This window comes from Nocardioides sp. NPDC092400, assembly GCF_040684155.1.
Lineage (GTDB): Bacteria > Actinomycetota > Actinomycetes > Propionibacteriales > Nocardioidaceae > Nocardioides.
In genome coordinates, this window is record NZ_JBFBFJ010000002.1 from 528864 (window position 1) to 586112 (window position 57249).

Genomic DNA, 57249 nt, shown 5'->3' on the forward strand with positions numbered 1-57249 from the left:
TGGCCGCGGCCGCACTGGTGGGCTGCGGCGCCACCGGCGGCGGCTCGGGCGGCGGCGGGGAGGGCGGTGGCGGTGGCGGCGACGTCGTGGACGGCGGGACCTTCACGATGGCCATCAACGCCGACCCGGGGAACCTCGACCCGCAGTCGTCGGTGTCCAGCGCGCTGTTCAGCGTCAGCCAGCTGCCCTACGACCGGCTGCTGAACATCGACTTCGAGAGCGGCGAGATCCGTTCGGGGCTGGCGTCGGACTGGGAGGTCGACGGCACCACGATCGAGCTCACCCTCGAGGAGGGCATCACCTGCTCCGACGGCTCGGCGCTGACCGCGGCCGACGTGGTCGCCAATCTCGAGCACGTCGCGGACCCGAAGAACAAGAGCCCCTTCCTCGGCACGTTCCTGCCGGTCGGGGTCGAGGCGACGGCCGACGAGGCCGCCGGCACGGTCACCGTGACGCTCGCCGAGCCGGCGCCGTTCGCCCTGCAGGGACTGGCCAACGTGCCGATCATCTGCGCGGCCGGGCTGGAGGACCGCGCGTCCCTCGCCGACCAGAGCAACGGCACCGGTCCCTACGAGCTCACCGAGGCGGCGCCGGGCGACAGCTACACCTACGCCATCCGCGAGGGCTACACGTGGGGCCCCGACGGCGCCTCGACCGACACCGAGGGCATGCCCGACACCGTCGTGGTCAAGATCGTGCAGAACGAGTCGACCGCCGCGAACCTGCTGCTGTCCGGCCAGCTCAACGGGGCCGTCGTCACCGGGCCCGACGCCAAGCGGCTCGAGGGCGCCGGCCTGACGTCGTACGACACCGCGACGCTGAGCGGCGAGCAGTTCTACAACCAGGCCGAGGGCCGTGCCACCAGCGACCCGGAGGTGCGCCTCGCGCTCACCCAGGCGCTGGACCTCGAGGAGCTGCAGCGGGTGCTCACCTCCGGCGAGGGCGGTCCGGCCACGACCCTGGCCGCGCTCGACCCGGTCGCCTGCCCCGGCGACTCGGTGAGCGGGGCGCTCCCAGCGCAGGACACCGACGCCGCCGCGCAGGTGCTCTCCGCCGCCGACCTGCCGGAGCTGACCTTCCTCTTCGACCCCAGCGGCGGCAGCGGCGTGGGCGCCGCGGCGGAGCTGGCGGTGCAGCAGTGGAAGGCCGCCGGGGTCACGGTGAAGCCCAAGCCGCAGAACGGCACGGCGATCCAGCAGACCGTCTTCGGCACCGGCGACTGGGACATCGCCTGGCTGCCGCTCAACGTCAACAGCCCCGACCAGCTCGTGCCGTTCCTCTCCGGGCCCGGCATCGACGAGGGCGGGACGAACTTCGCCGGCATCGCCAACGACGACTACGAGGCCGGCGTCCAGGACGCCTCGGCGATGGTCGGGCAGGAGGGCTGCGACACCTGGCTGGAGGCGGAGTCGAACCTGGTCGCCGCCGCCGACGTGGTGCCCTTCGCCAACACCGTGGGCAAGACGTGGCAGCAGGGTGCGGAGTTCGAGTACCCCGGCCAGATGGTGCCGACCAGCATCCGCATGCTGGCCGAGTGAGCCGTGGCCACCACGGCGATCCCGGGCGTCGCCCGGCCGGCGCGCACCCTGGAGTCGCGGCCCTGGCTGCGGTTCGCGCTGCGACGCTCGGGCCGGCTGCTGGTGTCGCTGTGGGTGCTGCTGACCGCGTCGTTCCTGATGACGCACCTGATCCCCGGCGACCCGGTGCGCGGAGCCCTCGGGCCCACCGCGCCCGCGGACCTCGTCGCGGCCAAGCGCGCGGCGCTCGGCCTCGACGACCCGCTGCCGGTGCAGTACCTGGACTACCTGCGCGGCGTCGTCACCGGTGACTTCGGCACCTCGCTGATCTCGCAGGTGCCGGTCGCCGACGTCCTCGCCCAACGGCTGCCGGCGACGCTGTGGCTGGCGGTCCTCGGCTTCGCGCTGGCGGTCGCCGTCGCGGTGCCGGTCGGCGTCGTCGCCGGCGTGCTGACCCGCCGGGGGCACGGGCGCCGGACCGAGCTGGCCTTCACCGGCACCAGCGTGGTGCTCGGCACGATCCCGGACTTCCTGGTCGGCGTCGCGCTGGTCTACGTCTTCGGCGTCCGGCTCGGCGCGCTGCCGGTGGCCGGCAACGACACGCTCTCCTCGCTCGTGCTCCCGGTCCTCGCGCTGGCGATCGGCCCGGCCGCGATCCTGGCGCGGGTCCTGCGCGTGGAGATGGTCACCGTGCTCCAGGCGGACTTCATCCGTACGGCGCGCGCCAAGCGCCTGCCGCCCCGCACCGTCCACCTGCGCCACGCCCTGCCCAACGCGCTGACGGCCAGCCTGACCCTGTGCGGGCTGCTGCTCGGGTCGATGGTCGCCGGCACGGTCCTGGTCGAGAACGTCTTCGCCTGGCCCGGCCTGGGCAGCACGATCGTCTCCTCGATCCTCAACAAGGACTACCCGGTCGTGCAGGGGATCGTCCTCGTCTACGGGATCGGCGTGCTGCTCGTGAACACGCTGGTCGACGTGGTCCTCGCCCTGCTCGACCCGCGGTCGATGATCAAGGAGGACTGATGAGCCGAGACGGTCGCCGACCGCCCCGCTGGGCCGGCGTGGTGCGCACGCCGCTGGGCCTGGCCACCGCGGTCCTCACCGCCGCGATGCTCGTCCTGGCCGTGGTCGCCCCCCTGCTGTGGGCCGACGCCGCGGACGCCGTCGACACCGACGACATCCTGGCCGGGCCGTCCGCCGAGCACTGGGCCGGCACCGACAACCTCGGCCGCGACATCCTGCTCCGGACGCTCGTGGCCGCCCGGCTCTCCTTCCAGCTGGCGCTCGGCGCGACCGCGATCGCCGTGCTGGTCGGGCTGGTCCTCGGCACCGCCCCGCTGCTGCTCGGGCGCCGCTCGGGACGGATGGTCGTCGCGGGCGTCAACATCGCCGTCGCCTTCCCCGGGCTGCTGCTCGCGCTGTTCTTCGCCGTCGTCTTCGGCGTCGGCGCCACCGGCGCGGTGCTGGCCGTCGGCCTCGCCGGCGCGCCCAGCTTCGCCCGCCTGGTGCAGACCCTGGTGGCCGGCGTGGCCTCCCGGGACTACGTCTCGGCGGCGCGGGTCGCCGGCGTCGGCGAGCTGCGCATCCTGGTGCGGCACGTGCTGCCGAACATCGCCGAGCCGCTCATCGTCAACGCCACGATCGGCGCCGGCTCGGCGCTGCTCTCCTTCGCGGGGCTCTCCTTCCTCGGCCTCGGCGTGCAGGCGCCGTCCTACGACTGGGGGCGGCTGCTGTTCGAGGGCGTCGGCTCGCTGTACGTCAACCCCGCGGCGGCCTTCGCCCCCGGCGCGGCCGTGCTGCTCGCCGGCCTGGTGCTCAACCTGCTGGGCGAGTCGGTCGCCAAGGCCGTCGGCATGGCGTCGCCCGGCGACCTGGCCGCGGCCCCCCGACGGGGTCGGACCCGCGCGACCGGCGTGCCGCACGCGCCGGTCACCGAGCCGGACGCCCACGCCGGCGCGCCCGACGTGGTCCTCGACGTCCGCGACCTGCGCGTGGGGTTCCCCGGCCGCGACGGCGGGTCACCGGTGGAGCCGGTCCGGGGCGTGACGTTCTCGGTGCGCCGCGGCGAGGCGGTGGGCATCGTCGGGGAGTCGGGGTCCGGCAAGTCGCTGACCGCGCTCGCCGTCGCCCAGCTGCTCGACGACCACGCCGACGTCCGGGCGGACCGGCTGGACCTCCTCGGCGAGGACCTCACGACGGGGGACAGCCCGGCGCGCCGCCACCACCTCGGCACCTCGCTGGCGATGGTCTTCCAGGACCCGATGTCGTCGTTCAACCCGACCACCCGCATCGGCACCCAGCTCGCGGAGGTCGCCCGGCACCACCAGGGCATGGACCGGCGCGAGGCGCTCGCCCGCGCCGTCGACCGCCTCGACGCCGTCCGGATCCCCGAGGCCGAGCGGCGGGCGCGCCAGTACCCCCACGAGTTCTCCGGCGGCATGCGCCAGCGCGCGATGATCGGCATGGGCCTGATGGGCACGCCGTCGCTCATCGTCGCCGACGAGCCGACGACCGCCCTCGACGTCACCGTCCAGCAGCAGGTGCTCGACCTGCTGCAGTCCATCCGCCGCGCCGACGACGTCGCCCTGGTGCTGATCAGCCACGACGTCACCGTCGTCGGCGACGTCTGCGACCGCGTGCTGGTGATGTACGCCGGCCGCATCGTGGAGGACCTGTCGGCCGCCGAGCTCACCACGGCGGCGCGCCACCCCTACACCCGCGCGCTGGTCGCCGCCGTGCCGGCCATGGACACCGACCTCGACCGGCCGCTCACCGTGATCCCCGGCCGCCCGGTCGATCCCGCCGACGTCCCGCCGGGCTGCCCGTACGCCGCCCGCTGCCCGCTGGTCTCCGACCGGTGCCGGACCGAGGACCCGCCGCTGGTCGCCGACGGCACGGCCCACCGGGTCGCCTGCTGGCACGCCGACGAGGCGGTCGACCTCGAGCTCGGTCCCCGTCCGCTGGCGGAGGTGGACGTCCCGTGAGCGAGCTGCGCTTCGACGACGTGTCGGTCCGCTACGGGCGGAGCACCGTGGTGGACGGGGTCTCCCTGGTCGTCCCGCCCGGCGAGGTCGTGGGCCTGGTCGGGGAGTCCGGCTCGGGCAAGTCGACCCTGGCCCGCGCCGCCGTCGGGCTGGCCCCGCTCCACGGCGGGGCGATCCTCCTCGACGGCGAGCCGGTCCCGACGCGTGGCCGGCGCCGCCCGGTGCAGATGGTCTTCCAGGACCCGTTCTCCTCCCTGGACCCGCGGATGACGATCGCGGAGAGCATCGCCGAGGCCATGCCGCGCGACGTCGGCCGCGCCCAGCGGCGTGCCGAGGTCGGCCGGCTGCTCGAGCTGGTGCACCTGGACCCGGCCCGCGCGGACGCGCGCCCCTCGGAGCTCTCCGGTGGGCAGCGGCAGCGCGTCGCGCTGGCCCGCGCGCTGGCCGCCCGCCCCGCGGTCGTCGTGGCCGACGAGATCACCTCGGCGCTCGACGTGTCGGTGCAGGGCACGGTCCTCAACCTGGTCCGCGAGCTCCAGCGCGAGCTGGGCCTCTCCATGCTCTTCATCTCCCACAACCTCGCCGTCGTGCGGTACGTCGCGTCGTACGTCGCCGTCATGCACCGCGGCGTGGTCGTCGAGCAGGGCCCCACCGCCCGGGTGCTCGCCGAGCCGACCGAGACCTACACGCGCGACCTGCTGGCCGCCGTCCCCGGCCGTTCCGGGAGCACCCCCGGCGCCACCCCCGGAACCTCCAGCGCCTCCCCAAGGAGCCACCCATGACCCGCACCATGCGCATCGACGACCTCACGGCCCTGGCCGTGCCCTCCCAGCCGGCGCTCTCCCCGGACGGCGGCACCGTCGCCCACGTGGTCCGGACCCTCGACACGGCCGAGGACCGCACCGTCGACCGGCTCTGGCTGGTCGGCACCGCCGGCGGCGACGCGCGCCCCCTGACCGCCGGGCCCGCCGACACCGCGCCGTCCTGGTCGCCCGACGGGTCGCGGATCGCGTTCGTCCGCGACGGCCAGGTGCACGTGCTGGCGGCGACCGGCGGCGAGCCGCGACAGGTCGGGCACCTGCCGTGCGGCGTGGCCGGGACCCCCGCGTGGAGCCCCGACGGCACCCGGCTGCTCGTCCCGGCCCCGGTCGACCCGACCGACGGTGCGGAGCCGCTCGTCGCCCGGCGCCTGGACTACCAGTCCGACGGTGCGGGGCTGCTCGGGGCGGCACGCCGCCAGCTGCACGTGCTCGACGTCGACTCCGGCCGGTGCCGGCAGCTGACCGACGGGCGTGAGCACGCCGACGGGCCGGCCTGGTCGCCCGACGGCCGCTCGATCGCCTTCCTGCGCAAGGTCGGCGACGACAGCGACCTCACGTTCCGCACGGCCGTCCACGTGCTCGACGCCGAGGACCGCAAGGCCGAGCCCCGGGTCGTCGCGCTGGCCGACGGGCTCGCCGGCGCGGTGTCGTACGCCCCGGACGGCCGGAGCCTCCTCGTCATCGGCCACCCCGGCGACCCCGTCGGGCACCAGCACCTGCTGCGCGTGCCGCTGGACGGCGGCGCGACCCGCGACCTGACCGGCCACCTGGACCGCAACGTGATGGCGGGCGGGCCGGCGTACCCCGGCGCCCGGCCGCACGTGCTCGCCGACGGCCGGGTCCTCGTCGCCGTCCGCGACCGCGGCTGCACCCACCTGTGGGCGCTCGAGCCCACCGACCCCGCGCCCGCCGCGACGCCGGTCCTCGCCGGCGAGGGGCGGGTCGTCTCCGGGCTGTCGGTCGTCGGCGGCACGGCCGTCGTCGCGCTCACCACGCCGACGTCGTACGGCGAGCTGGTCGCGCTCGACCTCGCGAGCGGGACCGAGACCGTGCTCACCGACCACGGGGCCGGCCTCGCCGACGTCGAGCTGTTCGTCCCCGAGGAGCGGACGTTCACCGTCTCCGACGGCGTGGAGGTCCAGGGCTGGCTGGTCCGCGACCCCGCCCGCTCCGGCCCGCGCCCGCTGCTGCTCGACGTGCACGGCGGCCCGCACAACGCGTGGAACGCCGCCGCCGACGAGATGCACCCCTACCACCAGGAGCTCGCCGCGCGGGGCTGGGTCGTGCTGCTGGTCAACCCCCGCGGCAGCGACGGCTACGGCGAGGAGTTCTACGACGGCGTCAACGGGGCCTGGGGGGTCGCCGACGCCCAGGACTTCCTCGAGCCGATCGACGCGCTCGTCGCCGAGGGCCTCGCCGACCCCGACCGGCTGGCGGTCACCGGCTACAGCTACGGCGGGTTCACGACCTGCTGGCTCACCGCCCACGACGACCGGTTCCGGGCCGGCGTCGCCGGCGGCGTGGTGAGCGACATGGTCAGCATGTACGGCACCTGCGACGACGGCACCTGCATGAGCTCCTACGAGCTCGGCGGGACGCCCTGGGAGCAGCCCGAGGCGTACGCCGCGATGTCGCCGATCACCCACGTCGACCGGGTCACCACGCCCACGCTGGTGCTGCACGGCCTCGAGGACCTCACCTGCCCGGTCGGCCAGGCCCAGCAGTGGCACACCTCCCTGCGCCACCGCGGCGTGCCCACCGAGCTCGTGCTCTACCCGGGGGCCGCGCACGCCTTCATCCTGCTCGGCCGGCCCTCGCAGCGCCTCGACTACGCACGCCGCGTCGTGGACTGGGTCGAGCAGCACGTCCTCCGCGACGGTCGGCCCCGCCTCGATCTCGGCCACTGGCAGCGGCGGCTCTCGGCCCTCGCCGAGAAGCACGGCGTGCCCGGGGCGCAGCTGGGCATCCTGCGCCTCGGCGGGCCCGACGCCGAGGACGAGGTGGTCGTCGCGACCCACGGTGTCCTCAACGTCGACACCGGCGCGCCGGTCACCCCCGACTCGGTCTTCCAGATCGGGTCGATCACCAAGGTGTGGACCGCGACCCTCGTGATGCAGCTGGTCGACGAGGGGCTCGCCGACCTCGACGCCCCGGTGGTGGAGGTGCTGCCGGAGCTGCGCCTCGCCGACCCCGACGTCACCAAGCAGGTCACGCTGCGCCACCTGCTCAACCACACCAGCGGCATCGACGGCGACGTCTTCACCGACACCGGCCGCGGCGACGACTGCCTGGAGAAGTACGTCGCGCTGCTGCACGAGCAGACCCAGAACCACCCGCTCGGCGCGACCTGGTCCTACTGCAACGCCGGCTTCTCGGTCCTCGGCCGGGTGGTCGAGGTGCTCACCGGCACCACCTGGGACCAGGCGATGCGCGACCGGATCTTCGCCCCCCTGGGCATGCGGCGCGCGCTCACGCTCCCCGAGGACGCGCTGCTCCAGGCCGCCGCGGTCGGCCACGCCACCGAGGACGGTCGCAAGCAGGTGGTGCCGATCTGGCAGCTGCCGCGGTCGGTCGGGCCCGCGGGCCTGGTCACCGCCGACGCCGCGGACGTCCTCGCCTTCGCCCGGCTCCACCTGACCGAGGGCCTGGCCCCCGACGGCACCCGTGTCCTCGGCGAGGAGTCGGCTCGCGCGATGGCCGCTCATCAGGCCGACCTGCCCGACGTCCACTCCCTGGGGGACTCCTGGGGCCTGGGCTGGATCCGGTTCGGCTGGGACGGCCACCGGCTCTACGGCCACGACGGCAACACCATCGGGCAGGCGGCGTTCCTGCGGGTCCTGCCGGAGGCCGGCCTCGCGGTGACGCTGCTGACCAACAACGACGGCAGCCGCGACCTCTACGAGGACCTCTACCGCGAGCTGTTCGACGAGCTCGCCGGCGTGCGGATGACCCCGCGGCTGGTGCCGCCGGAGCCGCCCGCCGACGTCGACCTCGCGCCGTACGTCGGCACCTACGCCCGGGCCGGGGTCCGGATGGAGGTGCTCGACGGCGGACCCGGACCGCGGCTGCGGACGACCGTCCTCGGGCCGCTGGCCGAGATGGTCCCCGACCCGGTGGAGGAGCACCCGCTGGTCGCCTACTCGCCCGGCATGTTCCTCACCCGGCCCGAGGGCGCCGAGACGTGGTTCCCGGTCACCTTCTTCGAGCTGCCCACCGGCGAGCGGTACCTCCACTTCGGTGCCCGCGCGACGCCGCGGGTCGACTGATGGACCACCTGGAGGAGCTGCTGGCCGACGCCCGCGAGCTGATCGGCTGCGAGTCGCCCTCGACCGACCTCGCGGCGGTCGCCCGGTCCGCGGACGTCGTCGCCCGGGTCGGCGAGCGCCGGCTGGGCCGGGCCCCGGAGCGGATCGTGCTCGACGGCCGGACGCACCTGCGCTGGCGGCTCGGCGAGGGTCCCTCCCGGGTGCTGCTGCTGGGCCACCACGACACCGTCTGGCCGATCGGCTCCCTGGGCACCCACCCCTGCGCCGTCACCGACGCGGCCGAGGGCGGGGTGCTGCGCGGCCCGGGCTGCCTGGACATGAAGGTGGGTCTCGCGATGGCCTTCCACGCCGCCGCCGGCCAGGACGGGGTCACCCTGCTGGTCACCGGCGACGAGGAGCTCGGCTCGCCGAGCTCCCGCGGCCTGGTCGAGGAGGAGGCCCGCGCCGCCGGCGCCGCGCTGGTGCTCGAGGCCGCCGCCGACGGCGGCGCGCTCAAGAGCGAGCGCAAGGGCGTCTCGCTGTACGACGTGCGCCTGCTCGGCCGCGCCGCGCACGCCGGCCTGGAGCCCGAGCGCGGGGTCAACGCGACGCTCGAGCTGGCCCACCAGGCGCTGGCCGTGGCCGCGCTGGCCGACCCGGCCGCAGGCACGACGGTCACCCCGACGGCGGCGCGCTCGGGGCAGACCACCAACACGGTGCCGGCCGAGGGGTCGTTCGCGGTCGACGTCCGGGTGCGCTCGCTGGCCGAGCAGCAGCGGGTCGACGACGCCGTCCGCGCGCTGCGGCCGGTGCTCGACGGAGCGGCCGTCGAGGTCCACGGCGGCCCCAACCGGCCGCCGCTGGAGGCGTCGTCCTCCGCCGCCCTGCTCGAGCGGGCACAGGGGCTCGCCGCCCGGCTCGGGCTGCCGCCGCTCGAGGCCACCGCGGTCGGGGGCGCCTCGGACGGGAACTTCACCGCCGGCGTCGGCACCCCCACCCTCGACGGCCTGGGCGCCGTCGGCGGTGGGGCGCACGCCGACCACGAGCACGTCCTGCTCGCGCCGCTCGTCGGGCGCACGACGCTGCTGCGCGCCCTGGTCGAGGACCTGCTGGCCGTGCCGACGAACCGGGCCCGCGCGACTTGTGGGGCGCGACCATGACGCTGCCCGAGAAGGCCGGGAGCATCGGCCACGTGACCGACCTCGCCGCCGCACCGCAGCGGGCACCCGAGCCGGCGACCGAGCTGGACCGGGCCGTCCGGGTGGCCGAGGCCGCCGCGCTCGCCTCCGGGGTGACCGTGCGCGAGCTCGCCGGCCTCGGCGAGCTGGAGCAGGTCGTCGACCTCTACGCCGGCATCTGGGGCCGCAGCACCAACCCGCCGGTCACCCTCGAGCTGCTCCGGGCGTTCACCAAGGCGGGCAACTACGTCGGCGGCGCCTTCGCCGAGGGCCGGCTCGTCGGCGCCTGCGTGGGGTTCTTCCACGCGCCGGGCGACGACGCGCTGCACAGCCACATCGCCGGTGTCTCGCCGGAGGTGGTGGGCCGCAGCGTGGGGTTCGCGCTCAAGCTGCACCAGCGCAGCTGGGCGCTGCTGCGCGGCGTCTCCGACATCGCCTGGACCTTCGACCCGCTCGTCAGCCGCAACGCCTACTTCAACGTCGGCAAGCTGGCCGCGCGTCCGGTGGAGTACCTCACCAACTTCTACGGCCTGATGCCCGACTCCCTCAACGGCCAGGACGAGACCGACCGCCTGCTCGTGCGGTGGCGCCTGCTCGACCCGGCCGTCGTGGCCGCCTGCTCGGGTACCCGGGTGCCGTTCCCCGCCGGCCCGGAGGGCCCGGACGGCCCGGACGGCGAGGTGGTCACCGCCGTGGGTGTCGGGGACGACGGCTCCCCGGTGCCCGGACGGCTCGACGCGGCCGTCCTCCGCGTCGCCGTGCCGCGCGACATCAGTGGCCTCCGGGTCACCGACCCCGTGCTCGCGCACCGCTGGCGGACCAGCGTGCGCGAGGCGCTCGCGGCGCTCCTCGCCGACGGCGCCCGCATCACCGCTTTCGACCCTGCCGGCTGGTACGTCGTTCGGAGAGACCTGTGAAGCTCAACGGCGTGGAGCTCCTCCACGTGTCCATGCCCCTCGTGTCGCCGTTCCGGACCTCGTTCGGGACCCAGGTGACGCGCGACCTGCTCGTGCTCCGCGTCGACACCGACGCCGGCGAGGGCTGGGGGGAGTGCGTGACGATGGTCGACCCGCGGTACTCCTCGGAGTACGTCGCCGGCGCGGCCGACGTGCTGCGCCGCTACCTCGTGCCGACCCTCGCCGCGGCCGGCCCGCTCGACGCCTCCCGGGTCGCCGACGTGCTGGCGCCGTTCAAGGGCCACCGGATGGCCAAGGCCGCCCTCGAGATGGGCGTCCTGGACGCCGAGCTGCGCGCCGGCGGCCGCTCCTTCGCGCGCGAGCTCGGCGCGGTCCGCGACCGGGTGCCCGCCGGCGTCTCGGTCGGCATCATGGACGGCGTCCCCCAGCTGCTCGACGCGGTCGAGGGCTACCTGGCCGAGGGGTACGTCCGGATCAAGCTCAAGATCGAGCCCGGCTGGGACGTCGAGCCGGTCCGGGCGGTCCGGGAGCGGTTCGGCGACGACGTCCTGCTGCAGGTCGACGCCAACACGGCGTACACGCTCGCCGACGCCCGCCACCTCGCTCGCCTCGACCCGTTCGACCTGCTGCTGATCGAGCAGCCGCTCGAGGAGGAGGACGTCCTCGGGCACGCCCGCCTCGCCCAGCTGATCACCACCCCGGTGTGCCTCGACGAGTCGATCGTCTCCGCGCAGTCGGCCGCGGCGGCGATCACGCTCGGCGCCTGCTCGGTGGTCAACATCAAGCCCGGGCGGGTGGGCGGCTACCTCGAGGCCCGCCGGATCCACGACGTCTGCCGCGCCCACGGCGTGCCGGTGTGGTGCGGAGGCATGCTCGAGACCGGCATCGGCCGTGCGGCGAACGTCGCGCTCGCCGCGCTGCCCGGGTTCACGATGCCCGGCGACACCTCGGCCTCGGACCGGTACTACTCGACCGACGTCACCGACCCGTTCGTCCTCGAGGAGGGCACGCTCGCGGTGCCCGAGGGACCCGGCATCGGGGTCACCCCCGACGCCGACCGGCTCGCGGCCGTCACCACGCGGACGGAGTGGCTGTCGGCGTGAGGAGCGCCGTACGCCGCTAGGGTCCGGGTCGTGCAGTCCTCGGCGGTCCCGGGCCCCCGGGCGCGGGCCAGCCTCGCCCGGGTCCTGGACGACCTCGGGAGCACGCTGCTCGAGCTGGTCCACGGCGACCCCGGTCGCGCGGAGGAGATCAGCGGCGTGGTCATCCACGACCCGCTCGACGCGCCCGTGCTGCCGCGCCGCTCGCTCGTGCTCGGGGTCGGCGTGGAGGAGCCGGACCGGGTGGCCGAGCTGCTCGGCGAGCTCGGGCGGCGGGACGCCGCGGCGCTGGTGCTGCGGGCGCCGGTGCCGGTGTCGCCGGAGGTGCGCGCCGCCTCGGAGGCCGCCGGGGTGCCGGTGCTCGGCCTGAGCCGGGGCGCCCCGTGGGCCCACCTGGCCGCCATGCTGCGCTCGCTGCTCGTCGAGGGCGACGTGGGTGCGGTGGCCCCGGAGTCGCTGGGCGGGCTGCCCTCCGGCGACCTGTTCGCCGTCGCCAACGCGATCGCCTCGCTGCTGGACGCGCCCATCACCATCGAGGACCGGAGCTCGCGGGTCCTGGCGTTCTCCGGCCGCCAGGACGAGGCCGACCCCTCGCGGGTGGAGACGATCCTGGGCCGGCAGGTGCCCGAGCGCTACTCCCGGATCCTCAGCGAGCGGGGGGTCTTCCGCGAGCTGCACCGCAGCGACCAGCCGATCTTCGTCGACCCCACGCCGGACGCCGACCAGGTCTTCGTCATGCCCCGGGTCGCGGTCGCGGTCCGGGCCGGCGACGAGGTGCTCGGCTCGATCTGGGCCGCCGTCCCCGGACCACTGTCGCCCGAGCGCACCGACGCCCTGCGCGACGCCGCGAAGCTCGTCGCCCTGCACCTGCTGCGCGTGCGTGCCGGCGCCGATGTGGAGCGCCGCGTGCGCGCGGACCTCGTCGGCTCGGTGCTCGAGGGCGGCCCCGGTGCCCGGGAGGCGCTGGAGCGGCTCGGCCTCGCCGACAGCCCGCTGCTCGTGCTCGCGCTGGCGGTGCCCGACCCCGACCCGGAGACCGGCGACGACCCCGTCCTCGCCCACGAGCGGCAGCGGCTCAGCGACGCCTTCGCCGTCCACCTCAGCGCTGTGCACCCGCGGTCGGCCACCGCGCCGGTCGGCGGGGTCACCTACGCCCTGGCGGCGTACGCCGGTCCCGCCGGGGAGGGGGAGGCCCGCGCCGTCCGTGTCGCCGGCGACTTCCTCGAGCGGATCGGTGAGCGGCTGCGCACGGTGGTGGCCGTCGGGCCGGTCGCGACCTCGCTGAGCGAGATCGGCCGGTCACGGGAGACGACCGACCGGGTCCTGCGGGTGCTGCGCGACGACCCGTCGGCCGGCCCGGTCGCCCGCCTCGTCGACGTCCAGACCGAGTCGCTGCTGATGGAGCTTCGCGACCGGGTCCTCGCCCGGGGCGAGCCGGTCACCGGGCCGCTCGCCGCGCTGGTGGCCTACGACGAGGAGCACGACGGCAGCCTGGTCGCCACCCTGCACGCCTGGCTCGAGGCGTTCGGCGACGTCAACCGCGCCGCCGAGGCGCTCTACGTGCACCCCAACACCTTCCGCTACCGCCTGCGCCGCGTGCGCGAGGTCGGCGGCCTCGACCTGCTCGACCCCGCCCAGCGGTTCGCCGTCGGCCTCCAGCTCCGGCTCTGGCCCGGCCTCACCGCCGGCGCGCCCTCCACCGACGACCCGGCCTGACCAGCGGGCCGCTGGTCGAGCAGGCGAGCGCCAGCGAGCCGTCGTCGAGACCCGGTGAGGTGGTTGCGGTGGTGGGGAGGTGCGGGGGTCTCGACGACGCTCAGGCGTTGGGCGCCTTCGCTGCTCGACCAGCGGTCGCCGGCAAGCCGTCGTCGAGACCGGGTGAGGTGGTTTCGGTGGTGGGGAGGTGCGGGGGTCTCGACGACGCTCAGGCGCTGGACGCCTTCGCTGCTCGACCAGCGGGTTGCCGGCGAGCCGTCGTCGAGACCCGGTGAGGTGCCTGCGGTGATGGGGACGTGCGGGGGTCTCGACGACGCTCAGGCGTTGGACGCCTTCGCTGCTCGACCAGCGGGTTGCCAGCGAGCCGTCGTCGAGACCCGGTGAGGTGGTTGCGGTGGTGGGGAGGTGCGGGGGTCTCGACGACGCTCAGGCGCTGGTGCGGGCCGCTGGTCGAGCAGGTGAGCGCCAGCGAGCCGTCGTCGAGACCGGGTGAGGGTGGTTGCGGTGGTGGGGAGGTGCGGGGGTCTCGACGACGCTCAGGCGCTGGACGCCTTCGCTGCTCGACCAGCGGGTTGCCAGCGAGCCGTCGTCGAGACCCGGTGAGGTGCCTGCGGTGATGGGGACGTGCGGGGGTCTCGACGACGCTCAGGCGTTGGACGCCTTCGCTGCTCGACCAGCGGTCGCCGGCTCAGGCGCCGGACGCCTTCGCTGCTCGACCAGCGGTCGCCGGCTCAGGCGTTGGACGCCTTCGCTGCTCGACCAGCGGGTTGCTGGTCGAGCAGGCGAGCGCCAGCGAGCCGTCGTCGAGACCCGGTGAGGTGGTTGCGGTGGTGGGGAGGTGCGGGGGTCTCGACGACGCTCAGGCGTTGGGCGCCTTCGCTGCTCGACCAGCGGTCGCCGGCCTAGGCGTTGGACGCCTTCGCTGCTCGACCAGCGGTCGCCGGCTCAGGCGTTGGGCGCCTTCGCTGCTCGACCAGCGGTCAGGCGACGAGGGCGCCGAGGAGGACGGAGAGGGGGACCACCAGCAGGCCCTCGCGGAGGAACTGGGTCCAGGTGACGTGCAGGCCGGCGAGGCGGCAGCGGCGCCGCCAGAGCAGGTTCGCCAGCGAGCCCCAGAGCAGCAGCATGCCGCCGGTGTTGACCCCGACCAGCAGGGCCGGCTGGAGGCCGTCGTCGGTCAGCGGCGCGAGCGCGAGCCACGCCGGGAGGTTGTCCACGGCGTTGGCGAGCAGGGCCGCCGCGGCGGCCACCGCGACCGGGCCGGGCCAGTCGAGGCGCTCGACGTCGACCACCCGCAGGGCGACCTCGACCAGGGTGAACAGCGCGAAGGTGCCCACGAGGATGACCGCCGGGACCGAGCTCAGCAGCCGGCCCGGCCGCACCAGCCCCGGGTCGCGGACGACGGCGAGCAGCACGAGCACGGCCAGCCCGCCGGTCGCCGCGGCCCAGGCCGGGGCGCCGACCACGGTCGCCACCGCGATCCCCAGCGCGACGGTCGCGCTGCCGGCGACCAGCACGGCGTCGTACGCCGGGAGCGTGCGGGGGACGGGGTAGGTGCCGGTGAGCGCCGCCCGGTGCCGCAGCGCGAGGACCGTGACCACGACGGCCAGCACGACGACCTGCGGCAGCCAGAGGTCGGCGACGAACGCACCGGCCGACTGCCCCGTGCGCTCGACGGCCAGGAGGTTGGTGAGGTTCGAGATCGGCAGCAACAGGCTCGCGCCGTTGGCCAGCCACAGCGTGGCGAAGGCGAACGGCAGCGGCGCCACCCCGACCTGGGCGGCGAGCGCGAGGGAGACCGGGGTGAGCATCACCGCGGTGGTGTCGATCCCCAGCAGCACGGTGGTGACGGTCGCGAGCAGGCAGTGGGCCGCGAAGAGCAGCGGCGTGCGGCCACCGGCCAGCCGGGCGACGGCGTGGGCGGCGACGTCGAAGAGCCGGGCGTCCGCGCACAGGTCGCTGACCAGGGTGATGACGAGCAGGAAGGCGAGCACGGGCCACGTGGTCGTCCAGGCGGCGGCGGTCGCCTCGACCAGGACGTCCGGGAGCACGGCCGCACGGTAGTGCCCCGGACGGCGACGAGCCCGGCCGCCCCGTGGTGGGGCGACCGGGCTCGAGCGGGGTCAGGCGGTCGGGCTCACTCCAGGTCGAAGCGGTCCAGCTCCATGACCTTGGTCCAGGCCTGGACGAAGTCCTGGACGAACTTGTCGCGGGCGTCCTCGCTGGCGTAGACCTCGGCGAGGGCACGCAGCTGGGAGTTCGAGCCGAAGATCAGGTCCACCGCGGTGGCGGTCCACTTCGGCTCGCCGGTCGCGGCGTCACGGATGTCGTAGACGTTCTCCTCCGACTCCGAGGCCTTCCACTGCGTGCCGGGGGCGAGCAGGTTGGCGAAGAAGTCGTTGGTGAGCACGCCCGGCCGGTCGGTGAGGACGCCGTGCTGCACGCCGCCGACGTTGTTGCCGAGCGCCCGCAGGCCGCCGACGAGGACGGTCATCTCGGGGGCGGTCAGGTCGAGCATGTAGGAGCGCTCGACCAGGAGGACCTCCGGCTGCATCTTCTCGCCGGACCGCAGGTAGTTGCGGAAGCCGTCGGCACGCGGCTCGAGGACGCGGAAGGAGTGGACGTCGGTCTGCTCCTGGGTGGCGTCGGTGCGGCCGGGGTGGAACGGCACGGTCACCTCGACACCGGCGTCCCGGGCGGCCTTCTCGACCGCGGCCGAGCCGGCCAGGACGATGAGGTCGGCCATCGAGACCTGCGCGCCGCCGCGGCCGTTGAACTCCGCCCGGACGGCCTCGAGCCGCTCGAGCACCCGCTCGAGCTGCTCGGGCTGGTTGGCGGCCCAGCCGCGCTGCGGTTCGAGGCGGATCCGCGCACCGTTGGCGCCACCGCGCTTGTCCGTGGAGCGGAACGACGCGGCCGACGCCCACGCGGTGGAGACCAGCTCGGAGACGGTGAGGCCGGACTCGAGCACGGCCGACTTCAGCGCCGCCACGTCGGCGTCGCCGACGAGCTCGCCCTGCACCGGCGGGACCGGGTCCTGCCACAGCTGCGCCTCGGGCACCCACGGGCCGAGGAAGCGCTCGATGGGGCCCATGTCGCGGTGGAGCAGCTTGTACCAGGCCTTGGCGAAGGCCTGCGAGAACTCGTTGGGGTTCTCGAGGAAGCGGCGCGAGATCTTCTCGTACTCGGGGTCGAAGCGCAGCGCGAGGTCGCTGGTGAGCATGGTCGGCTTGCGCTTGGGGGAGTCGGCGGCGGGGCCGGGGACGATCGCCTCGGCGTCCTTGGCGACCCACTGCCAGGCGCCGGCCGGGCTCTTCTCCAGCTCCCACTCGTACTTGAAGAGGAACTTGAAGAAGTCGTTGCTCCACCGGGTCGGCGTGGAGGTCCAGGTGACCTCCAGGCCCGAGGTGATCGCGTCGGCGCCCTTGCCGGAGCCGAAGCCGCTCTTCCAGCCCAGGCCCTGCTCCTCGATCGGCGCGGCCTCCGGCTCGGGGCCGACGAGGTCGGGGTCGCCGGCGCCGTGGGTCTTGCCGAAGGTGTGGCCGCCGGCGATGAGCGCGACGGTCTCCTCGTCGTTCATCGCCATCCGCGCGAAGGTGTCGCGGATGTCGCGGGCCGAGGCCAGCGGGTCCGGGTTGCCGTTCGGGCCCTCGGGGTTGACGTAGATCAGGCCCATCTGGACCGCGCCCAGGGTCTCCTCGAGCTCGCGCTCGCCGGAGTAGCGCTCGTCGCCCAGCCAGGTGTCCTCGGGGCCCCAGATGATCTCCTCCGGCTCCCAGATGTCCTCGCGGCCGAAGGCGAAGCCGAAGGTCTGGAAGCCCATGTCCTCGAGCGCGACGGTGCCGGCGTACACCAGCAGGTCGGCCCAGGAGATCTTCTGGCCGTGCTTCTGCTTGACCGGCCACAGCAGGCGGCGGGCCTTGTCGATGTTGGCGTTGTCGGGCCAGCTGTTGAGCGGGGCGAAGCGCTGCGAGCCCTCGCCCGCGCCGCCGCGGCCGTCGAAGATGCGGTACGTGCCGGCGGCGTGCCAGCTCATCCGGATGAAGAGGCCGCCGTAGTGGCCGAAGTCGGCGGGCCACCAGTCCTGGGAGGTGTTGAGGACCTCGACGATGTCGCGGCGCAGCTCCTGCAGGTCGAGCTTCTTGAACTCCTCGGAGTAGTCGAAGTCCGGACCGAGCGGGTTGCTCTTGGAGGAGTGGGCGTGCAGCGGCGAGAGGTCGAGGCTGTTGGGCCACCAGTCCTTGTTGGTGTGCGGGCGGCCACCGGTCTTGGGCGTCGGCGAGTCGATCGCCGGGTTCTCGCTCTCGCTGCCGTGCGCGGCGGCGGAGTCGTGCATGACCGGGCAGCCGCCCTCGGCCTTCCGGTCCACCCCCTGGGGGCTGACGGGGGCGTTGTCGTCCTGGGTCATCGATGTCCTTCCGGTGGTGGTGCTGGTGGAGGGGTCAGGCAGGGGTGGTGCGGGTGGTGCTGCCAGTGGTGCTGCCAGTGGTGCGGGCGGCCGCGCAGTCGGGGCAGGTGCCCCAGTACACGACCTCCGCCTCGTCGACCACGAAGCCGTGGTCGTCGGACGCGGTGAGGCACGGGGCGTGGCCGACCGAGCAGTCCACGTCGGCGATCGCGCCGCAGGAGCGGCAGACGACGTGGTGGTGGTTGTCGCCCACCCGGGACTCGTAGCGGGCGGTGGCCCCGGCCGGCTGGATGCGGCGGACCATGCCGGCGTCGGTGAGCGCACGCAGGACGTCGTACACCGCCTGGTGGGACACCGCGCCGAGGTCCGCGCGGACCTGGCCGATGACCGTGTCGGTGTCGGCGTGCGGGTGGTCGTGGACCGCGGTGAGCACGGCCAGTCGGGGCTTGGTCACCCGCAGTCCGGCCTCACGCAGCTCGGCCGTGAAGTCCGGGGTGGTGCCCGCGGAGGGCCCCGGCTGGCGGTCCGGCGTCGTCATGGCACGAGCATCGCGGGTTTTCTGGATCAAGTCAAGATTACGTGCGGGAGCCGTCCCGACGTGACCCGGCTCACCCTAGAGTGCGGGGACAGGACGCGTTGGGGAGGAACCATGGCCGGTCAGGACGCAGCACAGCCGGAGCCGCAGGGGGCGCGGCTGTCGTACGCCGCGGGCGGGGCCGAGCCGCCGCTGCTCGAGGAGACGATCGGCGCGAACCTCGAGCGCACGGTCGCGGCCCACGCCGAGCGGGAGGCCCTCGTCGAGGTCGCCACCGGCCGTCGCTGGACCTGGGCGGAGCTCGACGCCGACGTCGACGCCCTGGCCCGCGGCCTGCTCGCCGCCGGGATCGAGCGCGGCGACCGGGTCGGCATCTGGGCGCCGAACTGCGCGGAGTGGACGCTCACCCAGTACGCCACCGCCAAGGTCGGCGCGGTCCTGGTCAACGTCAACCCCGCCTACCGGACCCACGAGCTCGCCTACGCCGTCGAGCAGTCGGGGATGCGGCTGCTCGTCGCCGCCTCCCGGTTCCGCACGAGCGACTACGCCGCGATGGTCGCCGCGGTCCGCGCGGACTGCCCGGCGCTGGAGCGGGTGGTCCTGCTCGACACCGAGGACTGGGCGGCCCTCCTGGCCGAGGGCGAGCCGCTGCCGGCCGGCGCGGTGGCCGAGCGGATGGCGGAGCTGGACCCCGCCGACCCGATCAACATCCAGTACACCTCCGGCACCACCGGCCGCCCCAAGGGCGCGACGCTCAGCCACCGCAACATCCTCAACAACGGCTACCTCACCACCGAGCTGATCGCGCTCGGCCCCGAGGACCGGCTGTGCATCCCGGTGCCCTTCTACCACTGCTTCGGGATGGTGATGGCCAACCTCGGGTGCACCAGCCACGGCACCACGATGGTCATCCCGGCGCCGGCGTTCGACCCCGAGGCCACCCTGGCCACCATCGCCGCCGAGCGCTGCACCGGCGTGTACGGCGTGCCGACGATGTTCATCGCGATGCAGCACCACCCGACGTTCGCCGACCACGACCTCTCGACGCTGCGCACCGGGATCATGGCCGGCTCGGTGTGCCCGGTCGAGGTGATGCGCCGCTGCATCGAGGACATGGGCATGACCGAGGTGTCGATCGCGTACGGCATGACCGAGACCTCGCCGGTCTCCTGCCAGACCCGGGGCGACGACGACGTCGAGCGGCGCACGGCCACCATCGGGCGGGTCCACCCCCACCTCGAGATCAAGGTGGTCGACCCGGTCTCGGGCGAGACCGTCGGGCGGGGCGAGCCGGGGGAGTACTGCACGCGCGGCTACTCGGTGATGCTCGGCTACTGGGAGGAGGAGGAGAAGACCCGCGAGGCCGTCGACGCCGACGGCTGGATGCACACCGGCGACCTCGCGGTGATGCGCGAGGACGGCTACTGCACGATCGTCGGGCGGATCAAGGACATGGTGATCCGGGGTGGCGAGAACATCTACCCGCGCGAGGTCGAGGACTTCCTGCACACCCACCCCGACGTCGAGGACGTCCAGGTCGTCGGGGTGCCGGACGAGCGGTACGGCGAGGAGCTGTGCGCCTGGATCCGGGTGCGTGCCGGGGCGGAGCCGCTCGACGCGGCCGCGGTGCGGGCCTACTGCGAGGGTCGGCTGGCGCACTTCAAGGTGCCGCGCTACGTCCTCGTCGTCGACGAGTTCCCGATGACGGTCACCGGCAAGGTCCGCAAGGTCGAGATGCGCGAGCGGTCGGCCTCCGAGCTCGGGCTGGGCTGAGCGGCTCGACGCCGATCGTGCCGGCCGGGCGGGGTTACCCTGCTGCGGGCCGAGCAGCAGGAGGTGGCCGTGGACGCGAGCGGTGCGAGCCGGGCCTGGCGCTCGACGCTGACGGACCTGCGGGAGCGCAGCGGGGCGCCGATGGTCTTCGGCGGGCCCGTGGGGACCGGCGGGCTGCGGCTGACCCACTTCGTCGGCGCGCGCACCGGCTCGCTCGACGGCCTCGTCGTCCGCGCCGGCTCCGGCCTCGGCGGGCGGGTGCTGCGCGAGTCCGACGTCCTGGTCGTCGAGGACTACGGGCTGGCCTCGGAGATCACCCACGACTACGACGCGGCGGTCTCCGCGGAGGGCCTGCGCACCGTCGTCGGGGCACCGGTCGTCGTCGGCCGCTCGGTGCGGGGCGTGGTGTACGCCGGCCTGCGCGGCGCGCCCGGCCGCTCCGACCACGTGCTGCGGCTGCGGGCCGCGGCGACCGGCGCCGCCCGGCACCTGGCGCGGGAGATCGCCGTCGAGGACGAGGTCGAGCGGCGGGTCGCCGCGCGGCAGGCGGAGGAGGCGCGCTCCGCGGTCTCGCTCGGCCGTGCGCACGCGGAGCTGCGCGAGCTGGCCGCGAGCACCACCGACCCGGCGCTGGGCGCCCGCCTCGAGCGGATCGCCGCAGCGATGGTCGAGGAGGCGCCGGCCGCGCCGCCGCTCTCGCCCCGGCAGGTCGACGTGCTCTCGCTGGTGGCCACCGGCGCGCCGTACGCGGTCGTCGCGGAGCGGCTGGGGCTCTCGGCCCAGACGGTGAAGTCCTACATGCGCGACCTGCTCGTCGTGCTCGGTGCGCACGGCCGCCACGAGGCGGTCGCGGAGGCGCGCCGCCGCGGGCTCCTGCCCTGACGCGGCACCGACGGGGCACCCCATCGGGGGGTGTGACGACCGTCTCCCGGCGATGACGCTGGTGCCATGACCGCCACCGCAGAGCTGCGCCGCGTCCGCGACGCCCTGGTCGAGCGCCGCACCCGGTACGCCGATGCCGTCGCCGACTTCTCCTGGCCCGACGTCGGAGCGACCTTCAACTTCGCCCACGACTGGTTCGACCCGTTCGCCCGCGGCAACGACGCCCCCGGGCTGGTGATCCTGGAGGAGGACGGCACCCGTGCGTCGTACTCCTTCGCCGAGCTGGTCGACCGCTCCGACCAGGTGGCGGCGGCGCTCGGGTCCTACGGGATCGGCCGCGGCGACGCGGTGCTGGTGATGCTCGGCAACCAGGTCGAGCTGTGGGAGACGATGCTGGCGCTGACCAAGGTGGGCGCGGTGATCATGCCGACGACCACGGCGGTCACGACGGCCGAGCTCGCCGACCGGATCCGCCGCGGCGATGCGCGTGCGGTGGTCTGCAACCCCGCCGACACCGCCAAGCTCGACGGCATCGAGGGCGACTTCCTCCAGTTCGCCGTGGGTGGCGCGGAGGGGTGGCTCGACCACGGCGCGGCCTACGAGCTCGAGCCGCGGCCGGTCCCGCACCCGGGCAACGGCACCGACGACCGGCTGCTCCTCTACTTCACCAGCGGCACCACGAGCCGGCCCAAGCTGGTCGAGCACACCCACCGCTCCTACCCGGTCGGCCACCTCACCACGATGTACTGGCTGGGCCTGCGGCCTGGCGACGTGCACCTCAACGTCTCCAGCCCCGGCTGGGCCAAGCACGCGTGGTCGAACTTCTTCGCGCCCTGGCTCGCCGAGGCCACCGTGCTGGTCCACAACTACCGGCGCTTCGACCCCGTCACGATGCTGCGGGCGATCCGGGAGGAGCGGGTGACGACGTTCTGCGCGCCGCCGACGGTGTGGCGGATGCTCATCAACGCCGACCTGAGCGGCGGCCCCGGCGACCTGCGCGAGGCGATCGGCGCCGGCGAGCCGCTGAACGCCGAGGTGATCAAGCAGGTGCGCGACCACTGGGGGCTGACCATCCGCGACGGCTTCGGGCAGACCGAGACCACCGCCTCGATCGCGAACACCCCGGGCCAGCCGGTCAAGGCCGGGTCGATGGGCCGCCCGCTGCCCGGAGTGCCGGTCGTCCTGGTCGACCCCGCCACCGACGAGGTGGTCGAGGGACCCGGCGAGGGGGAGATCTGCCTGGACCTCGCGGCGGGCCCGGTGACGCTGATGACCGGCTACCAGGGCGACCCCGACCGCCACGCGGAGGCGATGCGCGGCGGCCGGTACCACACCGGCGACGTCGCCGACCGCGACGAGGACGGCTACATCACCTACGTCGGCCGCACCGACGACGTCTTCAAGGCCTCCGACTACAAGGTGTCGCCCTTCGAGCTGGAGTCGGTGCTGATCGAGCACCCGGCGGTCGCCGAGGCGGCCGTCGTCCCGGCCCCGGACGCCGTCCGGCTCGCGGTGCCCAAGGCGTACGTCGCCCTCGCCCCCGGCCACGAGCCCACTGCCGAGACCGCCCGGTCGATCCTGGCCCACGCGCGCGAGCAGCTCCCGCCGTACCTCCGCGTGCGCCGGCTGGAGTTCTTCGAGCTGCCCAAGACCATCTCCGGCAAGATCCGCCGCGTCGAGCTCCGCGCCCGGGAGGTGGAGGTCGCCCAGCAGCGCCCCAGCACCGAGTACCGCGACGACGACTTCGACCTGAGGGCGTGACGGCGCCCCGGCCCGGCCTGCGCGACGAGGCGCGCCGGGCCGGGACTAGGGTCGCGGGCGTGCAGCTGCCAACCGCGTCGGACGTCGAGCGAGCGGCGGGACTGCTCGGCGGGGTGGTCGGGACCAGCCCGCTGCAGCACTCCGCCCGGCTCTCCGCCGCCACCGGCCTCGACGTGTGGCTCAAGCGCGAGGACCTGCAGGAGGTGCGGTCCTACAAGGGCCGTGGCGCCTACAGCCTGATCGCGGGCCTGTCCGCCGCGGAGCAGCAGCGTGGGGTGACCTGCGCCAGCGCCGGCAACCACGCCCAGGGCGTGGCGTTCGCCTGCTCCCGGCTGGGCGTGCGGGCCACGATCTTCCTGCCCCGGACCACGCCCCGGCAGAAGCGCGCGCGGATCGCGGCGCTCGGCGGCCGGTTCGTCGAGGTCGTCGTCGACGGCGACACCTACGACGACGCCGCCCTGCGCAGCCGCGGGCTCGCCGAGGCGACGGGTGCGGTCGTCGTGCCGGCGTTCGACGACCCCCGCACCATCGCCGGCCAGGGCACGGTCGCCCTGGAGATCCTCCAGCAGCTCGGCCGCGCGCCCGCCGCCGTCGTCGCGCCGGTCGGTGGCGGCGGCCTGCTGGCCGGCACGCTGACCGTCCTCGCAGAGCGGGCCCCGCGGGTCGCCGTGGTCGGGGTGGAGCCGGCGGGCGCGGCGTCCATGACGGCCGCGCTCGCGGCCGGGGCGCCGGTCGAGCTCGAGGCCGTCGACTCCTTCGTCGACGGGGCCGCCGTGCGCCGCGTGGGGGACTGGACCCACGCCGTCGCCGCGCAGCACCGACCGGAGGTGCGCACCGTCCCCGAGGGACTGGTCTGCGTCGAGATGCTCGACCTCTACCAGTCCGACGGGATCATCGCCGAGCCCGCGGGGGCCCTGGCCACCGCCGCGCTCCGCGACTCCTCCGCGGGCGGTCCGGTCGCCGAGCCGGGCGCCACCGTCGTGTGCGTGCTCTCCGGCGGCAACAACGACGTCAGCCGGTACGCCGAGGTGGTCGAGCGGGCGCTCGTGCACGAGGGGCTGCGCCACTACTTCCTCGTGGAGTTCCCCCAGGAACCGGGTGCGCTGCGGATGTTCCTCGACGACGTGCTCGGCCCCGACGACGACATCGTGCTCTTCGAGTACGTCAAGCGGTCCAACCGCGAGACCGGCCCGGCGCTGGTGGGCATCGAGCTGCAGCGGCCGGCCGACTACGCGCCGCTGCTGGAGCGGATGTCGACGTCCGGCATCCGGGTCGAGGTGGTCGAGCCGACCAGCCCGCAGTTCCGGATGGTGCAGTAGCGGTTCCCGCGTGGAGGAGTGGGTACCCCCGGCTCGCCAGCTGACGCCGTACCCGAGGAGACGGAGCCGATGCCCTCGATGGAGCCCATCCCGGAGACGCGTCGGGCGATCGACGAGCTCGACGCGGACCTGGAGGGGACCGACACCGACCTGCTCGACCGGCTGCTCGCCGCGGCGGCGGAGGTGCGCCGCGTCGTGCCCGACTGCCTCGGGCTGAGCCTGGGCTACCTCCGCGAGGGGGTCGTGCTGACCCTGGTCGCCAGCGACGTCGACGTCGCCGTGCTCGACGCGGTGCAGTACCTCGCCGGCGGCCCCTGCGTGGACGCGGCCGCGGCCGAGTCGGTGCTCGAGGAGCAGCACGCCGACCTCTTCGACGAGGACCGGTGGCAGCTCTTCGCCCGGACCTCCGCGGCCAAGGCCGTGCGCAGCACCCTCACGCTGCCGATCGTCGAGGCTGGCGAGGTGGTCGGCACGGTCAACCTCTACGGTGCCTCGTCCCACGCCTTCACCGGCCACCACGAGGAGCTCGCCGAGGTGTTCGGCGCCTGGGCCCCCGGCGCGGTCACCAACGCGGACCTCTCCTTCAGCACCCGGGCAGAGGCCCGGCGCGCGCCCCAGCGGCTCGCGGACCAGCGCCTGGTCGACACGGCCGTCGGCATCGTCAGCGAGCAGCTGGGGGTCGACGTCGACGCCGCCCGCGGCCGCCTCTCCGAGGCTGCCTCCCGGGCCGGCGTGCAGCTCACCGACCTCGCCGAGGCGGTCCTCGAGTCCGCGCTCCGCCGGGCCGAGCCCGGCCCCGACGGCGAGCCCGAGGACTGAGCGCCGCCCGACCCGGCTCCGGCCCTGAGTCGTGCGGGGTGGTCCAGGGTGGTCCGGACCGGGGTTTGGGCGCCCGCGCGGACGGGCAGGAGGCGGGCCTGCTGGAGGGAGCATGACTGCCGCAAGGCACCAGCAGGACGGGTTGCCTCCGTGCCCCGTCGGGCTGTCCCGGTCGGTCCCCCCCCAAACCAGCGACCGGGGCAGTCCATCTCGCGGCGGGTCACCCCCCGCCGCTCAAGCGGCGCCGTCGCGCCGGACGGCCCGGGGCGTGCGGCCCCACCAGCGCCGGGCGGAGCGGGAGAGGGCCGACTGCTCGGCGAAGCCGACCATGCCCGCGACCTGGCCGAGGGGCAGGTCGGTGCCGGTCAGCAGCCGCAGTGCGGCCTGGCGGCGTACGTCGTCGAGCAGCGCCCCGAACGTCGTCCCCTCGGCCTCGAGCCGGCGCTGGAGCGTCCGCGGGTGCATCGACAGCAGGGAGGCGACCGTGCCGACGTCGACCGGCCTGGTGCCCAGCGCCTCCTGCACCACCGCGCGCACCCGCGGCGCGAGCCGGCGCTCGACGCCGGGGGACTGCTCGGCCAGGAAGGCCACCGCCAGCAGCCGCAGGTTGTCGTTGACCCCGGTCAGCACGTGCTGGGACAGCTCCCGGGGCACCCGCAGCACCGCGGCCGGCACGTCGCGCCCGACCCGGACCGGTGCCCCGAAGAAGTCCTCGTACGCCGCGGCCGGCGCCGGCGGCCGGTAGGGGAGGTCGACGCTGCGCAGGCCGTACGGCCCGCCGACGAGGTAGGTGATCGTCCGGTGCACGAACCCCACGCCCAGGTCGGTGCCCTGGACCGGGCCGGCGCTCGTCGCCGGCCCGTAGAGCAGCGCCGCCGAGGAGCGGTCGCCCGAGGGGTCGGGCCCGACGGTGAGGCTGAGCGAGCGGCCGTGGACGAAGAGGTACCGCGAGGTGCAGGCGAGGGCGTCGCCGAGCGTCGGCGAGTGCTGGATCGCGACGGCGAGCGAGCCGAGCATCGTGAGGTCCTGCCGCCGCGCGATCCGCAGGCCGAGGTCGGGGGCGTCGAGCTCCCGGGCGGCCAGCTCGAGCACGGTCGCCGCGGCCTGCTCCGGCACGAGCACGTCGTCGCGGTCGAGCGCCTCGACGGGCAGCTGCGCGGCACGGGCCAGGCGCTCGGCGTCCCCGCCGAGCTCGGCGACGGTCGCACGCAGCCCCCGGAGGCCTGCGGAGCGGATGTGGCTCACCGGTCCAGCCTGGCGGTGCTGTCGCGATCGGGCAAGTTCGTGTCGCGCGGGGGCAAGTCTGCGGCGAGCGGCTGGCGGAGGATGGCAGGCATGGAGCAGAGCGAGCACGTCGACGTCGTGGTGGTCGGAGCCGGCCTGTCGGGGGTCGGGGCGGCGTACCGCCTGCAGACCGAGCGGCCCGGCACGACGTACGCCGTCCTCGAGGCGCGCGCGGACCTCGGCGGCACCTGGGACCTCTTCCGCTACCCCGGCGTGCGGTCGGACTCCGACATGTACACGCTGGGCTACTCCTTCAAGCCCTGGCGCGACGGCCGGTCGCTGGCCGACGGCCCCTCGATCCTGCGCTACATCCGCGAGACCGCGACCGAGCACGGCATCGACCGGCACATCCGCTTCTCCAGCAAGGTCGTCGGCGCCGACTTCGACACCGCGGAGGCGCGCTGGACGCTCACGGTCGAGGACACCGTCAGCGGCGAGCGGCGCACGATGACGTGCGGGTTCCTCTACTCCTGCGCCGGCTACTACGACTACGACCACCCGCACGACCCGCAGCTGCCGGGCGTGGAGTCCTACGCCGGCGAGCTGGTGCACCCGCAGTTCTGGCCCGAGGACCTCGACACCGCCGGCAAGCGGGTCGTCGTCATCGGGTCGGGGGCGACCGCGGTGACGCTGGTGCCCTCGCTGCTCAAGGGCGGCTCCGGCGGCTCGGGCGGCTCGGGCGGGGCCGCGCACGTGACCATGCTCCAGCGCACGCCGACGTGGATCAGCGCGGTCCCGGCGAGGGACAAGAAGGCGGAGCGGATCAAGAAGGTGCTGCCCGCCGGCGCGGCCCACCACGTCATCCGCGCCAAGAACATCGCGTTCAGCACGGCCTTCTACCAGTTCTGCCAGCGCCGGCCGCAGCAGGCGCGCAAGCTGCTGACCGGCCTCTCCACCCGCATCCTCGGCGACGCGCAGCTGGTCGCGGACCACTTCACGCCGTCGTACGACCCGTGGGACCAGCGGCTGTGCGCCGTGCCGAACGCCGACCTCTTCGGTGTCGTCAAGGACGGCCGCGCCGAGGTGGTCACCGACCGGATCGCGTCGTTCGTGCCCGAGGGCATCCGGCTGGAGTCCGGGCGCGTGCTCGAGGCCGACGTCGTGGTGACCGCGACCGGGCTGAAGCTGCTCGCCTTCGGGGGGATCGAGCCCCACGTCGACGGGGAGCGGGTCGACCTCGCCGAGCAGTTCGTCTGGAACGGCGCGATGATGACCGGCGTGCCGAACTTCGCGGTCTGCATCGGCTACACCAACGCCTCCTGGACCCTGCGGGCCGACCTGACCCACCGGCTGGTGACCAAGGTGCTCGCCTGGATGGAGCGCACCGGCGAGCGCGCCGTCGTGCCGCAGCCGGACGGCGAGCTGTCACCGCGGCCGCTGCTCGACCTGGCCGCGGGGTACGTCCAGCGCTCGATCGGCGCCTTCCCCCGCCAGGGCGACCGCGCCCCGTGGCTGGTCCGGCAGAACTACGTGCTCGACTCGGTCCGTACGCTGCGCACCGACCTGTCCCGCACGCTCGCGCCGGTCCGTCCCCGGGCCGCGCAGCGCGGCGCGGACGTGACCGGCGACGCGAGCGAGGAGATGGTGGAGGTGGGCGCATGACCGGCACCTGGGAGCCCGACCTGCTGGGGGACGGCTACGAGCAGCAGGTGCTCGAGCTGGGACCCGACCCCGACGGGGAGGGCGACGTCCGTGCGGTCCTCGTCCGCCGCGGCGTGCGGCCGGGGGAGGAGGTGCGCGGGGCGGTGCTCTACGTGCACGGCTTCTCCGACTACTTCTTCCAGACCGACCTCGCGGACTTCCACGCCGAGCGGGGCCTGGCGTTCTACGGCCTGGACCTGCGCAAGTCCGGCCGGGCCCGCCGCGACGGGCAGACCGCGCACTACGCCTCGGACCTCGAGCACTACGACGCCGAGCTCGAGCAGTCCATGGCGAGCATCGCCGCCGACCACGGGCCCGACGCCCCGGTCGTGGTGGTCGCGCACTCCACCGGCGGCCTGATCACGCCGCTGTGGCTCGACCGCCGTCGTCGCGCCGGGCGCACCGCCCCGGTCGCGGGCCTGGTGCTCAACAGCCCCTGGTTCGACCTGCAGGGGCAGGCGGTGCTGCGCGGGCCGGTGACCCAGGTGCTGCGGGTGCTGGCGAAGGTCGCCCCGCTGCGCGCGCTGGACCTGCCGAAGAGCGCGGTGTACGGCACCTCCCTGCACGTCAGCGGGAAGGGCGAGTGGGACTACGACGTCGTGCTCAAGCCGCTCGAGGGCTTCCCGGTCACGGTCGGCTGGCTCAACGCCGTGCGCCGCGGCCACGCCCGCCTGCACCGCGGGCTCGAGGTGGGCGTGCCGTCGCTGGTGCTGCGCTCGGACAAGACCCACTACGCCCGCGAGCACACCGACGCCAGCGACCGCGCCGACACCGTCCTCGACGTGAAGCAGATCGCCCGCTGGGCCGGCTGCCTGGGCGGCGAGACCACGGTCGTCCCGATCACCGACGCCCGCCACGACGTCTTCCTCTCCCTGCCCGCGCCGCGCGCCGCGGCGTACGACGTGCTGGGGGAGTGGCTGGCCCGGCACCTGGGCTGAGCTCCGGAGGGCCGCGGGCTGGTCGGAACCGACGGCCCCGACCTCACGGACCCCCGAGCCCGACCGAGGCCGGCGGCTCGGTGAGCACGCGCAGCGCGAGCGCCGTGGTCGCCTCGACACCGAGGTGTCCGACCACGCGGGTGACCCGGTCCGGGTCGAGCGGCAGCAGGCCCGGCGAGCCGGGGACGTCCGGCGTGAGGCCGAGGTCGACCTCGCGCCCGCGCATGATCGAGAGGTTGAACTCGTACCGCTCCCGCGCGCCCTCGGCGGTCAGCCGGGCGAGCAGCCGGCGGCCCATCCGGGAGGCACCGGTCTCCTCGCACCAGGAGTCGACGGCGGCCACGAGGTTCTCGCCGGCGCAGTGGTCGATGTCGGCCCACACGGCCTGCATCGAGCCGAGCTGCTCGAGCAGCACCGGAGCGGTCTTCTCGCCGATGCCCGGGACGCCGGGGAGGTTGTCGCTGGCGTCGCCCCGCAGCGCGGCGAACTCCAGGTAGCTCGTCGCCGCTACGCCGTACATCGCGTGCAGCCGGCGCGGGTTGAGCAGCGGGGAGGCGCTGATGCCGCCGTCGATGAGGCGCAGCACCGAGGTGTGCTCGCTGATGTGGGCGAAGGAGTCGCGGTCGGAGGTGACCAGCACGCAGCTCCACCCCTCGCGCTCGGCCCACGTCGCGGCGGAGGCGTTGACGTCGTCGGCCTCGAGCCCCGGCGGGGTGACCGCCAGCAGGCCCAGCGCGTCCAGCAGCGCGCCGGCGCGCTCGAGCTGGTCGACCAGGTGCGGGTCCTTGGGCGCGCGGCCGGCCTTGTACGCCGGGTAGGCCGTCTCGCGCTGCGAGGTGCGCCGGTCGTCGAGCCCGAAGAGCACCGCGTCGGGCGCGAACTGGTCGACGGTCTCGAGGATCTGGCGCAGCATGCCGTGCAGCGCCCACGCGGGTCGCCCGCCGCGGTCGCGGAGGTCGGTGTGGGCCCGGGCGTGGTGGTTGCGGTGCAGCAGCGACGGCGCGTCGACGGCGAGGAGCAGCTTGCGGGGGCGGTCGGGTGGTGGGCGCATGGCGGTGCGGCGAGCCTACGTGTCGCCGCCGGTCCCCGCCGCGGACCCCGGTACGGTCTGGCCACCACGGGCACGCCGTGGGACCAACGGACGTGACCAGGCACCGGGACCGGGCGGAGGTGGGGCATGGCGAGGCGCTCGGCACCGTTCGGCGCGCGCGTCCTGGGCCGCCCGGACCAGTCGGTGCGGTCGCTGCGGCTGCGCGTCCAGCTGCTGCTCACGGTGATGCTGGTGAGCACGAACGTCATCGCGGCCGGCGTCGTCTTCCTCATCGCCTCCTTCGTCGTGCCCTCGCCCCGGCCGACCGGCGGGACGCTGGTCTCCCTGGCCATCGCGGTGCCGACGTACGTCGGCGTGGCGGTCGTCATCGGCGTCGGCGTCGGCACCCGGCTCAGCCTGCGGGCGCTCCGCTGGGCGACCCAGGGCGCCGAGCCCGACCTGAGGCAGCGGCTCGCCGCGCTCCGCGTCCCGCTGTGGCTGACCGTCATGCAGGGCGCGCTGTGGCTCGGCGCGACCGTGCTGTTCACGACGCTGTCGCTGGTCCTGCAGCCGGAGCGGGCGCTCGGGTCGGGCGTCGCGGTCGGCATCGCCGGGCTGGTGGCGTGCGGCATCGCCTTCCTGCTCGCCGACTTCGTGATGCGGCCCATCTCGGCCCGCGCGCTCGACGGCCTCGCGGTCACCGACCGGCCCCGCGGCGCGGGTGTCGGTGGCCGGATGGTGCTCTTCTGGTGCCTCGGGACCGCCGCGCCTGTCGGCGGGATGGTGGTCGCCTCGATCGTCGGGCTCGCCGGCGACGACGACGCGCGCGGCCGGCTCCCGTTCACCGTGCTGGCGATCAGCGCGGTCGTGCTCGTCTTCGGCCTGCTGACCACGGTGCTCAACGCCCGGTCGGTGGTCGCGCCGGTCATCTCGGTGCGCGACGCGCTGCTCGACGTCGAGCAGGGCGACCTCGACCGGGAGGTCGTCGTCTTCGACGGCACCGAGCTGGGCTCGCTGCAGGCGGGGTTCAACGCGATGGCCCAGGGGCTGCGCGAGCGCGAGCAGCTGCGCGACCTGTTCGGCCGCCACGTCGGCCGCGACGTCGCGCTGGCCGCGGCCGCCCGCGGCGTCGAGCTGGGCGGGGAGTCGCGCGTGGTGTCGGTGCTCTTCGTCGACCTGGTCGGCTCCACGACGTACGCCACCCGGCACGACCCGGCGGAGGTCGTGGACACGCTCAACCGGTTCTTCGGGGTGGTGGTCGAGGAGGTCGACCGGCACCAGGGGCTGGTCAACAAGTTCATCGGCGACGCCGTGCTCGCGGTCTTCGGCGCGCCCGTCGACCACCCCGACCACGCCACCGCCGCGCTCTCGGCGGCCCGGGCGATGGCGCGCCGGCTGGCCGCGGAGGTCACCGAGATCGACGCCGGCATCGGCGTCGCCACTGGGGAGGCGGTCGCGGGCCACGTCGGCGCGGCGAGCCGGCTGGAGTACACCGTGATCGGCGACGCGGTGAACAGCGCCGCCCGCCTCACCGACCTGGCCAAGGAGGTCCCCGGCTGCGTCCTCGCCGCCTGGGCGACCGTCGAGGCGGCGACGGCCGAGGAGGCCAAGCACTGGAAGCGCCACGACCCGGTCGTTCTCCGCGGTCGCCACGAGGAGACCGACACCGGCGTGCTCTGTGGCTGACCGGGCCGGGGGGTCTCCAGCGACCGTGTGGTCGCTCCACACGCGGCAGGACGCGTGCCCAGCGACAAGAAGGTCGCTGAACGCCCCCTCAGCGGAGCTCGGCCGCCCGCGCCTGGACCTCGCTGCGGATGGCGGCGAGCGCGGCGACCGCGGGCGCGCGACGGACGCTCGCGCTGGCGAGGGCGGCCACGAACGCGAGCTCGACGCGCACCCGGCTGGGCAGCACCGGCTCGAGGCCCGTCGAGCGGCGGGCGAGGAACTTGGGCAGCAGGGTGATCCCGGCGCCGGCCCGGGCCGCCTCCAGCTGCGCGAAGACGCTCGTCGAGCCCAGCTGGACCGCCCGCTTGGCGAAGAGCCGGTCGACCAGCTGCAGGTCGCTGACGCGCAGGGATCCCTCGACGTAGTAGACGAGCGCGTGGTCGTCGAGCTCGGTCAGCGACCGCGGCCGGCCGGCGTCGTCGAGGTAGGCGGGCGCGGCGAAGAGCCCGAGCTCGTACGCCGCGATGTCGATCGTGCGCACCCGCGGGGACAGCGGCTCGCCCACGCCGACCTCGACGTCGGCCCCGCTGCCGTGCACGATCGGGCGGGTCGCGGCGGTCAGCTCGACGGTGACCCGGGGGTGCCGCCGGCGCAGCGCGGCGAGCGCCGGCGCGGCGTACACCGCGGCGAACGCCTCGGGTGCCGAGACCCGCACCAGGCCGGCGAGCTCACCCTCGGCACCGTCGCCGTCGCGGGTCAGCGCGTGCCGGGCCGTCGTCACCGCGCGCTCCACCGACTCCGCGGCGGGCAGCAGGGAGCGCCCGAGCTCGGTGAGGTGGCAGCCGCGGGTGGTGCGGGAGACGACCGGCGCGCCGACCGTGGCCTCGAGCGCGTCGAGCCGGCGCGAGATCGTGGAGTGGGTCAGCCCCAGCGCGGTGGCGGCGGAGCTGAGGTTGCCGGTGCGGGCGACCTCGAGCAGCACCACCAGGTCGTCGGCCCGCATCGCCGTACCTCCTCCGGCGTCGATCGGCTGTGCATCCTCGCACAGCCGGTGTGCGCGGGTCGGCGTTGTCCCCGGCGGCCGGGTGGGCGAACCTGTACCGGTCCGGCGCACCACCGAGCCCAGGAGACCGCACCCGTGAAGCTGCAGACCACCATCGACGCACCCGACGCCGGCACCCCCGACTGGCCGATGCTCATCGGCGGGGAGTGGGTCCCCTCGGAGAGCGGCGAGTGGCGCGACGTGGTCACGCCCGCACGCGCCGAGCAGGTCCTGGCCCGGGTCCCCGAGAGCACGAAGGCGGACCTCGACCGCGCGGTCGCGGCCGCCACGGCGGCGCTGCCGGCCTGGCGGGCGCTGCACTTCCGCGAGCGCGGCACGATCCTGCTGCGCATCGCCGACGCGCTCGAGCAGCGCGCCGAGGACTTCGCCCAGCTGACCGCCCAGGACACCGGCAACGCGCTGCGCACCCAGGCGCGGCCGGAGTCGGCGACGCTGGTGGCGCTGTTCCGGTACTTCGGCGGCGTGGCCGGTGAGTTCAAGGGGACCGTGCTGCCGGCCGGCGACGACCAGCTGCAGTACACCCGGCTGGAGCCGCTCGGCGTGGTCGGCGCGATCCTGCCGTGGAACTCCCCGCTGATGATCGCCGCGATGAAGCTCCCCGCCGCGCTGGCCGCGGGCAACACGCTCGTGGTCAAGCCCGCCGAGGACGCCCCGCTGACGATCCTCCTGCTCGCCCAGGTGATGTCCGAGCACCTGCCCGCCGGCGTGCTCAACGTCGTCACCGGCGTCGGCGAGACCGTCGGCCAGGCGATCTCCGAGCACCCGGGCATCCACAAGGTCTCCTTCACCGGCTCCTCCGAGGTCGGGCGGGTCGTCGGCGCGACCGCCGGTGGCCGCTTGGCCCACCAGTCCCTCGAGCTGGGCGGCAAGAGCCCCAACATCGTCTGCCCCTCCGCCGCCGCCCCCGACGTCATCGAGGCGACCGCCGAGGGCGTGCTGCTCGCGATGCGCTTCACCCGCCAGGGCCAGTCCTGCACGGCCGGCTCGCGGCTGTTCCTCCACGAGGACGTGCACGACGAGTTCCTGCGCGTGCTGGTCGAGAAGGTCTCGGCGCTCAAGGTCGGCGACCCGCTCGCCGAGGAGACCGACATGGGCGCGATCATCAACCGCTCGCAGTACGAGCAGGTCCTCGACTACATCGAGGACGGCAAGTCCCAGCCCGGCGTCCGGGTCGCGCTGGACATGTCGCGCGAGGTCCCCGAGGGGCTCGAGGGCTACTACCAGGGCCCGACCATCCTCGCCGGGGTCGCCAACGACTGGCGGATCGCCCGCGAGGAGGTCTTCGGCCCGGTCCTGGTCGTCATCCCGTGGACGGACGAGGACGACGTCGTGGCGATGGCCAACGACTCCCACTACGGCCTCGCGGCGTTCGTCTGGTCCCGCGACATCGACCAGGCCCTCGGCCTCGCCCACCGCATCGAGTCCGGCTGGGTGCAGGTCAACCAGGGCGGCGGCCAGGTGATCGGCCAGTCCTACGGCGGCTACAAGTCCTCCGGCATCGGCCGGGAGTTCTCCATCGAGGGCGCCATCGAGGGCTTCACCCAGACCAAGCAGATCAACGTCAAGCTGGGTCGCTGAGGCTCGCGCCGGCCGGATGGTTCATCGGCCAGCCGCTGAAGCTTCCGGCCGCCCGCCCGCTCACGTCCCGCAGTACGTCGTGTACGACCCGAAATTGGGCGGGGCGGGGGCGGCGTACGCCTCCAGCCCCGGGCGCTCGTAGTACGGCGCGCGCAGCACGTCGACGAGCCGCTCGACCGGCCCCAGGTCGCCGGCGGTGGCGGCGTCGAGCGCCTCCTCGACCAGGTGGTTGCGCGGGACGTAGACCGGGTTGACCCGGTCCATGGCGTCCGCGTCCGGCCCGAGGGCGCGCCACCGCTCGAGCCAGTCGTCGAGGACCGGGAGGTCGAGCACCATCCCGCGGACCGGCTCGGCGTCCCCGCGGGCGGCGGCGGAGAGGGCGCGGAAGAACGACGTCCAGTCGACGTGCCCGGACCGCAGGATGGGGAAGAGCTCGTCGACCATCGGCACCAGCACGTCCTCGGCGAGCCCGGCGGGCAGGCCGGTCTTGAGGCGCATCCGCTCGGTGAACTCGGCGCTGTAGGTGCTCCGGAACGCCCCGAGCGCCTCGGTGGCGATCTCGATGGCGCGGTCCTCGGACTCGTCGAGCAGCGGCAGCAGCGCCTCGGCGAGGCGGGCGAGGTTCCACTCGGCGACGACGGGCTGGTTGCCGTAGGCGTAGCGCCCGCCCTCGTCGATCGAGCTGAACACGGTGGCGGGGTCGAAGGCCTCCATGAACGCGCACGGGCCGTAGTCGATGGTCTCCCCGGAGAGCGTCATGTTGTCGGTGTTCATCACGCCGTGCACGAACCCGATCGACATCCACTGGGCGACCAGCGCCGCCTGCACCGCGACCACCGCCTCCAGCAGGGCGAGGTACGGCGCGGCGGCCTCTCGCGCTGCGGGGTGGTGCCGGTCGATCGCGTGGTCGGCGAGGCGGCGCAGCAGCTCGGTGTCGCCCGTCGCGCGGGTGTACTGCACCGTTCCGACGCGGAGGTGGCTCGACGCCACGCGCGCCAGGACCGCGCCGGGGAGCACCGTCTCGCGCTGCACCTTGCGGCCGGTGCCGACCACGGCGAGCGACCGGGTCGTCGGGACGCCCAGGGCGTGCATCGCCGTGGCGACCACGTGCTCGCGCAGCATCGGCCCGACCGCGGCCAGGCCGTCACCGCCGCGGGCGAAGGGCGTGCGCCCCGAGCCCTTCAGGTGCAGGTCGCGGGTGCGGCCCCGGCCGTCGACCAGCTCGCCCAGCAGCAGCGCGCGCCCGTCGCCGAGCCGCGGCGAGAACCCGCCGAACTGGTGGCCGGAGTAGGCCTGGGCCACCGGCCGTGCGCCCTCGGGGACCACGGTGCCGGTCAGCAGCCCCAGCCCCTCGGGGCCGCGCAGCCAGGCGGGGTCGAGGCCGAGGTCGGCCGCGAGCTCCTCGTCGAGGGCCAGCAGGCGCGGCTCGGGTGCCTCGGCGGCCTGCCACGGCACGGCCAGCTCGGGCAGCTCGTCGGCGAAGCGGTGGCCGAGGCGGACGGTGGGGGAGGGTGCGACGCTCACCTCCTCGAGAGTACGTCGCCGGGCCGACCCGTCTGGGGGAGGATCGGGTCGTGGCCACCGTGACCGTGCACGACGACGTCCTCTCCCTGCGGCTCACCCGGGCCGAGAAGATCCTCGGCCTGCTCCGCGACGTGGACGTCCCGATCTCGGCGGTGACCTCCGTCGACGTGGTCGACCCCGCCCGCACCGCGGTGCGCGGGGTGCGGGCGCCGGGCTACGCGCTGCCGGGCCACCGCCTCGTCGGCACCTGGCGCGGCTCCTCCCGGCTCCTGGTCGCCGTCCGGCCGCGCCGCCCCGCGCTCCGCGTGGTGCTGGCGGGCCAGCGCCACGACGAGCTGGTCGTCGAGGTCGGCGACCCGCACGCCGTCGCCGGGGCGATCAGCCGCGCGGTCGCCGACAGCGCCTGAGCCGGGCCGGACGGGCCGCCGCGGCCACGAGGCGTCAAGTAACGGTTTGGAAACGTCCGGACAACCTGGGCGCTACCTCTGGACGTGACTGCGGTCACCTCATATGTTGTGCCGCACAACAAACGCGCGATGCCCTCCGGAGGTCGGTAGAGCGGGCGCGGAGATCGCTGAGGAGGCGGATCGCGTGAAGCGGAAGCACAGCCTGGCCCTGGCAGCCCTGATGGGGCTGGCCATGACCGTCACGGCCTGCGGGAACGACGACGGCGGGGACACCGCCAGCAGCGGCGAGAGCTCGTCCTCGGGCGCCAGCGCCGACGGCAAGATCGGCGTCATCCTGCCCGACACCGAGTCGTCGGTGCGCTGGGAGAGCGCCGACCGCCCGGCACTGGCGGCGGCCTTCGACGAGGCCGGTGTCGAGTACGACATCCAGAACGCCGAGGGCGACGCGGAGCGGATGACCCAGATCGCCGACTCCATGATCGGCAACGGCGTCACCGTCCTGGCGATCGTCAACCTCGACTCCGAGTCGGGCGCGGCGATCCAGGAGAAGGCGTCCTCGCAGGGCGTCGCCACCATCGACTACGACCGGCTCACGCTGGGCGGCTCGGCGGAGTACTACGTCTCCTTCGACAACACCGTCGTCGGCGAGCTCCAGGGCCAGGGCCTGGCCGACTGCCTGGGCGACAAGGCGGCGAACATCGTCTACCTGAACGGTTCGCCGACCGACAACAACGCCACCCTCTTCGCCGAGGGCGCCCACAGCGTCCTGGACGAGAAGGACTACAAGGTCGTCGGTGAGCAGGCCGTCCCGGACTGGGACAACGAGGAGGCCGCCACGATCTTCCAGCAGCTCTACACCGCCGCCAACGGCAAGGTCGACGGCGTCCTCGCCGCGAACGACGGCCTCGCCGGTGCCGCGATCGGCATCCTCGAGGGCAACGGTCAGGCCGGCAAGGTCCCGGTCACCGGCCAGGACGCCACCGTCGAGGGCCTGCAGAACGTCCTCGCCGGCACCCAGTGCATGACGGTCTACAAGTCCGCCACGCAGGAGGCCAACGCGCTGGCCGAGGCCGCGATCGCGCTGGTCAACGGTGACGAGGCCGAGACCACCGGCACGACCACCGACAGCGAGGGCGGCCGCGACGTGCCGTCGATCCTGCTCGAGCCGCAGTCCATCACCAAGGACAACGTCGGCGACGTGATCGAGGACGGCGGCCAGAAGGCCGAGGACGTCTGCACCGGCGAGTTCAAGAAGCTCTGCGCCGACGCCGGCATCTCCTGACGCCTGCTGCTCAGGCACCGCAGGTCGCCGGCCCACCGGCCGGCGACCTGCTCCGATCGGCGCCCGGGCCGCACCGCGGCCCGGGCGCCTTTCGTTCACTCGAACAACATTTTCCGAGGGAGTAGGACCTCATGACACAACCGCTGCTCGAGCTGCGCGGGGTCAACAAGAGCTTCGGTGTGGTGCACGTCCTGCACGACGTCGACTTCGCCGTCTACCCGGGCCAGGTCACCGCGCTCGTCGGTGACAACGGCGCCGGCAAGTCCACGCTGGTCAAGATCATCGCCGGCATCTACGGCCGCGACAGCGGCGAGTACGTCTTCGAGGGCGAGACCGTCAACGTCCACGGGCCGCGCGACGTCGCGGGCCTCGGCGTCGAGGTCGTCTACCAGGACCTCGCGCTGTGCGACAACCTCGACATCGTCGAGAACATGTTCCTCGGCCGCGAGGAGACCAAGGGCATCGGCCTCGACGAGGTCACCATGGAGGCCCGGGCGCGCGAGACCCTCGCGTCGCTGTCGGTGCGCACGGTGAAGTCGGTGCGCCAGAGCGTCTCGAGCCTCTCCGGCGGCCAGCGCCAGACGGTCGCGATCGCCAAGGCCGTCCTGTGGAACTCCAAGGTCGTCCTCCTCGACGAGCCAACCGCCGCCCTCGGCGTCGCCCAGACCCGCCAGGTCCTCGACCTGGTGCGCCGGCTGGCCGACCGCGGGCTCGGCGTCGTGCTCATCTCGCACAACATGGGCGACGTCTTCGAGGTCGCGGACCGCATCACCGCGCTCTACCTCGGCCGCGTCGCCGCCGACGTCCCGACCAAGGACGTCACCCACAGCCAGGTCGTCGAGCTGATCACCGCGGGCCGCTCCGGCGACCTCGGCATCCGCGACAACGCGACCGCCACGATCTGAGGACGAGCAGATGACCCTCCAGTCGGACACCACCGACCAGCGACCGGCAGCCGCCGCCGGCTTCGACAACGACAACCGCCAGGCGGCGACGATCGGCGACTCGGCGCGCGACTACCTCAACCGGATCCGCGGCGGCGACATGGGCTCGCTCCCCGCGATCTTCGGCCTCGTCGTGCTGTTCGTCGTCTTCGCCTCGCTCCACGACCGGTTCCTCACGACGTACAACATGGCCAACCTGGTCGTGCAGGCCGGCTCCATCTGCGTCCTCGCGATGGGCCTGGTCTTCGTGCTGCTCCTCGGCGAGATCGACCTGTCGGCCGGTGTGGCCGGCGGCGCCGCCGCCACGATCAGCGCCCTGGTGATGATCGACCACGACTGGCCGTGGTGGCTCGCCACCATCGCCGGCATCGCGGTCGGTGCCCTCATCGGCGCCGTGATCGGCTCGCTGGTGGCGTTCCTCGGCATCCCGTCGTTCGTCGTCACGCTGGCGTTCTTCCTCGCCCTGCAGGCCGTGCCGCTCAAGCTCATCGGCTCCGGCGGCTCGCTGCGCTTCGACGACAAGGTCCTGCGCGGGTTGTCGATCGAGAACGTCCCGGTCACCGCCGGGTGGATAGCCGCTGCGGCGATCGTCCTGGGCTTCGCGGCGATCTCGCTGGTGCAGTACCGCTCGCGGGCCGCCCGCGGCCTGGTCCACAAGCCGATCGCGCTCGTGGTGATCCAGATCGTCGTGCTCGCGGTGATCGTCCTCGGGCTCACCGCGCTGCTCAGCGCCAACCGCGCCCCGAACCCGGACCTGTTCACCATCAGCGGCATCCCGTGGGTCGCCCCGGTCGTCATCGCGCTGCTGCTGTTCTGGACCTTCGTCCTCACCCGGACCCGCTTCGGCCGGCACCTCTACGCCGTCGGCGGCAACGCCGAGGCGGCCCGCCGCGCCGGCATCAACGTCACGCGGATCAAGATCGCGGCCTTCGTGATCGCCTCCTCGATGGCGGCCATCAGCGGCCTGCTCGCCGCGTCGTACACCGGCAAGGTCTCCCCGGGCTCCGGTGGCGGCAACGAGCTGCTGTACGCCGTGGGCGCCGCGGTCATCGGCGGCACCAGCCTCTTCGGCGGTCGCGGTCGCGCGATCGACGCCGTCGTCGGCGGCCTGGTGATCGCGACCATCCCCAACGGCCTGGGCCTGCTCAACCAGGCGAGCTACATCAACTTCCTCGTCACCGGCGGGGTCCTGCTCCTGGCAGCCAGCGTCGACGCGGTCTCGCGCCGTCGTCGGTCCGCGGCCGGCGTCTAGGGACGGGGTGAGCACCCCGCGGCGCGCCGGCCTCGGCACCAACCAGGAGGCTGTGCGGCGACACAACCTCGGCACGGTGCTGCGCCACGTGCACGGCGCGGGGCAGATCTCGCGCGCCGAGCTCACCACCTCGATGGGGCTCAACCGCAGCACGATCGCCGACCTGGTCGGCGAGCTGGAGTCGCTCGGCGTCGTCGAGCGGGCCCTCCCCGTGGGGGCCCGCTCGGGGGCGGGCCGGCCCTCGGCGGAGGTGCGGCTGGCCGGCGTGGGGCCGTACGTCGTCGCGGTCGACCTCGGCGTCGACCGCGCGGTCGTCGCGCGCGTCGCCCTGGGCGGCGAGGTCGTGGAGCGGGGCTCGGTCCCGATCCCCACCGGCGGCAGCGAGGCGTGGCAGGTCGGCTCAGCGGTGGCCGGCCTGATCCGCCGTGTGGTCGAGGCCGCCCCGCCCTCGGCGCCGCTGATCGGCATCGGCATCTCGATCCCCGGCCTGGTCCGCCGCAGCGACGGCCTCGTCCGCCTGGCGCCGAACCTGGAGTGGCAGGACGTCTCCTTCGGGGCGATCGTGCTGGCCGCGCTCGGCGTGGACATCCCCGTGCAGCTCGCGAACGACGCCGACCTCGGCGCGCTCGCGGAGCACCGCCGGGGCGCCGGGGTCGGGGTCGACGACCTGATCTACATCTCCGGCAACGTCGGCGTCGGCGCGGGCGTCATCACCGGCGGCGTCCGGCTCGAGGGCGCGGGCGGGTACGCCGGCGAGGTCGGCCACCTGCCGTTCGCGCCCGAGGGCCGGCTGTGCCACTGCGGCAACATCGGCTGCTGGGAGACCGAGGTCGGCGCCCACGCGATCGCGCAGGCGATCGGGTGCCCGGAGTCCGAGGTGGTCACCCTCGGCGACGTGCTCGACGAGTACGCCGGGCCCCCCCGCGCGCTCGGAGCGACCGGCAAGGCGCTGGGCTACGGCCTGGCCTCGATCGTCAACGCGTTCAACCCCCGGCTCGTCGTCCTCGGCGGCTACCTCAGCTCGCTCTACGCCCTGGTCCGCCACGAGGTCGACGGCGCCCTCGCCGAACGCGCGCTGCCGGCCCCGCTGGAGTCGGTCACCCTCTCCCTGCCCGGGCTGGGCTCGGACTCGGTGCTCCAGGGCGCGGCGGAGATCGCGCTCGAGCCGCTCTTCGTCGACCCCGTCGCCGCGCTCGGCACGGCCCTCGTCGGCGTCGGCGACCAGCTCGCGGGCTAGCCGCCGGCGAGCTCGCAGGCGGGCAGGTCGGCCGTCCCGCCGAGGACGCCGGCGAGCGACTGCTCGGCGGCACCCAGCGCCGCGGCGCGCAGGTCGAGCGTGCCCAGCCGCAGCTCGGGCCGCACCTGGACGTCGGAGGCCAGGCGCGCGTCGAGCACCCGGCGGGCCGGGTCGAGGACGAGGTCGCCGAGCGGCACGAAGTACCCACCCAGGACGACCACGGCCGGGTCGAGCACGCCGGTGAGGATCGCCAGGCCCAGCCCGAGGTCGTGGCCGACCCGCTCGACGGTGGCGCGGGCGGCCGGGTCGTCGACGGCGCGGGCGGCGACCGCGGCGGCGGTGGTGAGCGGGGTGTCCAGCTCCGGCATGCCGAGCGCGTCCAGCACGGCGTGCAGGCCGATCGAGGCCTCCCAGCAGCCGCGGCGCCCGCAGCCGCAGGGGGCTGCGGGGTCCCCGACGGGCATGTGGCCGACCTCGCCGGCGAAGCCCGCGGCCCCCTGCACGAGCTGCCCGCCGACCACGATCCCGGCGCCGATCCCGACGGTGCCGGTCAGGTAGATCGCGTGGTCGACGCCGCGGGCGGCGCCGTGGTGGGCCTCGGCGTACGCCGCGCAGTTGGCGTCGTTGACGACGCGGACCTCGCAGCCCAGCGCCTCGGCCAGGTGGGCGACCAGGGTGTCGCCGCGGAGCGGGAGGTTCGGCGCCCAGGCGACCGTGCGGTCGTCGTCGCGGACCAGCGCGGGGACCGCGACGGTCGCGCCGAGCAGGCGCCCGGGGTGCGCCGCGCGCAGCTCGGCGGCCAGCGCGAGCAGCACCTCGAGCCGGTCCTCGCCGGCCGGGCGCGACTCGCTGGCCAGCACGCCGCCGGCGAGGTCGACCACGACGGCCGAGACGTAGTCGACGTTGAGCTCCAGGCCCAGCCCGAGGTGGGCGCCGGCGCGCAGGGACAGCGGACGGCTCGGCCGGCCCCGGGCGGGCTGCCCGGGACCGGCCGGGGCGGGCGGCTCCTCGACGACGGCGCCGGCCTCCTCGAGGTCGGCGGCGATCGCGCCGACCGTCGCCTTGGCCAGCCCCGTGCGCTGCGCCAGCTCGGCCCGCGAGGCGGGTCCGAGCCGGCGCAGCGACTGCAGCACGGCCGCGGTGTTGGCGCGGCGCAGCTGGCCGGTGCCGCCGCCGGGGCCGGTGGTCACGCTCAGCGCACGCCGTACAGGTGCTCCAGCGCGAGCTGGTCCAGCAGCTCGAAGCCGGCGCCGCGCTGGGCCAGGACCTCGGGGTCGGGGAGGTCCCACTCGAGGAGCTGCTGCCAGCCCTCGCCGTCGCCGAGGCTGGGCTGGGCCAGCTCGGGGAGCTTCGCGGCCTCGAGCGCCGCCTGCACCTCCGGGTCGGCGCGGAACGCCTTCACCTTCTCGCGCAGGATCAGGTAGTTGCGCATGTTCGCCTCGGCGGTCACCCACACGCCGTTGTCGTCCTCGGTGCGGACCGGCTTGTAGTCGAAGTGCACCGGGCCGTCGTAGCCGCCGGCGAGGAGGGTGTCGACCACCCAGAACGCACCGCGGACGTTGCCCGCGCCGAAGCGGAGGTCCTGGTCGTACTTCGGGCCGTTCTGGCCGTTGAGGTCGATGTGGAAGAGCTTGCCCTGCCACAGCGCCTGGGCGTAGCCCGCCGCGGCGTTGAGCCCGGCCATCTCCTCGTGGCCGATCTCGGGGTTCACCCCGACCAGCTCGGGGCGCTCGAGGCGCTCGATGAACGCCATCGCGTGGCCGACGGTGGGGAGCAGGATGTCGCCGCGGGGCTCGTTCGGCTTCGGCTCGATCGCGAAGCGCAGGTCGTAGCCCTGGTCCACGACGTACTGGCCGAGCAGGTCGAAGGCCTCCTTCATCCGGTCCAGCGCGGTCGCGGTGCCCTGCGAGGCGCCGTACTCCGCTCCCTCGCGGCCGCCCCAGGCGACGTACACCTTCGCGCCGAGCTCGGCGGCGAGGTCGACGTTGCGCATCACCTTGCGGATCGCGAAGCGGCGGATGTCGCGGTCGTTGTTGGTGAAGCCGCCGGCCTTGAACACCGGGTGGGTGAACAGGTTGGTGGTGGCGGTGGTGACGACGAGCCCGGTGTCGGCCAGGCCCTTCTTGAACCGGTCGATGATCTGCTGGCGGGTCGCGTCGTCGCTGCCGAACGGGATCACGTCGTCGTCGTGGAAGTTCACGCCGTAGGCGCCGAGCCCGGCGAGCTTCTCGAGGGCGTAGACGGTGTCCATCGGCGGGCGGGTGGCGGTGCCGAACGGGTCGACGCCCTGCCAGCCGACGGTCCAGAGGCCGAAGGAGAACTTGTCCTCCGGGGTGGGGGTGGGGATCTCGATGCTCATGGGGTGCCTTCCGAGGGGTGGGTCCGGAGGTGGTTCCGGCTGGTCGGGGACGGTCGGGGACGGACGGGTGGTCAGGGGCGGTCGCGCAGGGCGGCGTACGCCTCACGCACGTGCGGGGTGGGGTCGGCCTCGAGCAGCCGGGTGCCCGGCAGCGGCCAGGTGGGCGGGGCGTCGGTGCCGGCGAGGGCCCAGGCGGCCTGCCGGGCGGCGCCGAGGGCGACGTACTCCCCGGGCGGCGGGAGCGTGACCGGGCGGCCGAGGACGGCCGGGGCGAGCGCCTGCAGGGCGGGGCTGCGGGTGGCGCCACCGACGAGCAGCACGCGGCGCGGGTCGGTGCCGGTGGCGGCGACGAGCTGGTCGACGGCGTCGGCGAGGGAGCAGAGCAGGGCCTCGTACGCCGCGCGCGCCAGGTCGGCGCGGGTCGTGGCCGGCGTGAGCCCGGTCCAGGTCCCGGTGGCGGCGGGACGGTTCGGGGTGCGCTCGCCGCCGTAGTACGGCAGGAGGGTGACCCCGCCGGCGCCCGGCGTGGAGGCCAGGGCGAGGTCGGCGAGCCCGGCGTGGTCGACGTCGAGCCAGCGGGCCTGGAGGTCGAGGATCCCGGCGGCGTTCATCGTGGTGACCATCGGCAGGAAGCCGCCGCTGGCGTCGGCGAAGCCGGTCAGCACGCCCCTGCCGTCGGCCACCGGCGTCGCGCTGATCGCGGAGGCGACCCCGGAGGTGCCGATCGAGAGCAGGACGTCGCCCGGCTCGAGCGCCATGCCGAGGGCTGCGGCCATGTTGTCGCCGGTGCCGCCGGCCAGCACCGCCCCGGTCGCGGTCTCCCCGGCGACGGCGCCCGGCGCCACGACGCGCGGGAGCGCGAAGGGCCGGCCGAGCGCGGCCTCGGCGAGGTCGGGACGCCAGCGGCCCTCCGGGGTGGCGAAGTAGCCGGTGCCCGACGCGTCGCCGCGGTCGGTGAAGGCCTCGGTGCCGGGCGCCGCGACGTGCCGCGACAGGTAGTCGTGGGGGAGCAGCACCTGCGCGACCCGGGCGGCGTTCTCCGGCTCGGCGTCGCGCAGCCAGCGCAGCTTGGTGGAGGTGAACGAGGCGACCAGCACGCTGCCGATCGCGTCGGCGCACGCCTGCGGCCCGCCCATCTCGGCGATCAGCTCGGCGGCGGCCGACGCGGAACGGGTGTCGTTCCAGAGCAGCGCGTCGCGGACCGGCTCGCCGGCCTCGTCGAGGGCGACCATGCCGTGCTGCTGGCCGCCGATCGCCACCGCGGCGACCTCGCCGGCCCGCGCGCCGAGGCCGGCGACGGCCTCGTCGTACGCCGCGGGCCACGCCCGCGGGTCGACCTCGGTGCCGGGCGGGTGGGCGACCGAGCGGCTGTCGACGACGGTGCCGTCGGCGGCGTCGACGAGCAGCGTCTTGGTGGACTGGGTCGAGGTGTCGACGCCGAGGACGAGGGTCACCCGGCTATTAAGTACGACACTCGAACTAATGTCAACGGTCGGGCGTGATCGTGACCTCGCTGGTCCACCGGTAGGTCTCCCCGGGGCGCAGGACCGCCGAGGGCCACTCCGGGTGGTGCGGGGTGTCGGGGTGCAGCTGGGGCTCGATCGCGATGCCGGCGTACGGCGCGTGCGGCGGGCGGTCGAAGGCCCCGGCGGTGTAGACCTGGACGCCGGGCTGGTCGGCGGCGAGCTCCAGCACCAGGCCGTGGCCGCGCAGCCGGGCCACCTCGCGCAGCGGACCGCCGGGGGACCAGCCGCTCTCGCACCCGCGGACCACGAAGGGGTGGTCGAGGTCGCCGGGCCGGCCGCCCGAGCGGAGGTCGAAGCGCGTGCCGGCGACGTCGGCGACCTCCCCGGTCGGCACGCCGTCGGTGACCGGGAGGTAGGCGTCCGCGTGCAGCGTCAGCTCGTGGTCGGCCGCCGTCTCCCCGCCGAGGCGGTAGTAGGCGTGGCTGGACAGCGAGACCACCGTCGGGGCGTCGGTCGTCGCGGCGTACGACGTCCGCAGGGTGCGGTCCCGCACCTCGAAGCGAGCGCGCACCGTCACCGTGCCGGGGAACCCCTGGTCGCCGTCCGGGCTGACCAGCTCCAGCTCGGCGGAGGTCGGGCCGGAGGCGACGACGGTCCAGGTGCGCCGGTCGAAGCCGTCCGGGCCGCCGTGCAGGGTGTGCCCGCGGTCGTTGGTGGGCAGCTGGTGCGTCGTGCCGTCGACGACCAGCTCGCCGCGCGCGACCCGGTTGGCGTGCCGGCCCACGGTCGAGCCGAGGTAGCGGTCGTCGTCGAGGTGGTCGGCCACCCGCGGCAGCCCGAGGACGACGTCACGCCACGCGCCCCCGCCGTCGCGGGCGCGCAGCCGGTGGACGCGGGCGCCGAGCGGGGCGAGGGCGAGGTGGAGGTCGTCGCTGTGCAGCTCGATCAGCTGCTCGTGGTCGGTCACGGGCGCCGAGGGTAGGCCCCCGTGACCGACGAGCCGTCGGTCAGGCGGGGTACTGCCCGCCGACCGGGCCGCGCAGCGCGCGGTAGCCGGCGAAGCCGAGGCCGAGCATCGTCAGGGCGAGGGCCAGGTGCAGCCAGTTGTCGGCGTTGTTCAGCGGCACGAAGTTCGCGTCGCTGCCGTGGCCGATCGCGAGGCCGTAGACCCACAGCAGGAGGTAGACCAGGCCGCCGCCGGCGAGGTACGCCGCGGAGGCGGTGGCCTTGCGGGCCACGGCGAGCCCGACGACGCCGAAGAGCAGGTGGACGACGTTGTGCAGGACCGAGACCTGGAAGACGCCGAGGAGCTTCGCGTGGCTCTCGTGGCCGGCGATCTCGAGCTGGTCGTAGTTCGTCGTGATGCCGGGGATGAAGCCGGCGATGCCGACGAGCAGGAAGACCGCGCCGTACACGAGCGCGGCGGTGCGGAGGAACGGGACGGCCTTGGACGGTCCGGCCGGGCCGGTGTGGGTGGCATCCATCACGGCTCCTTCCTTGATCGGGTCGGGGACATACCGGGGGTACCCCGCGGCCGCACGACCAGCCCCACCCCGGCGGGGAGGAGTGCGCCGGGCGCTCCCTGGGCACCGCCCGGAGGACTTCACGAACCGTCTCAGGAGGACATGCACATGGCACAGCTGGTGCTCGGGCTGTGGGCGGCCACGGCGTTCTTTGGTGCCTACATGTTCAGCTTCACCCTCGGCGCGGCCCGCTCGCGGGCCGAGGCCGAGCCCGGCCAGCTCACGAGCAAGCTGCCGCCGTTCGCCACGTTCGTGCACCCGCTCTTCGGGCTCGCCGGGCTGGCGCTGTGGATCGCCTACCTCGCCGCGGGCCAGCAGTCGCTGGCGTGGATCACCCTGGTCGTGCTGATCGCCGGCGCCGGCATCGGCGACGTCCTGCTGGTCAAGACGCTGGGCTCCCGCAAGGACGCCGAGCACACGGTCGAGGACCGGATCCCGACCTCGGCGATGGCGATCCACGGCATCCTCGCCGTCGCCACGATCGGCGCCGTGCTGCTGGTCTGCCTCGGCGTGGACAGCCAGGAGGGCGACGACGACGCCGACTTCGGCAAGACCATGGCGCCGGTCGTCCAGCCCGTCCAGCCCGTCCAGCCCGTCCAGGTCGCGCGATGAGCGCCGAGGGCCTCGACGAGGTCTGGGACGACTGGAAGGAGGCGGTCAACATGACCGCCTCGGAGCTGGAGTCGTGGCTGGAGAGCGACGACTCCCGGCGCGTCGGCCAGAAGTCCGGTGGCGGCGAGTCCACCGGCCACAAGTCGGGGAAGCGCATCGTGGGGATCCTGCGCACCAAGAAGGGCGACCTGACCGACGCCGACGTCGCGCACATGCGCAAGGTCGTCGGCTACGTGCACCGCCACCTCGCCCAGGGGCCGGACAAGGACGTCGAGCACAGCGACTGGCGCTACTCGCTGATGAACTGGGGCCACGACCCGACGAAGGGGTGACCCGCCCGCTCAGGCGGTGAGCTCCCCGAGCGCGGTGGCCACGGCGTCGATCCCCCGCTCGACCTCGACGAAGCTCGTGCTGAGCGGGGAGAGCCCGACGCGGAGGCCCGACGGTGGCCGGAAGTCGGGCACGACCCCCCGCTGCCAGAGCAGGGCGGTCACCTCCCGGAACGCCGGGTGCTCGAGCATCACGTGCGCCCCGCGCCCGGCGGGGTCCCGCGGGCTCGCCAGCCGGACGCCGTACGTCGCCAGCCGCTCGTCGGCGAGCGCGACCGCGTGCTCGGTCAGCGCCATCGCCTTCGCGCGGACCGCCGGCATGCCGGCCTCCTCGACGAGGTCGAGCATCGCCTGCAGCGGCTGCATCGCGAGCACCGGCGGGGTCCCGGTGAGCATCCGCCGGATGCCGGGGGCGGGCTCGTAGCCCGGCCCCATCGCGAACGGGTCGGCGTGGCCCATCCAGCCCCACAGCGGCTGCTGGACCTCCGACACCAGGTCGGCGCGGACGTAGGCGAAGGCGGGGGAGCCGGGGCCGCCGTTGAGGTACTTGTAGGTGCAGCCGACCGCGAGGTCCGCGCCCCACGCGTCGAGCTCGACCTCGACCGACCCGGCCGAGTGGCTGAGGTCCCAGACGACGAGCGCGCCGGCGTCGTGGACCAGGGCGGTGAGCGCCGCCCCGTCGGCCACGTGGCCGGACCGGAACGCGACGTGGCTGAGCAGCACCAGGGCCGTCCGCGGGCCGAGCGCGGGCACGAGGTCGTCGGCGGTGACGCCGGCGTCGGGGTGCGCCTCGACCCACCGGACCTCGAGCCCGCACTCGGCGGCGACCCCCTCGACCAGGTAGCGGTCGGTGGGGAAGTTGTCGCGGTCGACGACCACCTCGCGCCGGCCGGGCCGCGCGGCGACGGCCGCCCGCAGGAGCTTGTAGAGCAGCACCGAGGTCGAGTCGCCGACGACGACCTGGCCGGGGCCGGCGCCGAGGACCACCCGGCCGAGCCGGTCGCCGACCCGCGTCGGCTCGTCCATCCACGACTCGTCCCAGCTGCGGATCAGCCGGTCGCCCCACGCGCCCTCGACGAACTCCGCCAGCCGCCCCGCCACGATCGCCACCGGCCGGCCCAGCGAGTTGCCGTCGAGGTAGGCGACCACCGAGGGGTCCTCGGCGCCGACGAAGCGGGAGCGGTACGCCGCGAGCGGGTCGCGCGCGTCGAGCTCGGCCGACGTCGGCCGCGCGCTCACGCGCCCACCTCGCTGCGCACGGCGTACAGCTCGGGGAAGAAGGTGAGGTCCAGCGCCCGGCGCAGGAAGTCGACGCCGGAGGAGCCGCCGGTGCCGCGCTGGAAGCCGATGGTCCGCTGCACGGTCCGCAGGTGCCGGAAGCGCCACTCCTGGACGTCGTCCTCGAGGTCGACGAGGTCCTCGCACGCCTCGTAGAGGCCCCAGGGCAGGTCGCGCTCCTCGTAGACCCGCCGGAAGACCGGCACCAGGTCCTCGCGGAAGGTCCACGGCTCCCGGACGTCGCGCTCCAGCACGTCGGCCGGCACGGCGAGGCCCTGGCGGGCGAGCAGCCGCAGGAACGCGTCGTACAGCGTGGGCTCCTCCAGCAGCGTGGACAGCAGGGCGTGCGCCTCGGGCTCGGACTCGAAGACCCGCAGCATGCCGGGCGCCTTGTTGCCCAGCAGGAACTCGACCGCGCGGTACTGGTGGGACTGGAACCCCGAGCTGCTGCCGAGGGCGCCGCGAAACTCGGAGTACTCCCGCGGCGTGAGCGTCGCGAGCACGGACCACTGCTGGATCAGCGTGCGCATGGTCGCCTTGACCCGGGCCAGGCACTTCAGCGCCGGGGCGAGCTGGTCGCGGTCCATCAGCGCCCGCGCCTCGCGCAGCTCGTGGAGCACCAGCTTCAGCCACAGCTCGGAGGTCTGGTGCTGGATGATGAAGAGCAGCTCGTCGTGGTGCTCGGGCCGGCTGCGCGGGTGCTGGGCCGCGAGCAGCCGGTCCAGGTCGAGGTAGCGGCCGTAGCTCATCGCGCCGTGGAAGTCGGTGCGCACACCCGCCTCGAGCGGCCGCGTGGCCGAGGGGTGCTCGTGGGTGTCCGGGGTCATGCGGGCGACGGTATCCCCGCCGGGTGCTCGCGTCGCGCTGGTCCTCCGCCGACGGCTCCCTCCGCGCAGTGCGCCCCCCATGGCCCTGCGCAGCCTCCCCGGACGGGAGCCGTCGACGGACGAGTCCTCCCCAGGCCGCGGACGGTTGAAACGTCTACCGTCCGAGCACGGCGCAGCCGCCCACCTCGTCGTCGAGGACGACCTCGGTCCGCAGGCCCGCGGCGCGCAGCAGCGCGGCCGAGCGCTCCGCCTGGTGGCGACCGGTCTCGACCAGCACGGTCGCGCCGGGCGCCAGCCACGGCCTCGCGCCGGCGGCCACCCGGCGCTGGACGTCGAGGCCGTCGCCACCGCCGTCGAGGGCCACGCGGTGCTCGTGGTCGCGCGCCTCGTGCGGCATCAGGGCGACGTCGCCGGTCGGGACGTACGGCGCGTTCGCGACCAGCACGTCCACCCGGCCGAGCAGGTGGCGCGGCAGGGCGTCGAAGAGGTCGCCCTCGTGCACCGTGGCCGGGGACAGGTTCCGCCGCGCGCAGGCGACGGCCGCCGGGTCGAGGTCCGCCGCGTGCACGTCGGCGTCGGGCCGGGCCGCGCGGACGGCGGCGGCCACCGCGCCGGAGCCGCAGCACAGGTCGACGACCACCGCGCCGTCCCCGCGCCGCGCCAGCCGGTCGAGCACGAGCCGCACCAGCAGCGTCGTACGCCGCCGAGGGACGAAGACGCCCGGCTCGACCACCACCCGCAGCCCGGCGAACTCCGCCCACCCCAGCACCTGCTCCAGCGGGAGGCCGGCGACGCGGGCCGCGACGAGGCGGTCGAGGTCGGTGGCGTCGGCGGCCTGGCCGACCAGCAGCTCGGCCTCCTCCTCGGCGAAGACGCACCCGGCGGCGCGCAGCCGCGCCACCACGGTGCTCGCCGTCGTCATGCCGTCATTGTGACGGCTCCCCGCGGAACTGGAACACGTTACAGTTTCGCGGGTGACCGCTCCCGACGTCTTCGCCCCTGCCACCCTCGGCCCGGTGCGCCTGCGCAACCGGACGGTCAAGGCCGCGACGTTCGAGGGCCGCACCCCGCAGGGGCAGGTCACCGACGAGCTCATCGACTACCACCTCGCGCCGGTCCGTGGCGGCGTGGCGCTGACCACGGTGGCCTACCTCGCGGTGGCGCCCGAGGGGCGCACCCACCGCGAGGTGATCGTGGTCGGGGAGGACACCCTCGCCGGGCTGGCCCGGCTCGCCGACGCCGTGCACGCCGAGGGTGCCGCGATCGCGGGCCAGGTGGGCCACGCGGGCCCGGTGGCCAACGGCCGCTCCAACGGCGTCCGGGCGATCGCCGCCAGCGGCATGCCGAGCCCGCTGTCGATGCAGATGATCCGGTCGGCGACCGAGGCCGACCTGACCCGGGTGACCCGGGCGTACGTCGCCGCCGCGCGCACGTTGGTCCGCGCCGGGTTCGACGTGCTCGAGCTGCACATGGCGCACAGCTACCTCATCTCCTCCTTCCTCGCGCCCGGCCTCAACCGCCGCGGGGACCGCTGGGGCGGCTCGCTGGAGAACCGTGCCCGCCTCGCCCGCCAGGTCGCCCGCGCGGTCCGCGACGAGGTCGGCGACGAGGTCGCGGTGACCGCGAAGGTGTCCACCTCCGACGGCTTCAAGGGCGGGGTCACCACCGAGGCCGGGCTCGAGGTGGCGCGGCTGCTCGAGGCCGACGGCAACCTCGACGCGCTCCAGCTCTCCGGCGGCAGCTCGCTGATGAACCCAATGTACCTCTTCCGTGGCGGCACCCCGGTCGCGGAGTTCGCCGCTGTCATGCCGCTGCCGGTGCGGCTCGGGATGCGCACGCCGGTCGGCCGGTCGTTCATGAAGTCCTATGAGTTCCACGAGGGCTACTTCCGCGACAAGGCCCTGCGGTTCCGTGAGGCGCTGTCGATGCCGCTGATGTTCCTCGGCGGGGTCAACCGGCTGGAGACGATGCAGCAGGCGATGGCCGACGGCTTCGAGTACGTCGCCCTGGGCCGCGCCCTGCTCCGCGAGCCGGACCTGCTGGCGCGGATGCAGGCCGGCCGCGCGGTCGAGGGCGTCTGCATCCACTGCAACCGGTGCATGCCCACCATCTACGCCGACGGCGGCACTCGCTGCCCGGTCGCCCTCGAGCTGACCGCGTCGCCTGCCTGAGCGGCTTGTAACGCGCTGTTCGACGATCTACCGCGCCGACCGATCGACGCGGTAGACCCGCGAACGGCGCGTTGCAAGCAACGTCGGCGACCCTTCCGCAAATCTAGAACGTGTTCTAAGTTGTGCCCCATGTCACAGGTCTTCCCCGAGAAGCCCCTGCGCGTCGTCGTCTGGTCGACCGGGACCATCGGCCGGCACGCGATCGCCGGCATCGACGCCCACCCGGACCTCGAGCTGGTCGGGGTGTGGGTCTCCAACCCGGCCAAGGACGGCCGCGACGCCGGCGAGCTGGCCGAGCTCGGCCGCGAGCTGGGCATCCTGGCGACGACCGACCGCGACGCGCTGGTCGCGCTGGCGCCCGACGCGATCGTGCACACCGCGATGGCCGACGACCGGGTCTTCGAGTGCATCGAGGACCTGGTCGGCTTCGTCGAGGCGGGGATCAACGTGACCAGCAGCGGACCCGTGCTGCTGCAGTGGCCGGAGGGGATCCTGCCGCCGGAGATGATCGAGCGGATCGAGGACGCCTGCCGCCGCGGGGGCGCGAGCCTGCACGTCAACGGCATCGACCCCGGGTTCGCCAACGACGTGCTGCCGCTGGTGATGACGAGCCTCTCCCAGCGCATCGACGAGGTGCGCGTGATGGAGGTCTGCGACTACTCGACCTACTACCAGCCGGTGGTGATGGGTGAGATGTTCGGCTTCGGCAAGCCGATGGACGAGCTCGGCATGCTCTGGCACCCCGGCATCCTCACCATGGCGTGGGGCAGCGTCGTGCGGCAGATCGCGGCTGCCCTCGACGTCACCCTCGACGAGCCGCTGACCGAGGAGGTGGACCGTCGCCCGGCCGCCCGGGACACCAGCTCGGTCTCCGGCGACATCGCCGCCGGGACCCTGGGCGCGGTGCGCTTCCAGGTGATCGGCAAGGTCGACGGCGTGCCGCGCGTGGTGCTCGAGCACGTCACCCGCACCGACGCCGCCGAGCACGACGACTGGGAGCGCCCGCCGGCCGGCACCGACGGCTGCTACCGCGTCCGCATCACCGGCGAGCCGATGATGCAGGTCGACTTCCTCCACCACGGCGAGCACGGCGACCACAACGTCAGCGGCATGATCACCACCGCGCAGCGGATCGTGAACGCCCTGCCCGCCGTCGTCGCCGCCGAGCCCGGCATCGTCCGCGCCGTCGACCTGCCGCTGGTCACCGGTCGCGGCCTGGTCACGGGTGCCGGTCGATGACGATCCTCGACCGGTTCACCACCACCGACCAGGTCGCCGTCGTCACCGGCGCCGGCCGCGGGATCGGTGCGGCGACCGCCGTCGCGCTCGCCGAGTCCGGGTCGGACGTGGTCGTCTCCGCCCGCACCGCCGACCAGCTCGAGCGGGTCGCGGAGCAGGTCCGGGCCGTGGGACGCCGGGCCGTCGTCGTACCGGCCGACCTCAGCGACCTCGACGCGGTCGCCGGCCTCGCGCACGCGGCGTACGACGCGTTCGGGCGGCTCGACACGGTCGTCAACAACGTCGGCGGCACCATCCCGAACGCCTTCCTCGACACCAGCGTCGACTACCTCGAGGAGGCGTTCCACTTCAACGTCTCCACCGCCCACGCGCTGAGCGTCGCGGCGGTGCCGCTGATGCTCAAGGGGTCCGAGGGCCAGAAGTCGATCACCACGATCTCCTCGATGATGGGCCGCTCCGCGGGGCGCGGCTACCTGGCGTACGGCACCGCCAAGGCCGCGCTCGCGCACTGGTCGCGGCTGGCGGCCACCGACCTCGCGCCGCGGATCCGGGTCAACGGCATCTACGTCGGCTCGGTGATGACCAGCGCCCTGGAGTTCGTCGCCGGGGTGCCGGAGATGATGGACCAGCTCGAGACCAAGACCCCGCTGGGGCGGGTCGGCGAGGCCGAGGACGTCGCCGCCGCGGTGGTCTACCTCAGCTCGCGCGCGGGCCAGTACGTCACCGGCAAGCTGCTCGAGGTCGACGGCGGGATCCAGGCGCCCAACCTGGACCTGGGACTGCCGGACGTCTCCGGGTGAACCGGGACGTAGGGTCCGCCGGGTGACCTCCTCCACCACCTCGACCGCGCACGCCGTCTCGCCCGACTCCGGGGAGCACTGGACCGCGGAGGGTGCCTGGCAGGTCGCCGAGGGGATCCACCGGATCCCGCTGCCGCTGCCGATGGACGGGCTGCGGGCGATCAACGTCTACGTGCTCGTCGCCGACGACGGGCTGACGCTCGTCGACGGCGGGTGGGCGATCCCGCAGGCCCGCGAGCTGCTCGACCGGTGCCTCGGGCAGATCGGCGCCGGCTTCGGCGACATCCGCCGCTTCCTCGTCACCCACGTGCACCGCGACCACTACACGCTGGCCCGCGTGCTGGGCACCGAGCTCGGCGTCGACGTCACGCTCGGCCGGGGCGACCGGCCGGCGTTGGAGCTGATGCAGGACGCGGCGTCGATGATCGAGAACCCCTTCGCCGGTGCGCTGCGCACGGCGGGCGCCGCCGAGCTGGCCGAGGAGTGGAACAGCCCCGGGCAGGAGTCCGACGAGGACCGGCTCCCGGACCCGACGCACTGGGCGTTCGCCGACACCTGGCTCGAGGGCGACACCCGGATCGAGGTCGGCCCGCGCACCGTTGACGCCGTCCACACCCCGGGCCACACCCCCGGGCACTACGTGTACGCCGAGCGGGACGCCGGCCTGCTGTTCGCCGGCGACCACGTGCTGCCGACGATCACCCCCTCCATCGGCTTCACCATGCCGATGGACCAGCAGCCGCTGGGCGACTTCATGGCCTCGCTGACCAAGGTCCGCTCGCTGCCGGACCTGACCATCCTCCCCGCGCACGGGCCGGTCGCGCCGTCCTCCCACACCCGGGTCGACGAGCTGCTCGCCCACCACGAGACCCGCCTCGCCGACTCGCTGGCCGCGCTCTCCTCCGGCCCGCTCACCGCCCACCAGGTCGCCGGCCACCTCGGCTGGACCCGCCACGAGCACGCGTACGACACCCTCGACGTCTTCAGCCGCGGCATGGCCGCCATGGAGACCAAGGCCCACCTCGAGCTGCTCGTCGCCCGCGGCCGCGCCACCCGCACCGACACCTCCGACGGGGTCGTCTTCTCGGCGGTGTGAGGCGGTTCAGAATCCCAGGTTCACTTGGGATCTTGCTGCTTCGCGGCTGTTGCAATGGCAGGGAAGCATCAACATCCCAGGTTTACTTGGGATGTTGCGTGTCACAGCCACCCCACTAGTCACACGAGTCACGCGACGGGTCGCCGCATCGGCACGTGCGGGATGCCGTCCTCGAGGAACTCCGGCCCGTCGGGCGCGAAGCCGAAGGTGGCGTACCACCGGGCCAGGGGCGCCTGGGCGTCGAGGACGACGTCGCGGCCGAGGCAGGACTCCAGCGCCGCGCGCATGACGACGTCGGCGAGCCCCTGCCCGCGCGCGGGGACGTCGAGCAGCACCCGGCCGATGCGCCAGAGGTCGCCGTCGTCGAGGACCCGGGCGTAGCCCACCAGGGCGGAGTCGTCGAGGAGCAGGACGTGCCGGGTGCCGGGCTCGAGGTCGCGGCCGTCGAGGTCGGGGTAGGGACACTCCTGCTCGACGACGAAGACCTGCTGGCGCAGCCGTGCGACGGCGTACACGTCGGTGGCCGAGAGATCGGTGAAGGGCACGACCAGGGTGCGGGGGGTCATCGCAGGAACTCCTCGGTACGTCGCCACGCGCGCCGGGCCTCGGGCACGAGCGGCAGCAGGGGGTAGACGTGGAGCAGGTCCGGCTCCTCCACGTAGGTCAGCGGCCAGCCGGCCTCCTGGGCCCGCCGGACGAGCAGCCGGGTGCCCGGGGTGAGCAGGTCGCGGGTCCCCTGGAAGACCAGGGCCGGCGGCAGGCCGGCGAGGTCACCGAGCGCCGGCGAGACCTCGGGGCGGGCCAGGTCGTCCGGCGAGCCGGCCCACCACGCGGCGTGCGCGCGGAGCTTGCCGAGGAACAACCAGGGGTCGACCGCGTCGAAGGCCTCGGTCTCGGGGGTGCTGGTGCTGAGGTCCACCCACGGTGAGTGCAGCAGCAGCCGGTCGGGCTGCGGCAGGTCCCGGTCCCGCAGGGACAGGGCGAGCGCGAGCGCCAGCCCGCCGCCCGCGGAGTCGCCGGCCAGCACGGTGCCGCCGGGGGAGCGCTCGCCCCACTCCGCGGCCAGCCGGACCAGCGCGTCGTGGGAGTCGCGCCAGGTGTGCTCGGGCGCGAGCGGGTAGTCGGGCAGGACGACGCGCACGCCGAGCCGGTCGGCCAGCCGCGCGGCGTACCGCACGTGGAAGGGGTCGATCCCCGCGGTGTACCCGCCGCCGTGCACGTAGACCACCGTCCGGGTCGGCGAGGTCCCCCGCGCGGTGAGGACGTACGACGCGAACGACCCGCCGTCGGTCGGCACCTCCTCCCGCACCACCGAGAACCGCCGCGCGAACCGCGGGACCGCGTTGGTCGGCAGCGGCCGGCCGACGGTGCCGACGTGCCACCGCTCCAGCCGGGCGCGCTCGGCCTCGGGCGAGTCGAGGTCGCGGGAGCGGCGGAGCCGGGGCAGGGCCCACGCGAGGGCCTGGTGGGTCAGGGACGGCACGGGCCAACTCTCACACGTCCGCGGGACCGGCATGTCACACGCGCCGCCCGGCCGGTGTCTGGAGGGCAGACCCGAGAGAAGGAGCTCCGATGCCCAGCACGTTCCGCATCCCCCGCGCCACCGTCACCGGCCTCTACGGCCGGGTCATGGAGGCCTACGCCCGCCGCACCTACGGCCAGGTGCCCGACAACGCCTACGTCCTCTGGCACCACCGCAGGGCCCTCCGCGCGGTGCTGTCCCTGGAGTCCAAGGTGGCCCGGTTCGACGCCCTCGACGCGCACCTGAAGTCCTACGCGCTGCTCGCGAGCGCAGGCACGATCGGCTGCAGCTGGTGCCTGGACTTCGGCTACTTCCTCGCCCACGACGAGGGCCTGGACACCGCCAAGGTGCGCGAGGTGCCGCGGTGGCGCACCTCGGAGGTCTTCACCGACCTCGAGCGCGACGTCATGGACTACGCCGAGGCGATGAGCGAGACGCCGCTGCGGGTCACCGACGCGATGGTGGCCGGCCTCGTCGAGCGGCTCGGCGCGGAGGCGGTCGTCGAGCTGACCCAGATGGTGGCGCTGGAGAACATGCGCTCCCGGTTCAACGCCGCCGCCGGCCTGCAGAGCCAGGGCTTCTCCGACGTCTGCGAGCTGCCGCTGGCTACGGTCCGTCCGTGACGCACGCCGATCCGCACGCCGACGACTTCGCGACGTACCGCAACCTGCTCTTCACCGTCGCCTACGAGCTGCTGGGGTCGGCCGCCGACGCCGAGGACGTGCTGCAGGAGGCGTGGCTGCGCTGGGCCGAGGTGGACCTCGCGGAGGTGCGCGACCCGCGGGCGTACCTCGTCCGCGTCGTCACCCGGCAGGGCCTCAACCGGCTGCGGACCCTCGCCCGGCGCCGGGAGGCCTACGTCGGCCCGTGGCTGCCCGAGCCGCTGCTCACCGTCCCCGACGTCGCCGAGGACGTCGAGCTGGCCGACAGCGTCTCCACCGCGATGCTGCTCGTCCTGGAGACCCTCACACCGACCGAGCGGGCGGTGTTCGTGCTGCGCGAGGTCTTCGACGTGCCGTACGACGAGATCGCGGCCGCCGTGGACAAGTCACCGGCCGCGGTGCGCCAGGTCGCGCACCGCGCGCGCAGCCACGTCGAGGCGCGCCGCCCGCGGGTCAGCGTGAGCCGCGCGGAGCAGCGGGCCGTGGTCGACCGGTTCCTCGCCGCGGCGAGGACCGGTGACCTCGCGTCGCTGGTGGAGGCGCTG

48 protein-coding genes (2 of these 48 running past the window's edge) are annotated in these 57249 nt (G+C 74.5%); 31 read left to right on the forward strand and 17 right to left on the reverse strand.

All coding sequences use genetic code 11. From position 1 onward, the window contains the following. The 9 genes in view from AB0N29_RS10010 to AB0N29_RS10050 are tightly spaced (at most 30 nt apart) and all read left to right on the forward strand, a layout consistent with a single transcriptional unit that may run on beyond the window. Positions 1–1538, forward strand: the 3' portion of a protein-coding gene (locus AB0N29_RS10010; RefSeq protein ID WP_364866305.1) for an ABC transporter substrate-binding protein. Its footprint begins 25 nt before the window's first position; only the last 1538 of its 1563 coding nucleotides appear in the window; its start codon lies off the left edge, out of view; the stop codon is at positions 1536–1538. Positions 1539–1541: 3 nt separating this feature from the next. Continuing rightward, complete coding sequence (locus AB0N29_RS10015; protein WP_364866307.1) at positions 1542–2540, forward strand: ABC transporter permease; 999 nt, start codon at positions 1542–1544, stop codon at positions 2538–2540. After that, a complete protein-coding gene (locus AB0N29_RS10020) occupies positions 2540–4501 on the forward strand; it encodes a dipeptide/oligopeptide/nickel ABC transporter permease/ATP-binding protein (RefSeq protein ID WP_302269385.1) in 1962 nt (653 codons plus the stop codon). The genes AB0N29_RS10015 and AB0N29_RS10020 overlap by 1 nt, the downstream gene beginning before the upstream one ends. Further along, a complete protein-coding gene (locus AB0N29_RS10025; RefSeq protein WP_364866310.1) occupies positions 4498–5283 on the forward strand; it encodes an ATP-binding cassette domain-containing protein in 786 nt (261 codons plus the stop codon). The genes AB0N29_RS10020 and AB0N29_RS10025 overlap by 4 nt, the downstream gene beginning before the upstream one ends. After that, positions 5280–8588 (forward strand): serine hydrolase, encoded by a 3309-nt coding sequence (locus AB0N29_RS10030; RefSeq protein WP_364866312.1) that lies wholly within the window; start codon positions 5280–5282, stop codon positions 8586–8588. The genes AB0N29_RS10025 and AB0N29_RS10030 overlap by 4 nt, the downstream gene beginning before the upstream one ends. Then, positions 8588–9727: a M20/M25/M40 family metallo-hydrolase gene (locus AB0N29_RS10035; protein WP_364866314.1), complete on the forward strand. Its 1140-nt coding sequence runs from the start codon at positions 8588–8590 to the stop codon at positions 9725–9727. The genes AB0N29_RS10030 and AB0N29_RS10035 overlap by 1 nt, the downstream gene beginning before the upstream one ends. Further along, the gene (locus AB0N29_RS10040) at positions 9724–10662 is read left to right on the forward strand and encodes a GNAT family N-acetyltransferase (RefSeq protein WP_302269390.1); all 939 of its coding nucleotides are present in this window, start codon (positions 9724–9726) and stop codon (positions 10660–10662) included. The genes AB0N29_RS10035 and AB0N29_RS10040 overlap by 4 nt, the downstream gene beginning before the upstream one ends. Then, positions 10659–11765, forward strand: coding sequence for an o-succinylbenzoate synthase (gene menC / locus AB0N29_RS10045; RefSeq protein ID WP_302269391.1), 1107 nt, complete (start codon positions 10659–10661; stop codon positions 11763–11765). Before AB0N29_RS10040 ends, menC begins: the two co-directional genes overlap by 4 nt. A 30-nt stretch (positions 11766–11795) precedes the next feature. Then, positions 11796–13478 (forward strand): helix-turn-helix domain-containing protein, encoded by a 1683-nt coding sequence (locus AB0N29_RS10050; RefSeq protein WP_364866317.1) that lies wholly within the window; start codon positions 11796–11798, stop codon positions 13476–13478. A gap of 980 nt (positions 13479–14458) precedes the next feature. Here the strand turns inward: AB0N29_RS10050 and AB0N29_RS10055 are convergent. The 3 genes from AB0N29_RS10055 to AB0N29_RS10065 form a co-directional block, all read right to left on the reverse strand. Next, complete coding sequence (locus AB0N29_RS10055; protein WP_364866319.1) at positions 14459–15529, reverse strand: SLC13 family permease; 1071 nt, start codon at positions 15527–15529, stop codon at positions 14459–14461. A gap of 86 nt (positions 15530–15615) precedes the next feature. After that, the gene (gene katG / locus AB0N29_RS10060; RefSeq protein WP_364866321.1) at positions 15616–17886 is read right to left on the reverse strand and encodes a catalase/peroxidase HPI; all 2271 of its coding nucleotides are present in this window, start codon (positions 17884–17886) and stop codon (positions 15616–15618) included. A gap of 34 nt (positions 17887–17920) precedes the next feature. Beyond that, positions 17921–18424 carry a Fur family transcriptional regulator gene (locus tag AB0N29_RS10065; protein ID WP_302269395.1) on the reverse strand — a complete coding sequence of 168 codons (504 nt, stop codon included), beginning with the start codon at positions 18422–18424 and terminating at the stop codon, positions 17921–17923. 111 nt (positions 18425–18535) lie between these two features. Between AB0N29_RS10065 and AB0N29_RS10070 the strand changes: the two genes are divergently transcribed. The 5 genes from AB0N29_RS10070 to AB0N29_RS10090 all read left to right on the forward strand — a co-directional run bounded on the left by AB0N29_RS10070 (position 18536) and on the right by AB0N29_RS10090 (position 24975). Next, positions 18536–20194 (forward strand): AMP-binding protein, encoded by a 1659-nt coding sequence (locus AB0N29_RS10070; RefSeq protein WP_364866324.1) that lies wholly within the window; start codon positions 18536–18538, stop codon positions 20192–20194. Between the two features lie 69 nt (positions 20195–20263). Then, entirely contained in the window at positions 20264–21076 is an 813-nt protein-coding gene (locus tag AB0N29_RS10075; protein ID WP_364866325.1) for a LuxR C-terminal-related transcriptional regulator, read from the forward strand. A 66-nt stretch (positions 21077–21142) separates the two neighbouring features. After that, positions 21143–22837, forward strand: a complete 1695-nt coding sequence (locus AB0N29_RS10080) for an AMP-binding protein (protein ID WP_364866327.1) — start codon at positions 21143–21145, stop codon at positions 22835–22837. Between the two features lie 59 nt (positions 22838–22896). Beyond that, positions 22897–24156, forward strand: coding sequence for a threonine ammonia-lyase IlvA (ilvA, locus tag AB0N29_RS10085; RefSeq protein WP_364866329.1), 1260 nt, complete (start codon positions 22897–22899; stop codon positions 24154–24156). A 69-nt stretch (positions 24157–24225) separates the two neighbouring features. After that, entirely contained in the window at positions 24226–24975 is a 750-nt protein-coding gene (locus AB0N29_RS10090; RefSeq protein ID WP_364866331.1) for a GAF and ANTAR domain-containing protein, read from the forward strand. Between the two features lie 234 nt (positions 24976–25209). On the opposite strand, the gene AB0N29_RS10095 is transcribed toward AB0N29_RS10090, so the two are convergent. Then, on the reverse strand, positions 25210–26220 hold the full coding sequence (locus AB0N29_RS10095) for an AraC family transcriptional regulator ligand-binding domain-containing protein (RefSeq protein ID WP_364866334.1): 1011 nt from the start codon (positions 26218–26220) through the stop codon (positions 25210–25212). A 90-nt stretch (positions 26221–26310) separates the two neighbouring features. Between AB0N29_RS10095 and AB0N29_RS10100 the strand changes: the two genes are divergently transcribed. After that, positions 26311–27861, forward strand: coding sequence for an NAD(P)/FAD-dependent oxidoreductase (locus tag AB0N29_RS10100; protein ID WP_364866336.1), 1551 nt, complete (start codon positions 26311–26313; stop codon positions 27859–27861). Beyond that, on the forward strand, positions 27858–28838 hold the full coding sequence (locus tag AB0N29_RS10105) for an alpha/beta hydrolase (protein WP_364866338.1): 981 nt from the start codon (positions 27858–27860) through the stop codon (positions 28836–28838). The genes AB0N29_RS10100 and AB0N29_RS10105 overlap by 4 nt, the downstream gene beginning before the upstream one ends. Positions 28839–28881: 43 nt before the next feature. Here the strand turns inward: AB0N29_RS10105 and AB0N29_RS10110 are convergent, their stop codons facing one another. Beyond that, entirely contained in the window at positions 28882–29889 is a 1008-nt protein-coding gene (locus AB0N29_RS10110) for a 5'-3' exonuclease H3TH domain-containing protein (protein ID WP_302269407.1), read from the reverse strand. A 126-nt stretch (positions 29890–30015) separates the two neighbouring features. On the opposite strand from AB0N29_RS10110, the gene AB0N29_RS10115 reads away from it, so the two are divergent. After that, on the forward strand, positions 30016–31554 hold the full coding sequence (locus AB0N29_RS10115; RefSeq protein WP_364866341.1) for an adenylate/guanylate cyclase domain-containing protein: 1539 nt from the start codon (positions 30016–30018) through the stop codon (positions 31552–31554). 88 nt (positions 31555–31642) lie between these two features. Here AB0N29_RS10115 and AB0N29_RS10120 read toward each other — a convergent pair whose 3' ends face one another. Then, on the reverse strand, positions 31643–32536 hold the full coding sequence (locus tag AB0N29_RS10120) for a LysR family transcriptional regulator (protein WP_364866343.1): 894 nt from the start codon (positions 32534–32536) through the stop codon (positions 31643–31645). 135 nt (positions 32537–32671) lie between these two features. Between AB0N29_RS10120 and AB0N29_RS10125 the strand changes: the two genes are divergently transcribed. Then, the gene (locus AB0N29_RS10125) at positions 32672–34174 is read left to right on the forward strand and encodes an aldehyde dehydrogenase family protein (protein ID WP_302269413.1); all 1503 of its coding nucleotides are present in this window, start codon (positions 32672–32674) and stop codon (positions 34172–34174) included. A gap of 60 nt (positions 34175–34234) precedes the next feature. On the opposite strand, the gene AB0N29_RS10130 is transcribed toward AB0N29_RS10125, so the two are convergent. Then, complete coding sequence (locus tag AB0N29_RS10130; RefSeq protein ID WP_364866346.1) at positions 34235–35698, reverse strand: protein adenylyltransferase SelO; 1464 nt, start codon at positions 35696–35698, stop codon at positions 34235–34237. 50 nt (positions 35699–35748) lie between these two features. Between AB0N29_RS10130 and AB0N29_RS10135 the strand changes: the two genes are divergently transcribed. The 5 genes from AB0N29_RS10135 (at position 35749) to AB0N29_RS10155 (ending at position 40820) form a co-directional block, all read left to right on the forward strand. Then, entirely contained in the window at positions 35749–36105 is a 357-nt protein-coding gene (locus tag AB0N29_RS10135; protein ID WP_364866348.1) for a hypothetical protein, read from the forward strand. Positions 36106–36289: 184 nt separating this feature from the next. After that, the gene (locus AB0N29_RS10140) at positions 36290–37387 is read left to right on the forward strand and encodes a substrate-binding domain-containing protein (RefSeq protein ID WP_302269420.1); all 1098 of its coding nucleotides are present in this window, start codon (positions 36290–36292) and stop codon (positions 37385–37387) included. A gap of 131 nt (positions 37388–37518) precedes the next feature. Next, on the forward strand, positions 37519–38292 hold the full coding sequence (locus AB0N29_RS10145; protein ID WP_302269422.1) for an ATP-binding cassette domain-containing protein: 774 nt from the start codon (positions 37519–37521) through the stop codon (positions 38290–38292). A gap of 10 nt (positions 38293–38302) precedes the next feature. Next, positions 38303–39583 carry an ABC transporter permease gene (locus AB0N29_RS10150; protein WP_302269423.1) on the forward strand — a complete coding sequence of 427 codons (1281 nt, stop codon included), beginning with the start codon at positions 38303–38305 and terminating at the stop codon, positions 39581–39583. 7 nt (positions 39584–39590) lie between these two features. Continuing rightward, positions 39591–40820 (forward strand): ROK family transcriptional regulator, encoded by a 1230-nt coding sequence (locus AB0N29_RS10155; protein ID WP_364866353.1) that lies wholly within the window; start codon positions 39591–39593, stop codon positions 40818–40820. Here AB0N29_RS10155 and AB0N29_RS10160 read toward each other — a convergent pair. From AB0N29_RS10160 to AB0N29_RS10180, 5 genes are all read right to left on the reverse strand, one after another. Next, the gene (locus AB0N29_RS10160; RefSeq protein WP_364866356.1) at positions 40817–42010 is read right to left on the reverse strand and encodes an ROK family transcriptional regulator; all 1194 of its coding nucleotides are present in this window, start codon (positions 42008–42010) and stop codon (positions 40817–40819) included. The genes AB0N29_RS10155 and AB0N29_RS10160 overlap by 4 nt on opposite strands. 2 nt (positions 42011–42012) lie before the next feature. Then, the gene (gene xylA / locus AB0N29_RS10165; protein ID WP_302269426.1) at positions 42013–43179 is read right to left on the reverse strand and encodes a xylose isomerase; all 1167 of its coding nucleotides are present in this window, start codon (positions 43177–43179) and stop codon (positions 42013–42015) included. A 71-nt stretch (positions 43180–43250) separates the two neighbouring features. Next, a complete protein-coding gene (xylB, locus tag AB0N29_RS10170; RefSeq protein WP_364866360.1) occupies positions 43251–44633 on the reverse strand; it encodes a xylulokinase in 1383 nt (460 codons plus the stop codon). Between the two features lie 31 nt (positions 44634–44664). Beyond that, complete coding sequence (locus AB0N29_RS10175; protein WP_364866362.1) at positions 44665–45612, reverse strand: aldose epimerase family protein; 948 nt, start codon at positions 45610–45612, stop codon at positions 44665–44667. Positions 45613–45652: 40 nt separating this feature from the next. After that, positions 45653–46129: a DUF4383 domain-containing protein gene (locus AB0N29_RS10180; protein ID WP_364866364.1), complete on the reverse strand. Its 477-nt coding sequence runs from the start codon at positions 46127–46129 to the stop codon at positions 45653–45655. 147 nt (positions 46130–46276) lie between these two features. Here AB0N29_RS10180 and AB0N29_RS10185 point away from each other — a divergent pair, with 147 nt between their 5' ends. Then, positions 46277–46780 (forward strand): hypothetical protein, encoded by a 504-nt coding sequence (locus AB0N29_RS10185; RefSeq protein WP_364866366.1) that lies wholly within the window; start codon positions 46277–46279, stop codon positions 46778–46780. After that, on the forward strand, positions 46777–47112 hold the full coding sequence (locus tag AB0N29_RS10190; protein ID WP_302269431.1) for a DUF3140 domain-containing protein: 336 nt from the start codon (positions 46777–46779) through the stop codon (positions 47110–47112). Before AB0N29_RS10185 ends, AB0N29_RS10190 begins: the two co-directional genes overlap by 4 nt. Before the next feature lie 9 nt (positions 47113–47121). Here AB0N29_RS10190 and AB0N29_RS10195 read toward each other — a convergent pair whose 3' ends face one another. The 3 genes from AB0N29_RS10195 to AB0N29_RS10205 all read right to left on the reverse strand — a co-directional run bounded on the left by AB0N29_RS10195 (position 47122) and on the right by AB0N29_RS10205 (position 50136). Beyond that, on the reverse strand, positions 47122–48348 hold the full coding sequence (locus AB0N29_RS10195; protein WP_364866368.1) for an aminotransferase class V-fold PLP-dependent enzyme: 1227 nt from the start codon (positions 48346–48348) through the stop codon (positions 47122–47124). Continuing rightward, entirely contained in the window at positions 48345–49214 is an 870-nt protein-coding gene (gene kynA, locus AB0N29_RS10200; protein WP_302269433.1) for a tryptophan 2,3-dioxygenase, read from the reverse strand. Before kynA ends, AB0N29_RS10195 begins: the two co-directional genes overlap by 4 nt. Before the next feature lie 154 nt (positions 49215–49368). Further along, positions 49369–50136: a putative protein N(5)-glutamine methyltransferase gene (locus tag AB0N29_RS10205; protein WP_364866371.1), complete on the reverse strand. Its 768-nt coding sequence runs from the start codon at positions 50134–50136 to the stop codon at positions 49369–49371. Between the two features lie 52 nt (positions 50137–50188). Between AB0N29_RS10205 and AB0N29_RS10210 the strand changes: the two genes are divergently transcribed. The 4 genes from AB0N29_RS10210 to AB0N29_RS10225 all read left to right on the forward strand — a co-directional run bounded on the left by AB0N29_RS10210 (position 50189) and on the right by AB0N29_RS10225 (position 54520). Beyond that, positions 50189–51385 (forward strand): NADH:flavin oxidoreductase, encoded by a 1197-nt coding sequence (locus AB0N29_RS10210; RefSeq protein ID WP_364866373.1) that lies wholly within the window; start codon positions 50189–50191, stop codon positions 51383–51385. Between the two features lie 129 nt (positions 51386–51514). Continuing rightward, positions 51515–52624 (forward strand): diacylglycerol kinase, encoded by a 1110-nt coding sequence (locus AB0N29_RS10215; protein WP_364866375.1) that lies wholly within the window; start codon positions 51515–51517, stop codon positions 52622–52624. Continuing rightward, positions 52621–53424 carry an SDR family oxidoreductase gene (locus AB0N29_RS10220; RefSeq protein WP_302269438.1) on the forward strand — a complete coding sequence of 268 codons (804 nt, stop codon included), beginning with the start codon at positions 52621–52623 and terminating at the stop codon, positions 53422–53424. The genes AB0N29_RS10215 and AB0N29_RS10220 overlap by 4 nt, the downstream gene beginning before the upstream one ends. A gap of 22 nt (positions 53425–53446) precedes the next feature. Next, positions 53447–54520 carry an MBL fold metallo-hydrolase gene (locus AB0N29_RS10225; RefSeq protein ID WP_364866377.1) on the forward strand — a complete coding sequence of 358 codons (1074 nt, stop codon included), beginning with the start codon at positions 53447–53449 and terminating at the stop codon, positions 54518–54520. Positions 54521–54648: 128 nt separating this feature from the next. On the opposite strand, the gene AB0N29_RS10230 is transcribed toward AB0N29_RS10225, so the two are convergent. Together AB0N29_RS10230 and AB0N29_RS10235 are read right to left on the reverse strand one after the other, a co-directional pair. Then, the gene (locus AB0N29_RS10230; protein WP_364866379.1) at positions 54649–55086 is read right to left on the reverse strand and encodes a GNAT family N-acetyltransferase; all 438 of its coding nucleotides are present in this window, start codon (positions 55084–55086) and stop codon (positions 54649–54651) included. Continuing rightward, positions 55083–56003 carry an alpha/beta hydrolase gene (locus AB0N29_RS10235; RefSeq protein WP_364866381.1) on the reverse strand — a complete coding sequence of 307 codons (921 nt, stop codon included), beginning with the start codon at positions 56001–56003 and terminating at the stop codon, positions 55083–55085. The genes AB0N29_RS10230 and AB0N29_RS10235 overlap by 4 nt, the downstream gene beginning before the upstream one ends. Positions 56004–56092: 89 nt before the next feature. Between AB0N29_RS10235 and AB0N29_RS10240 the strand changes: the two genes are divergently transcribed. After that, a complete protein-coding gene (locus AB0N29_RS10240) occupies positions 56093–56665 on the forward strand; it encodes a carboxymuconolactone decarboxylase family protein (protein ID WP_302269442.1) in 573 nt (190 codons plus the stop codon). Further along, a protein-coding gene (locus AB0N29_RS10245) for an RNA polymerase sigma-70 factor (RefSeq protein ID WP_302269443.1) crosses the window boundary here: on the forward strand, positions 56662–57249 show its 5' portion. It continues 306 nt past the right edge of the window; only the first 588 of its 894 coding nucleotides appear in the window; the start codon lies at positions 56662–56664; its stop codon lies beyond the right edge, outside the window. Before AB0N29_RS10240 ends, AB0N29_RS10245 begins: the two co-directional genes overlap by 4 nt.

Excerpts from the sequence above, each read along its gene's own strand:
- AB0N29_RS10180 (WP_364866364.1), bottom strand. The coding sequence starts at position 46,129 with ATGGATGCCACCCACACCGGCCCGGCCGGACCGTCCAAGGCCGTCCCG.
- AB0N29_RS10185 (WP_364866366.1), top strand. The coding sequence starts at position 46,277 with ATGGCACAGCTGGTGCTCGGGCTGTGGGCGGCCACGGCGTTCTTTGGT.
- kynA (WP_302269433.1), bottom strand. The coding sequence starts at position 49,214 with ATGACCCCGGACACCCACGAGCACCCCTCGGCCACGCGGCCGCTCGAG.
- AB0N29_RS10110 (WP_302269407.1), bottom strand. The coding sequence starts at position 29,889 with ATGCGCCCACCACCCGACCGCCCCCGCAAGCTGCTCCTCGCCGTCGAC.
- AB0N29_RS10065 (WP_302269395.1), bottom strand. The coding sequence starts at position 18,424 with ATGACGACGCCGGACCGCCAGCCGGGGCCCTCCGCGGGCACCACCCCG.
- AB0N29_RS10105 (WP_364866338.1), top strand. The coding sequence starts at position 27,858 with ATGACCGGCACCTGGGAGCCCGACCTGCTGGGGGACGGCTACGAGCAG.
- AB0N29_RS10145 (WP_302269422.1), top strand. The coding sequence starts at position 37,519 with ATGACACAACCGCTGCTCGAGCTGCGCGGGGTCAACAAGAGCTTCGGT.
- AB0N29_RS10070 (WP_364866324.1), top strand. The coding sequence starts at position 18,536 with ATGGCCGGTCAGGACGCAGCACAGCCGGAGCCGCAGGGGGCGCGGCTG.
- AB0N29_RS10090 (WP_364866331.1), top strand. The coding sequence starts at position 24,226 with ATGCCCTCGATGGAGCCCATCCCGGAGACGCGTCGGGCGATCGACGAG.
- AB0N29_RS10035 (WP_364866314.1), top strand. The coding sequence starts at position 8,588 with ATGGACCACCTGGAGGAGCTGCTGGCCGACGCCCGCGAGCTGATCGGC.
- AB0N29_RS10190 (WP_302269431.1), top strand. The coding sequence starts at position 46,777 with ATGAGCGCCGAGGGCCTCGACGAGGTCTGGGACGACTGGAAGGAGGCG.
- AB0N29_RS10215 (WP_364866375.1), top strand. The coding sequence starts at position 51,515 with ATGTCACAGGTCTTCCCCGAGAAGCCCCTGCGCGTCGTCGTCTGGTCG.
- AB0N29_RS10100 (WP_364866336.1), top strand. The coding sequence starts at position 26,311 with ATGGAGCAGAGCGAGCACGTCGACGTCGTGGTGGTCGGAGCCGGCCTG.
- AB0N29_RS10020 (WP_302269385.1), top strand. The coding sequence starts at position 2,540 with ATGAGCCGAGACGGTCGCCGACCGCCCCGCTGGGCCGGCGTGGTGCGC.
- AB0N29_RS10030 (WP_364866312.1), top strand. The coding sequence starts at position 5,280 with ATGACCCGCACCATGCGCATCGACGACCTCACGGCCCTGGCCGTGCCC.
- AB0N29_RS10230 (WP_364866379.1), bottom strand. The coding sequence starts at position 55,086 with ATGACCCCCCGCACCCTGGTCGTGCCCTTCACCGATCTCTCGGCCACC.
- AB0N29_RS10080 (WP_364866327.1), top strand. The coding sequence starts at position 21,143 with ATGACCGCCACCGCAGAGCTGCGCCGCGTCCGCGACGCCCTGGTCGAG.
- AB0N29_RS10150 (WP_302269423.1), top strand. The coding sequence starts at position 38,303 with ATGACCCTCCAGTCGGACACCACCGACCAGCGACCGGCAGCCGCCGCC.
- AB0N29_RS10220 (WP_302269438.1), top strand. The coding sequence starts at position 52,621 with ATGACGATCCTCGACCGGTTCACCACCACCGACCAGGTCGCCGTCGTC.
- AB0N29_RS10240 (WP_302269442.1), top strand. The coding sequence starts at position 56,093 with ATGCCCAGCACGTTCCGCATCCCCCGCGCCACCGTCACCGGCCTCTAC.
- katG (WP_364866321.1), bottom strand. The coding sequence starts at position 17,886 with ATGACCCAGGACGACAACGCCCCCGTCAGCCCCCAGGGGGTGGACCGG.
- AB0N29_RS10115 (WP_364866341.1), top strand. The coding sequence starts at position 30,016 with ATGGCGAGGCGCTCGGCACCGTTCGGCGCGCGCGTCCTGGGCCGCCCG.
- AB0N29_RS10205 (WP_364866371.1), bottom strand. The coding sequence starts at position 50,136 with ATGACGACGGCGAGCACCGTGGTGGCGCGGCTGCGCGCCGCCGGGTGC.
- AB0N29_RS10040 (WP_302269390.1), top strand. The coding sequence starts at position 9,724 with ATGACGCTGCCCGAGAAGGCCGGGAGCATCGGCCACGTGACCGACCTC.
- xylA (WP_302269426.1), bottom strand. The coding sequence starts at position 43,179 with ATGAGCATCGAGATCCCCACCCCCACCCCGGAGGACAAGTTCTCCTTC.
- AB0N29_RS10120 (WP_364866343.1), bottom strand. The coding sequence starts at position 32,536 with ATGCGGGCCGACGACCTGGTGGTGCTGCTCGAGGTCGCCCGCACCGGC.